44 protein-coding genes are annotated in these 46,727 nt (G+C 57.6%); 16 read left to right on the top strand and 28 right to left on the bottom strand.

What is annotated here, in order from left to right; all coding sequences use genetic code 11:
* Positions 1-146 precede the first annotated feature (146 nt).
* From ABWQ15_RS00220 to ABWQ15_RS00205, 4 genes are read right to left on the bottom strand one after another with little or no spacing between them, the layout of a single operon-like run.
* Complete coding sequence (locus ABWQ15_RS00220) at positions 147-1,061, bottom strand: GerMN domain-containing protein (protein WP_353906808.1); 915 nt, start codon at positions 1,059-1,061, stop codon at positions 147-149.
* Entirely contained in the window at positions 1,058-2,455 is a 1,398-nt protein-coding gene (locus tag ABWQ15_RS00215; RefSeq protein WP_353906807.1) for a sensor histidine kinase, read from the bottom strand. The genes ABWQ15_RS00220 and ABWQ15_RS00215 overlap by 4 nt, the downstream gene beginning before the upstream one ends.
* A 31-nt stretch (positions 2,456-2,486) precedes the next feature.
* A complete protein-coding gene (locus ABWQ15_RS00210) occupies positions 2,487-3,164 on the bottom strand; it encodes a response regulator transcription factor (RefSeq protein ID WP_353906806.1) in 678 nt (225 codons plus the stop codon).
* Between the two features lie 20 nt (positions 3,165-3,184).
* Positions 3,185-3,553: a ComEA family DNA-binding protein gene (locus tag ABWQ15_RS00205; RefSeq protein WP_353906805.1), complete on the bottom strand. Its 369-nt coding sequence runs from the start codon at positions 3,551-3,553 to the stop codon at positions 3,185-3,187.
* Positions 3,554-3,873: 320 nt separating this feature from the next.
* Here ABWQ15_RS00205 and ABWQ15_RS00200 point away from each other — a divergent pair, with 320 nt between their 5' ends.
* Positions 3,874-5,241 carry a D-alanyl-D-alanine carboxypeptidase family protein gene (locus ABWQ15_RS00200; protein ID WP_353906804.1) on the top strand — a complete coding sequence of 456 codons (1,368 nt, stop codon included), beginning with the start codon at positions 3,874-3,876 and terminating at the stop codon, positions 5,239-5,241.
* A 50-nt stretch (positions 5,242-5,291) separates the two neighbouring features.
* Here the strand turns inward: ABWQ15_RS00200 and ABWQ15_RS00195 are convergent, their stop codons facing one another.
* The 6 genes from ABWQ15_RS00195 to yedF all read right to left on the bottom strand — a co-directional run bounded on the left by ABWQ15_RS00195 (position 5,292) and on the right by yedF (position 8,962).
* Positions 5,292-5,807: a nitroreductase family protein gene (locus tag ABWQ15_RS00195; protein ID WP_353906803.1), complete on the bottom strand. Its 516-nt coding sequence runs from the start codon at positions 5,805-5,807 to the stop codon at positions 5,292-5,294.
* A gap of 103 nt (positions 5,808-5,910) precedes the next feature.
* The gene (locus tag ABWQ15_RS00190; protein ID WP_353906802.1) at positions 5,911-6,438 is read right to left on the bottom strand and encodes a hypothetical protein; all 528 of its coding nucleotides are present in this window, start codon (positions 6,436-6,438) and stop codon (positions 5,911-5,913) included.
* 323 nt (positions 6,439-6,761) lie between these two features.
* Complete coding sequence (locus tag ABWQ15_RS00185; protein WP_353906801.1) at positions 6,762-6,941, bottom strand: DUF6472 family protein; 180 nt, start codon at positions 6,939-6,941, stop codon at positions 6,762-6,764.
* A 31-nt stretch (positions 6,942-6,972) separates the two neighbouring features.
* Positions 6,973-7,209: a putative Se/S carrier protein gene (locus ABWQ15_RS00180; protein ID WP_353906800.1), complete on the bottom strand. Its 237-nt coding sequence runs from the start codon at positions 7,207-7,209 to the stop codon at positions 6,973-6,975.
* Complete coding sequence (locus tag ABWQ15_RS00175) at positions 7,209-8,348, bottom strand: aminotransferase class V-fold PLP-dependent enzyme (protein WP_353906799.1); 1,140 nt, start codon at positions 8,346-8,348, stop codon at positions 7,209-7,211. Before ABWQ15_RS00175 ends, ABWQ15_RS00180 begins: the two co-directional genes overlap by 1 nt.
* Positions 8,345-8,962, bottom strand: a complete 618-nt coding sequence (yedF, locus tag ABWQ15_RS00170; RefSeq protein WP_353906798.1) for a sulfurtransferase-like selenium metabolism protein YedF — start codon at positions 8,960-8,962, stop codon at positions 8,345-8,347. The genes ABWQ15_RS00175 and yedF overlap by 4 nt, the downstream gene beginning before the upstream one ends.
* Positions 8,963-9,205: 243 nt before the next feature.
* On the opposite strand from yedF, the gene ABWQ15_RS00165 reads away from it, so the two are divergent.
* Positions 9,206-10,462, top strand: a complete 1,257-nt coding sequence (locus ABWQ15_RS00165) for a diaminopimelate decarboxylase (protein WP_353906797.1) — start codon at positions 9,206-9,208, stop codon at positions 10,460-10,462.
* 85 nt (positions 10,463-10,547) lie between these two features.
* On the opposite strand, the gene ABWQ15_RS00160 is transcribed toward ABWQ15_RS00165, so the two are convergent.
* From ABWQ15_RS00160 to ABWQ15_RS00150, 3 genes are all read right to left on the bottom strand, one after another.
* The gene (locus ABWQ15_RS00160) at positions 10,548-10,847 is read right to left on the bottom strand and encodes a hypothetical protein (RefSeq protein WP_353906796.1); all 300 of its coding nucleotides are present in this window, start codon (positions 10,845-10,847) and stop codon (positions 10,548-10,550) included.
* A 180-nt stretch (positions 10,848-11,027) separates the two neighbouring features.
* Positions 11,028-12,401, bottom strand: a complete 1,374-nt coding sequence (locus ABWQ15_RS00155) for a penicillin-binding transpeptidase domain-containing protein (protein WP_353906795.1) — start codon at positions 12,399-12,401, stop codon at positions 11,028-11,030.
* Entirely contained in the window at positions 12,388-14,199 is a 1,812-nt protein-coding gene (locus ABWQ15_RS00150; RefSeq protein ID WP_353906794.1) for an FtsW/RodA/SpoVE family cell cycle protein, read from the bottom strand. The genes ABWQ15_RS00155 and ABWQ15_RS00150 overlap by 14 nt, the downstream gene beginning before the upstream one ends.
* A gap of 230 nt (positions 14,200-14,429) precedes the next feature.
* Here ABWQ15_RS00150 and ABWQ15_RS00145 point away from each other — a divergent pair, with 230 nt between their 5' ends.
* Positions 14,430-15,320, top strand: coding sequence for a 4Fe-4S cluster-binding domain-containing protein (locus ABWQ15_RS00145; protein WP_353906793.1), 891 nt, complete (start codon positions 14,430-14,432; stop codon positions 15,318-15,320).
* A 64-nt stretch (positions 15,321-15,384) separates the two neighbouring features.
* Positions 15,385-16,302, top strand: coding sequence for a ketopantoate reductase family protein (locus tag ABWQ15_RS00140; protein WP_353906792.1), 918 nt, complete (start codon positions 15,385-15,387; stop codon positions 16,300-16,302).
* A 57-nt stretch (positions 16,303-16,359) separates the two neighbouring features.
* On the opposite strand, the gene yqeB is transcribed toward ABWQ15_RS00140, so the two are convergent.
* Together yqeB and yqeC are read right to left on the bottom strand one after the other, a co-directional pair.
* A complete protein-coding gene (yqeB, locus tag ABWQ15_RS00135; protein ID WP_353906791.1) occupies positions 16,360-17,154 on the bottom strand; it encodes a selenium-dependent molybdenum cofactor biosynthesis protein YqeB in 795 nt (264 codons plus the stop codon).
* A 31-nt stretch (positions 17,155-17,185) separates the two neighbouring features.
* Positions 17,186-17,845, bottom strand: coding sequence for a selenium cofactor biosynthesis protein YqeC (gene yqeC / locus ABWQ15_RS00130; RefSeq protein WP_353906790.1), 660 nt, complete (start codon positions 17,843-17,845; stop codon positions 17,186-17,188).
* Positions 17,846-17,993: 148 nt separating this feature from the next.
* Here yqeC and ABWQ15_RS00125 point away from each other — a divergent pair, with 148 nt between their 5' ends.
* The 8 genes from ABWQ15_RS00125 (at position 17,994) to rpsR (ending at position 23,546) form a co-directional block, all read left to right on the top strand.
* On the top strand, positions 17,994-18,326 hold the full coding sequence (locus ABWQ15_RS00125; RefSeq protein WP_353906789.1) for a hypothetical protein: 333 nt from the start codon (positions 17,994-17,996) through the stop codon (positions 18,324-18,326).
* A gap of 44 nt (positions 18,327-18,370) precedes the next feature.
* On the top strand, positions 18,371-19,393 hold the full coding sequence (locus tag ABWQ15_RS00120; RefSeq protein WP_353906788.1) for a molybdopterin-binding protein: 1,023 nt from the start codon (positions 18,371-18,373) through the stop codon (positions 19,391-19,393).
* Between the two features lie 165 nt (positions 19,394-19,558).
* Positions 19,559-20,437 (top strand): molybdate ABC transporter substrate-binding protein, encoded by an 879-nt coding sequence (modA, locus tag ABWQ15_RS00115; RefSeq protein WP_353906787.1) that lies wholly within the window; start codon positions 19,559-19,561, stop codon positions 20,435-20,437.
* 125 nt (positions 20,438-20,562) lie between these two features.
* Entirely contained in the window at positions 20,563-21,231 is a 669-nt protein-coding gene (gene modB, locus ABWQ15_RS00110; protein WP_353906786.1) for a molybdate ABC transporter permease subunit, read from the top strand.
* Complete coding sequence (locus tag ABWQ15_RS00105; protein ID WP_353906785.1) at positions 21,231-22,277, top strand: sulfate/molybdate ABC transporter ATP-binding protein; 1,047 nt, start codon at positions 21,231-21,233, stop codon at positions 22,275-22,277. The genes modB and ABWQ15_RS00105 overlap by 1 nt, the downstream gene beginning before the upstream one ends.
* Positions 22,278-22,488: 211 nt before the next feature.
* Entirely contained in the window at positions 22,489-22,785 is a 297-nt protein-coding gene (gene rpsF, locus ABWQ15_RS00100) for a 30S ribosomal protein S6 (protein ID WP_353906784.1), read from the top strand.
* 13 nt (positions 22,786-22,798) lie between these two features.
* Positions 22,799-23,251, top strand: coding sequence for a single-stranded DNA-binding protein (locus tag ABWQ15_RS00095; protein ID WP_353906783.1), 453 nt, complete (start codon positions 22,799-22,801; stop codon positions 23,249-23,251).
* Positions 23,252-23,291: 40 nt separating this feature from the next.
* Entirely contained in the window at positions 23,292-23,546 is a 255-nt protein-coding gene (gene rpsR, locus ABWQ15_RS00090) for a 30S ribosomal protein S18 (RefSeq protein ID WP_353906782.1), read from the top strand.
* A gap of 134 nt (positions 23,547-23,680) precedes the next feature.
* Here rpsR and ABWQ15_RS00085 read toward each other — a convergent pair whose 3' ends face one another.
* From ABWQ15_RS00085 to ABWQ15_RS00035, 11 genes are all read right to left on the bottom strand, one after another.
* Positions 23,681-24,865, bottom strand: a complete 1,185-nt coding sequence (locus ABWQ15_RS00085; protein ID WP_353906781.1) for a hypothetical protein — start codon at positions 24,863-24,865, stop codon at positions 23,681-23,683.
* A complete protein-coding gene (locus ABWQ15_RS00080) occupies positions 24,858-25,382 on the bottom strand; it encodes an RNA polymerase sigma factor (RefSeq protein WP_353906809.1) in 525 nt (174 codons plus the stop codon). The genes ABWQ15_RS00085 and ABWQ15_RS00080 overlap by 8 nt, the downstream gene beginning before the upstream one ends.
* 223 nt (positions 25,383-25,605) lie before the next feature.
* Positions 25,606-27,972: a phosphoketolase family protein gene (locus ABWQ15_RS00075; RefSeq protein WP_353906780.1), complete on the bottom strand. Its 2,367-nt coding sequence runs from the start codon at positions 27,970-27,972 to the stop codon at positions 25,606-25,608.
* 308 nt (positions 27,973-28,280) lie between these two features.
* On the bottom strand, positions 28,281-28,688 hold the full coding sequence (locus ABWQ15_RS00070) for an RbsD/FucU domain-containing protein (protein ID WP_353906779.1): 408 nt from the start codon (positions 28,686-28,688) through the stop codon (positions 28,281-28,283).
* A gap of 12 nt (positions 28,689-28,700) precedes the next feature.
* Positions 28,701-29,312, bottom strand: a complete 612-nt coding sequence (locus ABWQ15_RS00065; protein ID WP_353906778.1) for a KpsF/GutQ family sugar-phosphate isomerase — start codon at positions 29,310-29,312, stop codon at positions 28,701-28,703.
* Between the two features lie 83 nt (positions 29,313-29,395).
* The gene (locus ABWQ15_RS00060; protein WP_353906777.1) at positions 29,396-30,394 is read right to left on the bottom strand and encodes a ribokinase; all 999 of its coding nucleotides are present in this window, start codon (positions 30,392-30,394) and stop codon (positions 29,396-29,398) included.
* Positions 30,395-30,540: 146 nt separating this feature from the next.
* Positions 30,541-31,464, bottom strand: coding sequence for a dihydrodipicolinate synthase family protein (locus ABWQ15_RS00055; protein WP_353906776.1), 924 nt, complete (start codon positions 31,462-31,464; stop codon positions 30,541-30,543).
* 53 nt (positions 31,465-31,517) lie between these two features.
* The gene (locus tag ABWQ15_RS00050; RefSeq protein WP_353906775.1) at positions 31,518-32,855 is read right to left on the bottom strand and encodes a TRAP transporter large permease; all 1,338 of its coding nucleotides are present in this window, start codon (positions 32,853-32,855) and stop codon (positions 31,518-31,520) included.
* 1 nt (position 32,856) lies between these two features.
* Positions 32,857-33,477, bottom strand: a complete 621-nt coding sequence (locus tag ABWQ15_RS00045; protein WP_353906774.1) for a TRAP transporter small permease — start codon at positions 33,475-33,477, stop codon at positions 32,857-32,859.
* Positions 33,478-33,624: 147 nt separating this feature from the next.
* Positions 33,625-34,695 carry a sialic acid TRAP transporter substrate-binding protein SiaP gene (locus ABWQ15_RS00040; RefSeq protein ID WP_353906773.1) on the bottom strand — a complete coding sequence of 357 codons (1,071 nt, stop codon included), beginning with the start codon at positions 34,693-34,695 and terminating at the stop codon, positions 33,625-33,627.
* Between the two features lie 64 nt (positions 34,696-34,759).
* Entirely contained in the window at positions 34,760-35,530 is a 771-nt protein-coding gene (locus tag ABWQ15_RS00035) for an IclR family transcriptional regulator (protein WP_353906772.1), read from the bottom strand.
* A gap of 325 nt (positions 35,531-35,855) precedes the next feature.
* Here ABWQ15_RS00035 and ABWQ15_RS00030 point away from each other — a divergent pair, with 325 nt between their 5' ends.
* Positions 35,856-36,302 carry a NanQ anomerase/TabA/YiaL family protein gene (locus ABWQ15_RS00030; RefSeq protein WP_353906771.1) on the top strand — a complete coding sequence of 149 codons (447 nt, stop codon included), beginning with the start codon at positions 35,856-35,858 and terminating at the stop codon, positions 36,300-36,302.
* A gap of 330 nt (positions 36,303-36,632) precedes the next feature.
* Here ABWQ15_RS00030 and ABWQ15_RS00025 read toward each other — a convergent pair whose 3' ends face one another.
* Both ABWQ15_RS00025 and ABWQ15_RS00020 read right to left on the bottom strand, forming a co-directional pair.
* Positions 36,633-39,938 (bottom strand): S-layer homology domain-containing protein, encoded by a 3,306-nt coding sequence (locus tag ABWQ15_RS00025; protein ID WP_353906770.1) that lies wholly within the window; start codon positions 39,936-39,938, stop codon positions 36,633-36,635.
* Positions 39,939-40,124: 186 nt separating this feature from the next.
* Positions 40,125-40,328: a hypothetical protein gene (locus tag ABWQ15_RS00020; protein ID WP_353906769.1), complete on the bottom strand. Its 204-nt coding sequence runs from the start codon at positions 40,326-40,328 to the stop codon at positions 40,125-40,127.
* Between the two features lie 347 nt (positions 40,329-40,675).
* Here ABWQ15_RS00020 and ABWQ15_RS00015 point away from each other — a divergent pair, with 347 nt between their 5' ends.
* The 3 genes from ABWQ15_RS00015 to ABWQ15_RS00005 all read left to right on the top strand — a co-directional run.
* Positions 40,676-43,153, top strand: coding sequence for a LuxR C-terminal-related transcriptional regulator (locus ABWQ15_RS00015; protein WP_353906768.1), 2,478 nt, complete (start codon positions 40,676-40,678; stop codon positions 43,151-43,153).
* 105 nt (positions 43,154-43,258) lie between these two features.
* Complete coding sequence (locus ABWQ15_RS00010) at positions 43,259-43,489, top strand: DUF2442 domain-containing protein (protein ID WP_353906767.1); 231 nt, start codon at positions 43,259-43,261, stop codon at positions 43,487-43,489.
* A 29-nt stretch (positions 43,490-43,518) separates the two neighbouring features.
* Positions 43,519-46,727: S-layer homology domain-containing protein (locus tag ABWQ15_RS00005; protein WP_353906766.1), on the top strand; the 3,209-nt coding region annotated here is incomplete at its 3' end.

The raw sequence follows: 46,727 nt of genomic DNA, 5'->3' as shown, positions 1-46,727 counted from the left end.
CCCTTTTTACCTTCTTTTTTACTTTTTTTGATATTTACTATCTTTTTCCCTTATAGTGGCAATCTAGGCTGGATGGTTTCTGCCCTCGCATAGGTCATATGAGAAGAGCATTCCCGATGCAAGATTGCACCGGGAATGCTCTTTCTTCAGTTTTCCCGTGGGTAAGTCTCTGCAATGGAAGCGGAGCCATAGTTGTCCGCCGGTTCGCCGTCCACCAGATACCGCACCTGCTGCACCGCGTCCAGGGACGTCAGGGACATCGCCAGCGCATCAAGCGCAGGCTGCAAATCTGTGTTTTCCGGCAGCGCAGGAAGAATCGCAGCGGATAGATTTACATAGCATACTCCATCGCTAAGCTGCGTGGTCAAAACCGTAAAGCCCTCCGGCAGAGCGGATGTCATCCCCCGCTCCTTCGGTCCTGCCTTAAGCGCATCCACCAAAGCGGAGAGTTGTGTATCTCCCTCATAGAGGTCCAGGCGTTCCTCCACGCCGGTCAGCACGCCCGCTTCGTTTAAAAACCACAGTTTCACGGGTACGGTGCTGACTACGTCCTCCATGCTGCTGAGCAACACATCCGTGTCAGTAAAATATTGCTTATCCCGATAGGCCAGTTCCTGTCCCCTGACTGTGACGGAGACGGAAGAGACCTCCGAAAGCTGCATCAGCGTCAACGTGATGCAGTAATCCGCAATCGTCAGCGAAATGCCGGACAGCGTACTGTACGGATACGAGAGATCCACCGTGACATGTCCGTCGATCAGCGCCGCGGAGATTAGCTGCGTGCCTGAGGGGAAGGGACTTTTCAGCGTCTCGCTCTGAGGTCCGGCCAACAGGGTCCCCATCAGTTTTTCCGCGGCAGCCTGGGTATTCAGCTTCTGAAGATCTTCCATCAGTACAGTTTCCGAAGCCACGGCGTCTCCTCCTGCGGAGTTCTCCAGATTTGAAGTCATGTAATATAGGTTATAGCTATCCGCATCCGCCGTCTGGGCCTGATGCGTCGCATAAACGCATCCCGACAGCAGCGCCACGGCACAAAGCGCCAAAAGCGCCCGGAGTCTCATTCCGCGTCGCCTCCTTCCGTCACCAGCGGCCAGTAAACAGTAAACTCCGCGCCGCCTTGCGGACGGTTGGCCGCCTCCACGATGCCGCCTCGGTTCCTCACTGTATCCTGCACGATGGAAAGTCCCAGACCCGTGCCGCCCGCGGCCCGGGAACGGGCCTTATCCACCCGGTAAAAACGCTGGAAAATGCGGGGCAGGTCCTCTTCTGGAATACCTACGCCGTCATCGGCTACCTTCAGAACAGCCTGTCCCTTCTCCCGCCGTAACGACACCCATACCTGCCCGCCGTCGTGTGAGTACTTGACTGCGTTATCCACCAAGTTGTAAACGACCTGATGGAGCTCATCCTTCGTCGCAAGAACCCGGCAGGACTCCGCCGCGTCGCAGTGCAGCGCAACCCGCCGCTCCTCCGCCACCAGATCCATCATCCGCAGCACCTGCTCCAGCACCGGCCCCATGTCCACCTCCGACGGCGGCGCGGACACACCGCTATCCAGCCGGGTCAGGCGAAGCAGGTCCTCGCTGATGCGGCTGAGGCGGTCCGCCTCCTGTCCAATGTCCGCCACGAACTCCCGTGCAGTGGCAGGATCAATGTCCTCCGTCTGCAGTATGGAGTCTGTCAGCAGGCGGATAGCCGCCAGCGGCGTTTTCAGCTCGTGAGACGCGTCGGAGACAAAGCGCCGCCGGACATCCTCCGTGGTCTGAAGACGGTCCGTGAGGCGGTTGAACTCATAGCCGATCTGCGCGATCTCGTCATGACCCCGGACCACGGCCCGATGGCTGTATGCGCCCTCCCGTACCTGCCGAATGGCGGAGAGCAGTTCGCTGATCTTCCCCGTCAGAGCCCGGGACAGCACAAAGGACACCATCAGCACCATGGCGCTGACAATGATGGACAAGTTTCGGATATTGCTTTGGAAGCCCCGCAGCAGCGCCGCCTGCCCCACATCGTACTCATAGGCGTATACCGCGCCGATAATGCGGTTTTGATACAGCACCGGTGAGGCCGCCCGGCTCCGGAACGCGCCGCTTCGGTAGCTGCATGTAAACGCATCGTTGCCTAAAAGTGCCTGCACCACCTCGGTATACAGTGCGTAGTCCCCCACGGCGCCGTCAGTCTCCCGGGTATCATAGAGCACCTTCCCCGCCGCATCGGTGACTAGGATACGGCTCATATCGGTAGACTCCACCAGCGTCATGGCGGCGGAGACGTTTTCCTCCGTCAGGCTCTCCAAATTTGCCAGAGACGACACCAGCACCGACACGCTGTTCTCCATGGTGGCAGCCTTGGAACGAAAGACCAGGTCCTCCGACACGATCAATGGGTAGGTGTTCAGCAGCACCAGCACCGCCGCAATCAGCAGAATGTAGCTCAGCCCGAATTTCAGCTGCAAGCTGTTTCGGACCAGAGGTTCCTCTTTTGCTTCAGCCTTTGAAATAGTAGCCCACTCCCCACTTTGTCAGGATATACTCCGGTTCCGCCGGATTCTTTTCTAATTTTTCCCGCAGGCGGCGGATGTGGACATCCACCGTCCGATAATCTCCGCCGTAGGAATACCCCCAGACCACGTTCATCAGATTCTCCCGGCTGTAGACCCGCCGGGGATTGCGCATCAAAAGCTCGACCAGATCATATTCCTTCGCCGTCAGATCCACCGTTTCCCCGTCCCGGACGGCCACCCGCTGCTCCGTATCCAGCGTCAGGTCTCCTGCTGTGAGCATAGCGCCCCGGGCCCGCTGAGTCCCGCCGGCCCGGCGCAGCAGCGCCCGGACACGGGCCTTCAGCTCCAGAATGTTGAACGGCTTCGTCAGATAGTCGTCCGCCCCGGACTCAAAGCCCATCAGCTTGTCCGAGTCCTCACTCTTCGCCGTCAGCATGATGACGGGAACGTTGGAAAACTCCCGGATGCGCATACACGCCTCGATCCCATCCAGCTCGGGCATCATCACATCTAAAATAATGAGATTGAAGCGGTTGCTCCGGGCCAGCTCCACGGCGGTGGCTCCGTCATAGGCGCACTCCACCTCATAGCCCTCGTTCTCCAGATTAAACTTCATGCCCTTGACCAAGAGCTTCTCGTCGTCCACTACTAAAATCTTCAAAACGCGTTCTCCTTTTTCCTTTATCCAACGCTCACATAATCCCGCAGCGCATCCAGCTTTCCCTCGCCGATCCCGCCGACGTTCACCAGATCATTCACAGAGGCAAAGTCTCCGTTGTCCTCCCGGTACTTTACAATGCGCTCCGCGAGCTTCTCACCGATACCCGGCAGGGTAGCCAGCTCCTCCACCCCGGCGGTATTGATGTCCATCGGCGTCACATCCGGCGTCAATTCCGAAGATGCAGCGGCCCGCTCCGTCTCTACCGCGTAATTTCCCGCAGCCCCGCCGGCCCGGACATGAAACAGCAGGACCAGCATCAGACAGAGAAAAGCCGCTGTCAGAATTAGCAGAATTTTCTCCGTTTTTGTCGGTCGGATTTGTCTTTCCACGGTTGAACTCCCCCGAAAAATTTGTTATACTGAAATAGCATGCAGAATAACGGGCCTCCTGTCAAATGGCAGCCGCACCCTCACCGTTTCTTCCGGATATAGCCGCCTCCAGGTCGGCAAAGTGGCCATAATAGCTCAAAGCCGCCCTGCGGCCGTACGCAGGTGCGAAACACCGCTGCGGGGTATGTAAAATTCAAATTTGTATAAGAGCCGTTCTGTGGCTATTATACCACAGGCGCGGAGCGCTGTTGTGGTATATATGTCTAAATTGGGTAATGACTGTCCTGCGGTCATTATACCACAGGTTATTGGAGATTGTCATGAAAATCAAACGCTTTTTCTCTGCATTTTTGCTCCTGCTCACAGTGGTGAGCTTTTCCGCTGTCCCTGCGGCGGCGGTCGGAGAGGTCACGCCGGTACCGGACCCCAACATTCAGGCCAAGGCCGCGCTGCTGGTGGACAAGGACACCGGCACCATCCTTTATGGAAAGAATGAGCATGATGAGTTGTATCCCGCCAGTCTGACGAAGATCATGACCGCGCTGCTGACGTTGGAGGCCGTGGATCAGGGAAAGCTGACGCTGGATCAGCAGCTCACCGCCTCTTCCTCTGCGCTGAACGGCCTTGCCTCCGACGGCAGCTCCGCCGGCATTCAGGTAGGCGAGACCATGTCTGTGGAAAGTTTTCTCAAGTGCATGCTGGTGGTTTCCGCCAACGAGGCCTGCGACGTGCTGGCCGAGGCGGTCAGCGGCAGTGTGAGTTCTTTTGTGGACGCCATGAACGCCAAGGCCAAGGAGCTTGGCTGCGAGGACACCCACTTTGCCAATCCCAACGGTCTGCATGACTCTCAGCACTATACCTCCGCATGGGACTTGTACCTCATTACAACGGCAGCACTGAAATATCCTGAATTCATGACCATCTGCGACATGGGCGTGGCAGAGATTCCCGCCACCAACCTCTCCGATACCCGCCGTCTCCACACGACCAACTACCTGCTCTCCAACTGGCGGGCCAACGGCTATCTCTATTCCAATGCCCACGGCGTCAAAACCGGCTCCACCAGCGAGGCGGGACACTGCCTTGTCTCCACGGCCACACAGGGCAGCCGAACCTTGATCAGCGTGGTGCTGGGCGCGGAGCGCGTCGTGGGAGCCGACGGAGTGGCGGATGTACAGAGCTTTTCCGAGACAAAGCGCCTGTTCCAGTGGGGCTTTGCAAACTTCTCCACACAAAAGGTTCTCTCGGATTTGGATATGCTGGCGGATGTACCGGTGTCGCTCAGCAAGATCGACAGTGTGGCGGTCCACCCCGCCTCTGAGGTGGATCTGGTCCTGCCCAACGACGTGAAGCCGGAGGACCTTGACCGAAAGCTGGTTCTGCCGGAGAGCGTGAACGCCCCTGTCACCGCCGGACAGGAGCTGGGCTCCGTGGAACTGTCCCACAACGGTACGGTATACACCTCCGTGCCGCTGGTGGCATTGAACGATGTGGCGGCCTCCAAGCTCCTGACATTCTGGTACAACGTCCAGCAGTTTTTCAGCCGCACGATCGTAAAGGTGGCACTGGTCGTCATAGGCGTTCTGATTGTTGCGGGAGTCGGCTGGAAGCTGACTTTGGGTCGCCGTCACTACCGGTACGGGAAACCCACCCACCACTCCCGGGGATACCACGGGCGGCGCAGATAAAAGCATTTAAAAAGGCATCCCCGCGGAACGCTCCGCGGGGATGCTTCACTTTATAGAACCGAGACGAACTCCTCCATAGGCTTGCGGTCCTCGTGAATGCGAGCGGGGTGGGCTCCCTCCGCGGGATAGCCGATGGGCAGCATGGCGATTGGGGTGCAGCCCTCCATCTCCGGGAACTGAGCCAGCAGCGCCTGCGGATCGAAATTCCCCACATAGGTGGTACCAAGGCCCAGATCCGCCGCCTGGAGCATCATCTGGGTCACCGCAATGGCAGCATCGATCTCACCATAATTTTTGTTGTCGAATCCATCCCGGACCCAGGCTTCTTCCGCCTTATAAGCCACTACCAGCATCAACGGCGGATGGAAGTGGTAGGCTGAGCAGGTATCCGCCTTTTCCATCGCCTCCGCACTTTTCAGAACAAAAATGCGCTGGGGCTGGTTGTTGTGGGCGGTGGGAGCGCAGCGGGCAGCCTCCAGCACCAGGTCCAGCTTCTCCTGCTCCACAGGGCGGTCACTGAACTTTCGCAGGGAATAGCGGGCTTTTTCCAGTTGAGTAAAATCCATGTTAGGTTCCTCTCTTTCGTATAGATACCTTTTGCATTTTATGATGATTTTAACACGCCGTCTCTTTCCGCACAACCGCACAACCGCAAAATTCCATACAATTTTACCAGGGACGGGTCCCATCCCTGTGACAGGTCCCCGCGCAGGCGGGTACCATGCCCTTTTGATCGTGGAGCTCGACGAATTTCAGGGAATACAGATCACAAGTGATATACCGGTCCAAATCCGGCTGAGAGATAATCAGGTAGTCGGTGCCCACGGAATGCAAAAATCCCTCCCAGGACACCAGGCCCTGCGTACCAATAAAAAACCATGCCACGATGTAATGCCCGACATTTCGGTTCAGCAGCGCCTTTATGGAACCCTCATACGCCCCCTGACCGTTCAAAGGGGCCTCCGGAATCAGCTGAAGCGTAATAGTCCGGGGAAGATCGGCGCTTCGCTGTGCCGGTAGGGTCACCTGCGGCGTAGCGGCGGGCCATGTGGGCGTTTCGCAAATAAGCATAGATGTCGGACGGCTCTGAACTGCCGGAGTGGCCAGCCCGCTATGCATTTCGTCTGGAGCGGCAGCACTCCCATTGGATGCGTGGGACTGAGCGGCAGCAAATGCGCCGACATAGGCTTGATTCATAATGTCCTCCTTATTCCGCAGCGGGCAGTCCGATATAAATGCACCGGTCTTCTTTTCCGCCGCGACAGTTGATTTTTTCCGGCCTCGCGCTCAATATGGCGAACCGGCCTGGCTATCTAAATGTGCTTACTTCTGTCGCAGGGGACTGCTGGCCGCGATTCCCCGGAACCGAAGATGTGCGGGTTTTCCTGGTCCTACCCGTCCTTGAACCAGTATATGCCCTTTCAAATCCAAACGTCCGCCCGGACCCGCGTCTGAAACGCAGTGAGTCGGAGAGGTCTCACGGACCTCTCCGACTCACTGATGATTTATGACCTTTTGGCTTACTGCCGTCGGGCGGTTTCATAGTCGCCACCCCGGCGATAAAACGGACAGGCGCGGGCATCGGCACGCAAAAAGCGCTCCATCTCGTCCTCGTCCAGGTCCATGTTGCAGAAGTTGGCGTCCGTCTCCTCGTCATAGTCAAAATGGACGCACTCGCCGCAATTCCCTGCGATATCCATATTCGCTCCTTATTACTGCGCAGCAAGCTTCTCACCGCGGCATGGCCATGTCGTATATACCGTCAATCTGAATTTTCCGCCGGACCACCAGTTCTTCCAGAACCTCCCGGCTGTCCTTCGGGGCCATCCAGCACATACCGCACCCTGCGGTGACACTGCGGGGCACCGGGATCAGCCGTCCCGGTCGGGCCTCGGCGCGGCAGGCCTTTTCCATGGCCATGGCCCCCGCAGTGGTGGGAAACGTCACAATGCAGACCGTTTCCTCCATCACAGTTCCTCCGCCAGCGTTTTCACGGCGGCGGCAGCCTCGTCCGTCTCCGCCTCCGTGTTGAAGTACCCAAAGGAAAACCGCACCGCGCCCTGTTCTTCCGTCCCAAGCGCACTATGAAGTCTTGGCGCGCAATGGGCGCCCGGGCGGGTGGCAATGTGAAACCGGTGCTCCAGCTCGTCGGAGACCATGGCGCTGTCTCTCTGCCCCAGATTCAGGGTCACAATGGGCGCACGGATCTCCGCCGAAAAATCGCCGTATACCGTTACACCGGGAAGCTGTTTTACATTTCCGTAAAACCGGCGGGCCAGAGAGCAGTCGTGGGCACGGACACGGTCCATTCCCGCCTCGTTCAGCCAGTCCAGCGCAGCATTCAGTCCCGCGATGCCATGGCCGTTTAGAGTCCCGGCCTCCATGCGGGTGGGATACTCCATGGGCTGGGTCTCCGAAAAGCTCTGCACGCCGGTGCCGCCCACCTTAAAGGGCCGGAGCTCCACGTCCGCGCCCACGCACAGTCCGCCGGTCCCCTGCGGGCCGTATAGACTCTTGTGCCCGGTGAAGCACACCACGCCAATATCCTGTGCCGCCATGTCAATGGGCAGCACCCCTGCCGTCTGGGATGCGTCCAGAACGAATACCAGAGCGTGGGCGCGGCAGAAATCTCCCACCCGGACAAGATCCGTAACGTCGCCGGTGAGGTTGGAGGCATGGGTACAGACCACGCCTTTGGTGTTAGGCCTCAGCAGTTTTTCAAAATTCGCATAATCAATCTGCCCCTGCCGGTCAGCGGGGACAAAATCCACTTCCCCGCCCTGCGCCCGCAGTCGGTACAGCGGCCGGAGGACAGAGTTGTGCTCCCGGTCCGTGGAGATCACGTGGTCGCCAGGGCCGAACAGACCCGTGATGGCCGCGTTCAGCGCCTCCGTGGAGTTTTGGGCAAAGCACACCCGTTCCGGCCTGTCGCAGCCGAACAGCACCGCCAGCTTTTCCCGGGCGTCGTAAACCGTCCGTGCAGCGGTCAGAGCCTCGTCGTGGGCTCCCCGACCGCTGTTGCCAAAACCCTCCAGCGCGGCCAGAATAGCCTGTCCCACCACAGGAGGCTTGGGCCGGGTGGTGGCGGCGTTATCCAGATAGATCACGGCTTGACCACTTTTCCGGCCTTGGCCAGCGTCTCCACGATCTCATACATATTGGTAACGCTGCCCACCGCCAATTGGTCCGTCAGCCCATAAAAATTCAGGCAGGTGCCGCAGGTGCGGATTTCCACACCCTTGTCCGCCAAGTTCTTCAGATCCTCCAGTGAGGTGGACCCACTGCAGGTCAAGTGCGCGCCGCCGTTATAAAACAGAATGGTTTTGGGAAGACTGGGGAGCTGACTCACCGCAAACAAAAAGCCCTTCAGCAGTGTTTTCCCAAGCTCGTCGCTGCCCCGGCCCATGGCGTCGGTGTCCACCGCCACCACAAAATCACCGGAGGCGGGCAGGTCACAGGCATAGTCCGCCGCGTTCAGCTCGACGGGGCTCACTGGGCCGGTTACGTCAATCACCACGGCGCGGACGCCGTTTCCCCGCTCCTCCGCCTTCGCGGCGAAGTGGTGTCCCGCCGCCATACGGCTCAGGTTCTGAACCGCAGGGTCGTTGTCCACCAAAACTTCCAGTGTCCCGGCCTCTTTCATGGCCTGCATGGCCTTTGTAGCTTTGACCACAGGGATGGGGCAGGCCTCTCCCACTGCGTTGACCGTTATCTTTTCCATATGACCGCTCCTTTCGCCCATTTGGGGCCGCTCTTTTTATCCTTCATTGTAGGCGAACGGAGGGGGAATTTCAACCGTTGATTTCGATATATGGATTAACTTTCATAGAATAAAACGATGTGCGTATGAAATTTATCACATTCGTCATATTTCGCGTTTTTCCTTGACATTCCAGCTATATCCGCATTAAAATAGAAACGTTCTTAGAAGGAACGGACTTGAATTAAATTGTGAGGTTTCCCAATGAAAAAGCCCTTTGTGACAAAAGACCAGCTGGACGCCATCGCGGCCCAGTACCCCACACCTTTCCACATCTATGATGAAAAGGGTATCCGGGAAAACGCCCGGCGGCTGAAAGCCGCTTTCGCATGGAACCGCGGCTTCCGGGAGTATTTCGCCGTGAAGGCCACTCCCACCCCCGCGATTCTGAAGCTCCTCCATGAGGAGGGCTGCGGCTGCGACTGTTCCTCTTTTACGGAGCTGCTGATGTCCGACAAATGTGGCATCCGGGGCGAAGAAATTATGTTTTCCTCCAACAACACCCCCGCCGAGGAATACAGATTGGCGGATAAACTGGGAGCCATTATCAATCTGGATGATATCACCCATGTGGAATTTCTGGAGCAGTCCATCGGCCATATTCCCGAAAAGGTCTGCTGCCGGTACAATCCCGGCGGCATGTTTACTCTGGGCGAGACCCGGGAGGGGTTTCAGGTGATGGATAACCCCGGCGACGCGAAGTACGGCATGACCCGCGCCCAGATCGCCGAGGCCTATAAGCTGCTGCGCGCCAAGGGCGCCAGAGAGTTCGGGCTCCACGCGTTCCTGGCCTCCAACACACTTTCCAACGAATACTTTCCGGCTCTCGCCAAGGTTCTGTTTCAACTGGCGGTAGAGCTAAAAGAGGAGACGGGCTGCCACATCACGTTTATTGATCTCTCCGGCGGCGTGGGCATTCCCTATCTTCCGGACGCGCCGGAAAACGACATTGCCGCCATCGGTGAGGGCGTGCGAAAGGTCTATGAAGAGGTGTTGGTCCCCGCCGGGATGGGCGACGTGGCTCTTTGTTCCGAGCTGGGCCGGTTCATGCTGGCCCCATACGGCCATTTGATTACCCGGGCCGTCCACGAAAAGCATATTTATAAGGAATATGTCGGTGTGGACGCCTGCGCCTGCAACCTGATGCGCCCCGCCATGTATGGGTCCTATCACCATATCAGCATCTCCGGCAAGGAGGACGCCCCCTGCGACCACAAGTACGACGTTGTGGGCGGCCTGTGCGAAAACAACGACAAGTTCGCCATTGACCGGATGCTGCCCAAGATCGACCGGGGCGACCTGCTGGTTATCCACGATACCGGCGCCCACGGCTTCTCCATGGGATACAACTACAACGGAAAGCTCCGCTCTGCCGAGCTTCTTCTGCGGGAGGACGGCTCCACAGAGCTGATCCGCCGTGCGGAAACCGTTGAAGACTATTTCTCCACCTTGGTGTGGTAAGGACACAAAAAGCCGCGGGGCAGATTAAAATCTGCCCCGCGGCTTTTGTACGGCACGGATCGCCGCCATGCGGCGATTCTTTCTATTACTGGAGCAAGCCGATTTCCTTCAGAATAACTACCAAGGCCATCGCCAATAACACCGTCAGCGATCCCTGCCCCACCAGACGATTGCCGGAGACAACAGCCTTTCCCCCATCCTGACGGCAGGCGATCATCAAAAACAGCGTCCCCAAAGACAGCAGCGTTGCCGCCGCGGTCACGATCCCGGTGACGAGCCTCGGAAGACTCAGTCCCTGTCCCAGAAAATAGAACGCCAGTCCGGCGGCGGAGGCAATGCTTCCTGTATCCATGAGCCGTTTTTTACTTGTAAAGTCTTCCTTCATTTCTGTCTCCCCGGTCTTTAAAATTTCCGGAGCAGCGCAGCGCTTCCCCATCCTGATTTTTTATTCAAAACCCCTGGTTGGAAATCACCCGTCCGCGCCATTCCTGCCCTGCGCTTGGTTTAAGACCCGTCCATGTATTTCCGATTAAAAATCATCCTCAACGCTTTTAAAACGGAGATACTATGAATATCCGTTGACGATTACGCTCAACACCTTGCCCGCCACCGTTCCGGCAACGGACGCGCCGCCGCCGCCATTTTCCACCATCGCCACAAAGGCATAGGGGGTGTCGTCCCCCCGCAGGAAACCGGCAAACCAGGCGTTGGGCTTCTTGCCTCCGCCGACCTCCGCCGTTCCGGATTTGGCGCAAATATCCATATTGGGAAAGCGATCCGTTCCGTAGGTCACGGTCACGTTGTTGGCCATCAGCTCTGAAAGAATTTCAGCGGTCTTTGCGCTGATGAGACGTCCGGTGTGGTGGGTCAGATTCAGCGAGGTGGGAAGGCCCAGGTTGTCCCGGGTCTTCAAAATCAGCTTCGGCACGGCCGCACTGCCGCCGTTTCCGATGGCTCCCATATAGACCATGAGGGCACAGGGATTTACCGCGTCGTGGAACTGCCCCACGCCGGCCCAGCCCAGCTGGTCGTCGGTAATTCCGTCAAAATCGAAAGTCCCCTTGGCGGTGGGAAGGCCACTGACGGAATAGCTGTCCGTCAGTCCCGCCTTGTCCGTATAGGATGCCAGCGTGTCCGCCCCCAGCTCCACCGCCATCTCCGCAAACGCCACATTGCAGGAGTTGGCCAGAGCCTGCTCAAATGTCTCCTCACCGTGGGTTCCGGAGCAGACAATGGTGTCGTCCCCAATCTTTACCGAGCCCTCGCAATTCCAGGTGCGGGTGTCGTAGTCCTTCAGTTTTTCAATGGCCGCCGCCGCCGTCACAGTCTTGAACACGGAGCCCGGCGTAAACGTGGAGGACAGGAACCGGTTCAAATACGCGCCCTTGTACCGGTCGCTGTCCAGAATATCCGATGGGACGTTCAGTGGGTCATAGCTGGGCGCGGAGACCATGCATAGAATCTCCCCCGTCTTGTAATTGTATACCGCCACCGTCCCTGCATGGCCGTTCAAGGCCTGATACGCCTCGAAATTATACCGGGCGTCTATGGTCAGATACATTGTGTTTCCCTGATGCGCCGAAAATGCGCCGTTGACAAGATCGTACCCCGTCAGCTTGTCGGCAAACGCATTCAGCACACCGGTGCCGATGTTGCCCTGTAAATCGCCCACGGCGTGCAGCGTGGCCTTGCGGACCGTCGCGTTTTGGTAATAGGTGCGGTTTCCGTTTTCGTCCACGGCGCTGAGGGTGTCCCCGTCGCGGTCCAGCACCGTGCCGCTGGTCAAAACGCCCTCGTTGTTGTAGAGATGGCGGTTAAACGCCGAGGATGCCCAGCTTCCGCCCTTGACAAGAAACTCCCCTACAAAGAACGTCATGCCCAACAGCAGCAGTCCCGCCAGAACCAGGCAAACGAACGCCCGCTTCTCAATTTTCCTCATGACTGCCCTCCTCTTTGCGGAACTCGTCCTCCCGCACCGGTTCCGTCCGGCGGCGGGCATCCTCCGTCAGCCTTCGGCCCGGGCCTCGCCGGATGGCAAAGCTGGCGTTCTCCCGGGTATCCGTGGCTTTCAAAAAGGCCAGCAGTCCCCACGCCGACATCATGGCGGACCCACCGTTGGAGACGAAGGGCAGCGTCACGCCTGTAAGTGGCAGAATATCCACGGATCCGAAGACGTTCAGGCAGGTCTGGAACACCAGCAGCGACCCGGCGGCGCAGGCGGCGATGATATAAAAGCTGGACCGTCCCACCCGGCAGGCCCGAACAGCAAATACCGCCAGCGTCACGATGGACGCCACGGCCAACACCGCGATCACAAGGCCCCACTCCTCGCACAGCATGCCGAAAACCAGATCGGTGTCCCCCGCGGGAACCCGGTGGAGCCAGCCGTTCCCGGCTCCCATGCCCACGAGGCCGCCGCTGGCCGCGGCGGACATGGTCCGGGTCTGCTGATAGGCCGCGCCCACGGAGGCGTTTTGCCACGCGTGGCCCCAGGTTGCGAACCGGCCCAGAATATACGGCTTGAACTTCACGATAATGCCCGCGCCAAAAACCGCCGCGCCGCAAATCAGGCCCAGCGTGGCAAAATCTCCGGAGCGGAGATAGGCGATGACCAGAAACGTGACAAAAAAGATGGCGGCGGTGCCGAAGTCGCTCATCAGGCCCAGACATCCGATGCAAACGCCGGTGAGAATGATAAACAGCGTCAGGTTCCGTCTGCGGAACAGGCGCTCCAGCGTGGCGGACCCGGCAAAGATGTAGCAGATCTTCGCAATTTCAGAGGGCTGAAAGGACAGCGGCCCCAAAATAATCCAGTTTTTCGCCCCAAACACACGGCTGCCCAGCACCAGCGTGATTCCCAAAAGTCCCATGGCCGCTGCGGCGGAGAGCCAGCGGAGCTTCTGCACCCGGCTCAGGTCCCGCAGAGCCAGGCCCAGGAGCAAAAACAGGCCCAGGCCCAGCACCACCGCGATAAACTGCTTGGGCAGAGACAGCGGTGCGGAGGACGCCGTGATGGAGAGGGACAGCGTGGACAGGAAAAACGCGATCGTCTCCATCTCGAACCCCACGCATTTTGTTGCCCGCAGCGCCGCATAATAAATCCACATCACCGCCGTCAGTCCCAGAAAGGTCAGCGGCAGTGTGATAGACGCCTTCGTTCCCTCCGCTACAATCAACTGGAGGCAGGCTAAGGCCTGAAACAGCGTCAGCCACAAAAATGACGGCCAGACAGTGGCGGGCCGCTCGGCCTGCCGTCGGCGCTCCAGATCCTCCCGTTCTCCCAGGGTCTGGGGCAGGAAAATCAGCGGCACACCGCCCAGGGTAATGGTATCCCCCATCTTCACCGGGGTGGAAGCTGTCACCGCCTCGCCGTTTAGCTCCGTTCCGCCCTTTGAGTCCAGATCATACAGCATCCAGCTCCCGGACTCGCCCCGGCAAAGGGCCGCGTGCTGCCGGGAAATGCTGGGATAGGTCAAAAGCACATCTGCCGTCTTGTTCCGACCAATGATATTCTCCCAATGCGTCAGCGGGATGGGCGTACCGTTTGGAAGACTCAGCTGGCCCCAGGTTTCCGGCGTATGGGGGATCTTCAAAAGGCCTCGAATCGCCCGCGTGAGAATCAGCACCGCCAGCACCGGGAACAAAAAGCGCACAACGGCGGAAAACCACGTACCCGCCAGCGGATAAGCCGTAAGCACCGCCGTCAGAACATCCAGCGCAGACTGCAGCACAGTCATCACGCCCACCTCCTTTCCAAATCCGCATGCTCATTCATTTTCCGATTATTATAGCATTTGCCGCGAACTATGTACAGCATTTTCCCTGTTCCCCGATTTTTTCATCTCTATTTTTCGTGGTTTCTCTTGACCTCATTAAAATAATGAAGTAAAATGATAAATCGTATATGAAAAGCCGGAGAATATGCCATCTCCATTTTCCATGATTCTTAACGGAAAGGCCGATCAACATGATTCATCCCTATAAGACGCGGGAAGGCGGCGCCACCGTCACCATCTTCGTCCCCTACGACTGCCATAACCACTGTCCCTTCTGCATCAACAAAGGGGAGTATGCCGACCTGACGGGGTTCTCCGCAGAGAGTATCTGCCGGAGCATTGACCAAATGGATGCCATCACGCCCGAGTGCGACTTTGTCTTTACCGGCGGCGAGCCGCTGGCCGACCTCGACGTGCTGCAAAGCATGCTGGATCATATCCCCGCCACCCACAAAGTCTATATTAATACAACGTTGCCGATATCCGAGCATCAGTCCGAAAACGACATTGTGGAGTTCACCCGCCGTAACCGGGACAAAATCACATGCATCAACGTCTCCCGCCATATGCAGAAGTACGTGGTGGAGTCCAACGACGCTCTGCTGAGCCGCTTGGCGGTTCCCTTCCGCATCAACTGCGTGCTCTATAAAGATTATCCGAAAGCGGACCTGATTCCCTATCTGGAGCGATTCCGCAAAATCCCCGGCGCCAACATCCAGTTCCGCTTCGACTATACCGCCACCACGCCGGAAAACCTCTATGACGAGGCTGGCGACATCATCCTCAGTGATCTGAAGAAGATCTCCCGGTACACCGGTCTGGAAGGCTGCCGTATGCGCTGCGGATTCCACTTTGACTATAAGGGTATGGAGCTGACCTATCATAAGACCCTGCCTTACTCCACGATTGTGGAGCAGGACAGTCGAAGCGGTGTAACCTTTGATATTCTGTACGATATCCTGATCAAGCAGAACGGCGACATTCACTCCGACTGGGACGGCACGAAGCTGGACGTGAACGCTTATGAAAAAGCGGTGTTTGAGCCCTATGACCTGCGCTGGCTGGAAAAGATTGCGTGCTGAGCCTCCAAAGCGGGAGCCTGTCGGCTCCCGCTTTCTGTCTATTTTTTAAAAGGGAGCGTTTATGATGAAAGAGATCCAAACGGTCGGTATCGTTGGGCTGGGCGCGCTGGGCGTCATTTTTGCGCATCAGCTCACGCAGGGCGCAGGTTATGAAAACGTGAAGGTCTTGGCGGACGCGGGACGCACCGCCCGCTATAAGAAAGAGGGCGTATTCCTCAATGGGGAGCGCTGCGCGTTTCATTATGTCGACGCGGCGGCAGAGAATGAACCGCTGGATCTTTTGCTGTTTGCGGTGAAATTCGGCGCGTTGGAGACCAGCATCGCCGAATGCCGCCACTTGGTGGGACCGGATACCACCATTATCTCCGCTCTCAACGGCATTGCCAGCGAGCAGATCCTGTCCGACACCTTTGGAACAGAGAAGATCGTTTGGTGCGTCGCGCAGAAGATGTCCGCCGTGAAGGAGGGAAACCGGGCCTCCTGCCCTATCTTTGGTGAGCTGGCGCTGGGCGTTCCTGCGGGACAGGACGACCGCCGTCTGCGGTTGCTGACTGCCTTTTTTGACCGGGTGAGATTTCCCTACTCCCTGCCGGAGGACATTCGGGTCCACATGTGGAGCAAGCTACTTTGCAATACAGGCTGTAATCAGGCGGCCATGGTATTCCAATGCGGATACGGCGGACTGCAGGTTCCGGGTCCGGCCCGAGACGCCATGCTGGGCGCCATGCGGGAGGTCGTCCAGGTGGCCAACGCCGAAGGCGTGCCGCTGTCTGAGCAGGACGTGGCAGAGTGGGACTCCATCATTCAGACTTTCCCCGGCAGCGGGGAGCCGTCCATGCGGCAGGATGGGAAAGCACATCGGAAAAGCGAGGTGGAATTGTTCTCCGGAACCATCCGCCGTCTTGCCGCAAGGCACGGCATTGCCGTTCCGGTAAACGACCAGCTTTACCGGCAGGTGCAGGAGATGGAGAGCGCTTACTGATCGTTTTAAATAAAAGGAAAAACGCGGGCCGGTATCTTTTGATACCGGCCCGCGTTCTTACATTGCAGCGCCCCGTGTCAGGTGAAAAACCGCCTCCAGTACGCCGCCGCCCACCGCCAGCGCTTTGTCCGATGCGGTGAAGCAATTGGCCTCCTGCCCCCGGGGGTCCACATCCCCGGCCTTCATACCTTTGAAAACCGGCGTGCCATCCGCCAGAATGCCCCGCAGGACGCCGGTGAGGGTACAGTACATCAGAACGCCCTCCACTTCACCGGCCACATCGCCCTCCGTCACCTGCGCGCCGATATCCAGCTTCTGACGGAACACGCCGTCCGCCGGAGCCCGGAGGACCCGCTCACCGGAAAAACCGCCAATAAGTCCGGGTATGCCCGTGTTGGGAAGAGCGGAACCTTTATAGTACGTCCGGCCCAGCGTGTGGCCACGCATCGTCTCCACCACCGCGTGGCAGTCAACCCCTGCCGTGAAGCCAGGACCCACGCCCACCACGGCGGGCGCGTCGGTCATTTTTGTCCCCAGATTTTTTTTTGCGAGGATGGCGTCCACCACCGCGTCGGGCCGCAGTCGGGAAATACACGTTCCCTCCGGGTCCGACAAAACAGGGATGACACACTCCTTTAATAAAGCGAGCGCCTCCTCAGCTGATTCCGCCCGAACCGCCGTCACGTCCTCCACTGTGACCCGTCCCAGTACGATGGCCTGGGAAAAGCAGACTGTACGCCGAATAGCAGTGGGGCTTGGCAGGTCGGTCATCACCACCTGCACACCGCTGCGCCACAGGCGCAGGGCCGCTCCCGTCGCAATATCTCCCGCACCGCGAATCACTGTCAGCATGATCGTGCTCTCTTTCTCCGCCCCAAAGCGGTCAAAAAATCTTTCCAAGCTTTAAGGACCCCGCCACAGCCGGACAGCCCAAAAGTCCAACCAGCTCTTTTGCCTCGGGGACCGCCAGCTCCGCCTGATTCACCAGCACCCGGCTGTGAAGCTTCTCCGCTGTCAAAACGGCGGCAGCCAGACCCGGCGTAACAAGGTCTGTCTCCGCCGCGCCCGCCAGCCTGGCATAGAGCTCTGGACGGTGAGCCGCCTCTCGGATGGGCTTTGCAAAACCGGAGGCCCCCACCACGCAGATCGTCTGCGCCGTCTCCGCCGGGATCACCGGCTCGTGTGGCGCGTGGGCTTTCAGCGGAAGGTGCGCCGAGCCGTCGGCCTCCACAAGCACATAATCAAACAGCGCTTCAAGCTGCGTCATCGGCGCCGCCGGAGCAGTCAGCTTGCCGTTGTCCAAAAGCATCCCGGCGCAGATCAGGCCTCCCTGCGCCCGTGCCACCAGCAGCGCGTCTGTCCCCGTCTCCGTCACACAGGGCAGTCCGTCGAACGGAAAAATCTTCGTGGTGGTGCATAGCAGAACTTTATAGCCCGCCTTCACCAATTCTTCCCCCAACGTCCGCAAAAGAGAGGTCTTCCCCCCACCGCCGATTATCGCAGTGACGCCGGGGCGAATTTGAAGCGTACGCACCCAATCCATCGGTTTTCCCCCCCCCGTTCTTCTATTAAAAGAATAACACCTGCCGAAAAGCCCGTCAAGGAGCCAAAATTTTCTCTTTTCTTGACTTCTATTGGCAGAGATGCTAAACTGCTTTCGTTAACCTTATTTGAGTATCACGGAGCCACCTATGACCGACGGCAGTGGCCGGACTATCCGATATCTGCGGCCTTCGGTGACAAACCTGTGCAACTGCCGCTGCCGTTACGAGGAGCTATATATGACCGCCAATGGCAGCCGCCTGCCCCATTCCTCTGACCGACGGTATCTTCGCGGAGAACATCAATCCCGTGAGCATCGCTTTGAAGCACCTGCCGCAGAGGATCACCTGCGCATCGGGAATTCCGAGGTTGCGGTCACCCAGATCGGCAAGGAGTGTCACAGCGACTGCGCTGTCAAAAAAGCCGTCGGCAAGTGCGTCATGCCCACGGAAGGCATTTTCGCCGTGGTGATGCGGGAGTGAACGGTCCGCGCCGGAGACAACATTGAAATTCTGGAGGCAAAAGCATGAAGCTCATCAAAACGCAGGAGGCCATCGGCCACGTGCTGTGTCACGATCTGACCCAGATTATTCCCGGCGAGTTCAAGGGCGCCCGGTTCCGCAAGGGCCATGTAGTGACGGAGGAGGATGTCCCGGTACTTCTCTCCATGGGGAAAGAGCATCTGTACGTCTGGGAGCTGCACCCCGGGATGCTCCATGAGGACGACGCGGCTATGCGGCTGTGCAAGCTCGCTATGGGCCGGAATATCCGCCCGACGGAGGACATCAAAGAGGGCAAGATCGAGCTGTTCGCAGAGTGCGACGGGTATTTTACCGTGGACGCGGAGAGGCTCAACGCCGTGAATACCGTTCCGGACGTGATGCTGGCCACCCGAAAGGGCGGAACGGCGGTGAAAGCCGGCGACAAGCTGGCCGGAATGCGGGTCATCCCGTTGGTGGTACCGGAAACCACGCTGGAGACGGCGGCAGAGGCGGCGGGGAGTACGCCCCTTTTGAATGTTCTTCCCTACAAGCTGAAAACCGCCGGCATCGTCACCACCGGCAGCGAGGTAAAAAATGGCCTGATTGAAGACAAATTTACCCCGGCAGTGAAAAGAAAGCTGGAAAACATGGGGATTGAAACCGTCGCCCAGATCTTTTCCGGCGACGGTGTGGAAAATGTGGCCATCGCCATCAATCAGGTCCGGGCCAAGGGCGTGGATCTGGTGCTCTGCACCGGCGGCATGAGCGTGGACCCCGACGACAACACCCCCGGCGGCATCCGGGCGGCGGGCGCGGAAATTGTCACCTACGGCGCTCCCGTCCTGCCCGGAGCCATGTTCCTGCTGGGTTATTTTTCTGACGGTACGCCCGTCATGGGTCTTCCCGGCTGTGTCATGTTTGCCGGAGCCACGGTGTTCGATCTGGTTCTTCCGACGGTGGCGGCGGGTATTCCCGTCTCCCGGAGCGAGATCGTGGCATTGGGCAACGGCGGGCTGTGCCTGGGCTGCAAGCCCTGCCACTGGCCGGACTGCCCCTTCGGAAAATAAGTCCCACCGCGCCCGCTGCGGGCGCGGTGCTTTTCCTTGATCGTTTGCCTTGTTCGAGCATCACGGTCTGCAATCTCCTCCGGGAGTTCAGAATACGGCGCCCCGTCTCGGGCGCCCACCTCCGGCGGCCCGAAGTCGCCAACCAACGAAAGGAAGGTTATATACATGAAAAAAGCTCTTGCAATTGCATTGACCCTAGCGATGTCTCTGTCTCTGGCCGCCTGCGGCGCCGCCGCGCCTGCGGCATCCTCCGGTTCCGCGTCCGGTTCCGGAGCCGCCTCCTCCGCCCCTACCGTCGAGCCGGTGGAGATCTCTGTTTTCGCCGCCGCATCCATGACGGAGACCATCGACCAGATCATTGAGGCTTACAAGACCGTGGCTCCCAACGTCACCGTCACCCCCACCTATGAATCCTCCGGTACACTGCTGACGCAGATCAAAGAGGGTGCGGACTGCGATCTGTTCATCTCCGCTGCGCAAAAGCAGATGAACGCACTGGACGGTTCCCTGAAAGGCGACGCGGACAAGAATCCCGACGGTCTGGACATGATCGACGCCTCCACGCGCATGAACCTGCTGGAGAACAAGGTAACTCTGGTGGTTCCCAAGGACAACCCCAAGGGCATCACGAGCTTTGACCAGCTGGCGGAGCATCTGAAGGCCGGCGATATTCTGATGGCGATGGGCAACAGCGACGTGCCCGTGGGCCAGTATACCCAGAAGATTTTCTCCTTCTATGGGCTGGATGAGAACGCGCTGAACGCCGCCGGCGTCTTGACCTATGGCTCCAACGTGAAGGAGGTCACCACCCAGGTCTCCGAGGGCAGTGTGGACTGCGGCGTGATCTACGCCACCGACGCATATTCCGCCAGCCTCACCGTGGTGGACAGCGCCACAAGCGAGATGTGCGGTCAGGTGATCTATCCCGCCGCCGTGCTGTCGGGTTCTAAGCATCCCGCCGAGGCAAAGGCATTTTTGGACTATCTCTCCACCTCCGACGCGATGTCTATTTTTGAATCCGTAGGCTTCACCGCAGTGAATTAACAGCAACGCAAAAACCGCGCGGGTGAAGATTTCCGTCTCCGCCCGCGCGGCAGCCATAGTAAAGTCCGCCGTTGTGTACGCGGCATGAACCCCCTTGTGGGAGCTTCCCACAGAAAGGAGCCTCCATGGACTGGTACCCACTTTATAACTCCCTGCGGATCTCCGCCATCTCCACTGTGGCGGTGTTCTTTCTGGGCCTTATGGCTGCGTATTACATCGCCCGACTTCCGCGCCTTGCAAAGGGCATTCTGGACGTGGTGCTGACACTGCCGCTGGTCCTTCCGCCCACGGTGGTGGGCTATCTGCTGCTGCGCCTGCTGGGACCCAACCGGGTCGTGGGTGGTTGGGTTCTGGCCCACTTTGGCATAAAGCTGGTCATGACCTGGTGGAGTGCGATTTTCGCCACCGTTGTGGTGGCGTTCCCGCTGATGTACCGCACCGCCCGGGGGGCCTTTGAGTCCTTTGACGAGACACTGGCGGACGCGGGGCGGACGCTGGGCCTTTCCAACTCCTATATTTTCTGGCGCGTGCGGATGCCCTATTGCAAGCAGGGAATTTTAGCGGGGACCGTGCTGGCCTTCGCCCGGGCTCTGGGCGAATACGGCGCCACCTCCATGATCGCCGGATACACGCCGGGCCGCACCGCCACCATCTCCACCACCGTCTATCAGCTCTGGCGCACCGGGGACGATGCCGGAGCCACCCGCTGGGTGCTGGTGAATCTAGCGATCTCCGCCGTGGTTCTGTTGGCGGTGAACCTGCTGGAAACCCGGCAGCGAGGAGGGCGGCGCTGATGCTACGTGTGGATATTCACAAGCGCCTGGGAACGTTTAGATTGGAATCGCAGTTCTGGGCGGGAAACGAAACTTTGGCGCTTCTGGGCGCCTCCGGCTGCGGCAAGTCCGTGACGCTCAAATGTATCGCGGGCATACTCCGCCCTGACGAAGGGCGCATCGAGCTGGATGGACAGGTGCTGTTTGACAGCGCCGCAAAGATTGACCTGCCTCCCCAGCGTCGAAACGTGGGTTACCTGTTTCAGCAGTACGCCCTGTTTCCCAATATGACCGTGGCGCAAAACATTGCCGTGGCCGCAAAGGACAAGGCGGGACGAGACGCCATTGTCGCGGAAAAGCTGCGGCAGTTTCATCTCGAGGACGTCGCCATGAAGCGCCCCGCCGCCCTCTCCGGAGGACAGCAGCAGCGAACGGCGCTGGCGCGCATCCTAACCTCCCAGCCCCGGGCAATTTTGCTGGACGAACCCTTTTCCGCGCTGGACAGCTATCTCAAATACCAGCTGGAACTGGAACTTTCGAAAACACTCTCCGCTTTCTCCGGCACAGTGCTCTGGGTCACCCATGACCGGGGCGAGGCTTGGCGCAACTGCCGTCGGGTCTGCGTGATGGACGACGGGAAATCCCAGCCGGTGCAGACTCTGGAGGCACTGTTCCAAGCCCCCGGTACAGAGTCCGCCGCCCGGCTCTCCGGCTGTAAAAATTTTGCGGCCGCAAAGCCCTCGGGCGAGTCCGTTCTCCTTCCCGAATGGGGGTTGACGCTGGCCTGCAACCGCGCCGTCCCGTCGGAGACCGCCGTGGCAGGCATTCGGTCCCACCGCATTCGCTTTGCCGCCCAGGGCGAGGAAAACGCCTTTTCCTGCGTGGTAGTAAAGGTAATTGACGATGTGTTTGGCTCCATCGTCCTGCTCCGGCCCGTGAACGCGGCGCAGGATGCGCCGCTGCTGCGGATTGAGCTTGACAAGGCCGCATGGGCGGCTCATGAGGAAGAAAAGACGGTCACCGTCGCCGTCAGGCCCGAAGACATTTTGCTGCTGCAAAAGTCGTAAAAAGTACTCCCTTGATCGGCGCTCCGGCGGACTGCGTTAAACGGAAGGATTGATTTCGTAGGCCCCGTCGGGAAACCGACAGGACCTACAAAATTCAGATATTTCTTGACATTTGACCGTTTTCCTGTATAATGATAGGGCTTGCAGTATGCAGGCATATCCTTGTCCCCATCTTTGAATGGGGGCCATATGTCCAAAAGGAGGTGCAAAAATGGCAAAAGTTACCGCCAATTATGAGGTCGTCTACATTATCGACCCCGCACAGAGTGAGGAGAACACCGCCGCCCTGGTGGCAAAGTTCAAAACTCTCGCTGAGCAGAACGGCTCCAACGTGGAAGTCGAAGAGTGGGGCAGCCGCAAGCTGGCCTATCCCATCAACTTCAAGACCGAGGGCTATTACGTGCTGATGACGTTCACCAGCCCCGCAGCGTTCCCCCGGGAGCTGGACCGTATTCTCGGCATTACCGACGGCGTCATGCGTTCCCTGATCGTCTGCAAGGGCGAATAAGGAGGACAAAGCGATGCTCAACAAGATCATTCTCATGGGTCGTCTCACCCGGGACCCCGAGTTGCGCCGCACCGGAAGCGGCACCGCCGTGACATCCTTCTCTCTTGCTGTGGACCGGGACTTCAAGTCTCAGGGCGGCGAGAAGGAGACAGATTTCATTGACGTCGTTGCCTGGCGCGCCACCGCAGAATTTGTCAGCAAGTACTTCACTAAGGGCCGCATGGCCGTTGTGGAGGGCCGGCTGCAGCTCCGCGACTGGACCGACAAGGAGGGCAACAAACGCCGCTCCGCCGAGGTCGTGGCCGACAACGTGTACTTTGGGGATTCCAAGCGCGACGGAGAATCCGGCGGCTATCATGCCCCAGCTTACGACGCACCCGCTGGCGGCAATCGCGCCCCGGCTCCCGTGGACGCCCACTCCGATTTTGCTGAAATCGGGGAAGAAGACGGCGAACTGCCGTTCTGATCGTTTTTCAGCGTCATTTTTGTAAAAGGAGGAAACTACTATGCCTTATGATCGTGATTCCAGACCCTCTCGTCCCATGAACCGGAACAAGCGCCGCAAGGTCTGCCAGTTCTGCGCGGACAGGGCCGAGTTTATCGACTATAAAGACGCCGCGAAGCTTCGCCGCTTGCTTTCTGAGCGTTCCAAGATCCTGCCCCGCCGCACCACCGGCACCTGTGCCATGCATCAGCGCGAGCTGACCGAGGCCATCAAGCGCGCCCGTCAGATCGCCCTGCTGCCCTATGTGACGGACTGATCTGCCAGAAGGTTTTTAAACCCGCCCCACCGTTTTTCGGTGGGGCGGGTTTTTTTGCTCTGAGTTCGTTCGGCTCCGTGCAAAAAAACGTACGCAAACAGCAGGCAGCGCACGGATGCCGCCCGCCATGTGGTTCATTTCCGTCCGTCCAGGTCCACGGAATTTCCGCTGAACTGCACGGATTCGATCTCGTTTACGTTCAATGGCGCATTGAATTCCAGCGTTACATTTGCCGTGGTTCCGCTGGCGTCGCTGCCGCTGCTGATACCGCAGCAAAACCATGGGCGGTCCAATACCTTGCCGTCCTTCAGTGTGACGGAATAGTCGGTGAAGTCCTTCCCAAACTGATTGGTCTGGCAATCTGAGGAAAAGTACAGATTCATGGACAGGGGCGAATACTGAACGCGTTCCAAAAGGTAATCCGTGTTCCCGATCGGATAGGTTTCCCCGCAGGATACTGTGCGCGCATACTTTTCGCCATCCTCCAGCGGGATCTCCAGCGTCCAGTCTCCCGCACAAAGAACCGTATCTCCCTTTTCTCCGCTTTTCATCAGATCATGCAGCTCCAGCGTATAGGTTCCCGCTTGGACGGTCTCGGTGCTGTTGGTGTTGAAGATCAGATAAAACTGATTGGGCTTCAGCTCCATCTCGTCATCGTCGTAGCGATAGCTGTATCCATATCCGGCGTCCGAGATCGACGCATCATCCGTCAATGTGCCGCCGATATCTCTGAATGAGGCCTGCCACAGGCAGTTCCCGTCCTCATCATTCTCCAGAACCCTGTCCGTCTGCTTGCAGGTAACCCGGATAGCGGCCATCGACATGTAGCCGCCGGATACCGCGTCCAACAGATCAAACCGCAGCTCGTCCGTCTCCAGGATTGTCCCCAGCTTCGCACAGCCCATGTCCTCCAGCTGAGACATATCCGCCACGCCGGCGTCCAATCCCAGCTCTCGGCCGAAAAGGTTGAACAGGCGGGTGAAAAATTCCCCGTTGGTCAGTGAATAAGCCAGCGCGGAACCGGCCAGCAGTGCCGCCGCCACCGCCGCTATGACCAGACGCAGGATGTGCTTTTTTCTGATCCGCACCTCTCCGGGGCAGGCAAGGGACCGGGCGCTTTCCTCCTTGGTCTCCCTCCCGCTGCGGAAGTACCGGCGGTAATAGCCCATGGGGTCCGCCAGCATTTTTCCGAGTCTGCGGTGTTGCCGCAAAGACTCCCTGTACGCGTCCTCTCCCCCGCTCAAAATCTGTTCCCAGTCCTCCCGCAGGGCCTCCATTAAAGCGAATCGCAGGTTTTCGTCCAAACTCAGTTCACTCACAGGCGTATCCCTCCTTCCGCATCGCTTCTATCAGCAGCTGGCGTCCCCGGGCCACTCGGGTCTTTACGGCGCCCTCCGTGATATGCAGCTCTCTGGCAATCTCCGCGTGGCTCCACTCCGTCAAAAACCGCAGTTCCAGTACCCGGCGATAGGTTTCCGGCATCCGGCGGATGATCTCCACCAGAGCCCGGAAGCCTCCGTCCTCCGCGGGCACAGCTGGCAACTGCTTTTCCATTTCCTCGTCCATGGGTAAATCCCGCCGCTCCTTTCGCAGAAGGTCCAATGCGGCATTCTTTGTCACCGCCACAACCCAGTAAATCCGCCGCTCCTCGGGAATCTCTTTCAGATCGTCAAAGTGCTGAATGATCTTTAAAAACGCATCATGAACCGCATCCTCAGCCTGCGTCTGGGATGGCAGGATCTGCTGCGCCACCCGATTCATTTTGTTGTAAAACTGCTGGTAGACCAAAGCAAACAGTTCCCGGTCGCTATCCTCGTCCAGCATCGCAAAATACACTGGCAGCAAGTTGCTCCCCCTTTTCTCTCTCTTATCTCTTGCCTGATAGACGTTCCAAGCCCCCGGAATGTAACAGTACAGCCGCGAAATTTTTACTGCTCAGGTATGACAGGCCGCCAGTTCTGCTGGGAGCAGAGCTGGCGGCCTGGTTTTTTTGCCTGTAAACAGTGGGCTTTTTAACTGCTGAGATCTCCGCTCCGTGCATCCGAACAGAGTTTCAGTCTCATCCGCGCCATTTCCAGTCACGGATTTCCGGCAGGTCCACGCCGTACTTGCGGACATACTGGGTGTGTTCCACCAGCTTGTCGTTCATCTCCTGTACCAGATGGGCGCTGCGCCCGCCCAGCTCCGGCAGATATCGCAGGACGTTTTTCACCAGATGGAACCGGTCCACCTCGTTTTGCACCCGCATGTCGAAAGGCGTGGTGATGGTACCCTCCTCCTTGTAGCCGTACACATGGATGTTGCGGTTGTGGCGGCGATAGGTCAGCTCGTGAATGAGGGTATGGTAGCCGTGGAATGAGAAAATAATGGGCTTATTGGTGGTAAACAGCGCATCGTACTCCGCGTCGCTGAGGCCGTGGGGGTGCTCCGTGCTGGGCTGCAGCTTCATCAAATCCACTACGTTTACGACCCGGATTTTGATCTCCGGCATCTTCTCCCGCAGGATGGTCACCGCCGCCAGTGTCTCCATGGTCGGCGTATCGCCGCAGCAGGCCATCACGACGTCCGGCTCACAGCCCTGGTCGCTGCTGGCCCAATCCCAGATGCCCACGCCCTGCGTGCAGTGCTTGACGGCCTGCTCCATGGTCAGCCACTGGGGACGGGGATGCTTGCTGGTGACCAGCACGTTTACATAGTCCCGGCTCTTGATGCAGTGGTCAAAGCAGCTCAGCAGGCAGTTGGCGTCCGGGGGCAGATAGAGCCGCACCACGTCTGCCTTCTTGTTTGCAATGTGGTCCAGGAAGCCGGGGTCCTGATGGGTGAAGCCGTTGTGGTCCTGCTGCCAGACGTTGGAGGACAAAATCAGATTCAGCGAAGAGATGGACTCTCTCCACGGCAGCTCGTTGCAGGTCTTCAGCCATTTGGCATGCTGGGCGCACATGGAGTCCACAATGCGGATGAACGCCTCATAGCTGGCAAAAAAGCCGTGCCGTCCGGTGAGCAGATATCCCTCCAGCATTCCCTCACACATATGCTCGGAGAGCATGGAGTCCATGACCCGGCCGTCGACTGAGAGGAATTCGTCGCCCTCCACCGCCGCGCTGTTCCAGTCGCGGCCGGTGACCTCAAAAACCTTGCCCAGACGGTTGCTCATAGTCTCGTCCGGCCCGAAGATGCGGAAATTCTTCGCGTCGGCGTTGAGCTTGAACGTATCCCGCACGTAGCCGCCCAGCTCGATCATGTCCTGCGCCTCCACCGCGCCGGGGGCGGGAACGTCCACCGCGTAGTCCCGGAAGTCCGGCAGACGCAGGTCCCGGCGGAGCTTTCCGCCGTTGGCATGGGGGTTGGCGCCGATGCGCCGTTCCCCGGTGGGAGCCAGCGCCTGCAGCTCGGGGATCAGGCGGCCGTTCTCGTCGAACAGCTCCCGGGGCCGGTAGCTCTCCAGCCAGCTTTTCAGCTGTTCCAGATGCTCCGGCCTCTCCATGGAGATGGGCACCTGGTGGGCGCGGAAGGTGCCCTCGACCTGCTTGCCGTCCACCACCTTAGGGCCGGTCCAGCCCTTGGGCGTCCGCAGCACGATCATGGGCCAGTCCTTCCAGCTGTGGTCGCCCGCTCTGGCGGCGGCCTGAATGGCTTTGATCTCGCCCATGACCTCGTCCATCGTGTCCGCCATCAGGTGGTGCATGGTCATGGGGTCATCCCCCTCCACAAAGTGGGCCTTCCAGCCGCAGCCCTTGAAGTAGCATTCCAGCTGCTCGTGGGTCATGCGGGCGAAGATGGTGGGGTTGCTGATCTTATACCCGTTCAGGTGAAGAATGGGCAGCACCGCACCGTCGGCGGCGGGATTGAGAAACTTATTGCCCTGCCAGGACGTTGCCAGCGGACCGGTCTCCGCCTCGCCGTCGCCCACCGTGACGGCGGCGATCAGATCCGGGTTATCGAACACCGCGCCGTAGGCATGGGCCAGGCAGTAGCCCAGCTCGCCGCCCTCGTTAATAGAACCCGGCGTCTCCGGGGCCACATGGCTGGCAATACCGCCGGGGAAGGAAAACTGTTTGCACAGCTTCTGAAGCCCCTCCATGTCCCGGCTGATGTTGGGGTAAACCTCGCTGTAGGTCCCCTCCAGATACGTATTGGCCACGAAGAAATTTCCGCCGTGGCCGGGTCCGGACAGAAGGATCATGTCCTGGTCATACTTTCTGATGATGCGGTTGAGATGGACATATACGAAGTTCTGTCCGGGAACTGTACCCCAGTGGCCCACGATCTTCTTTTTGATGTCGTCCATGGTCAGGGGCTCCCGGAGTAAAGGGTTCTTTATAAGATAGAGCTGCGCCGCGGCCAGATAGTTGGCGGCGCGCCAGTAGGCGTCCATCTTTTTTAGATAGTCCTCTGTCAGCGGCAGTTTTTCCACACATTCGCTCATACTGAAACCTCCATTTTCTTATTTTTCTTCGCCACTTTGTAGTTTCTGCCTGATGCCGGTGAAAAATGTGAACGGTTCCTCGGATTTTCCTCTATGGAGGGCGCGGAGGTTAATCCTTACATTTCCAATATACAACCCCCGAGCGTCCCTCTGCAAGACAAAAGTTTCGGCCTCTCTGGGAAAAGGTAGATTTCAGTGCCCGCCTCCGGAACCACCAAGCCCAGGCAGCCGTGTCCTGCCCGCTCGAATCGCACCCATTGGCAGATACCGCCGCCCGCGGCGCGGACGGCGGTATCAAGTCTCTGTTTTTACGCGCAGCCGACGGTTAAAAGCACATTGGAGAAGGTTCTTCTCTCTCCGGTGGAGACAGCCAGACGCAGGCACTTCTCGCCGCAGGCATCGTAAAATTCCCAGCGGCCCAGCACTTCCATGGGGACCTCTGGCAAAAGCTTTTCAAACTCACTGAAAATCTCCGGTCTGGAGCCGTCCTCCGGCTGCATCACTTCCATCTTTTCAAAGCAGCAAGCAGACAGCAAGGCTTCCAACACTTCGGTTGCGGTGGGAAGGCCTGGCGTCAGTCCCAAAAATACCTTTTCGGCCTCGCCTGATTTGGATGCCACGGGATAGTTCCCGTCGGCGATGAGTACCTTGTCCCCGTGGCCGCAGCGGGACAGCACCCGCATGATCTCCGGATGAATCAGTTTTCCTGTCAGCATAACAATCTCCCCTTACCTTTCATCTTCCCGAAGCATGCCCAGCTTTCCGCCGGGATGACAGCGGACGTACTGCTGCGGCGTCCAGTCCCGTTCTACCTGAAGCGCCACGCTCAGAGCCTGAAGCGTCAGAGTTTCCGCCAGTATGGAATTCCGGGGCGCGCGGTTCAGCGGACCACCCTCCGCCCCCACACCGGCATAGAGAAACGCATCGGACTCGTGCGCCAGCCAGCTGTCCGGATTTCCGGATACGCCGATAATTTTGCCGCCGTTGTTCTTGACCGCCAAAACGGTGGATTCTAGCTCCCCGGTCTCGCCGGAGTTGGAGATGGCGATCACCACATCCCCCGCCTCCAACTGTCCGCAGGAGCCATGGACAGCCTCGGTGCCGTGGAGAAAATAGCAGGGGTTACCGGTGGAGGATAGCAGGGACGCCACATATCCGGACACATGGCCGGGTTTGCCGATGCCGGTGACATGGAGCCGCCCACCCTTGGCCTGAGACTCCCGGATCAGGTTCACAGCCTGTTCATAACACGCGCTGTCAAGCTTTTCCGCAAAGGCGGAAAACTCGTTTCGGGCAGAGGTCAGAAATTCCTCCACTGCCTGTTTGCTCTCATTTTTCATGCTTGTTCCCTTTCTGACAAAGCAGACGCAGCCGCCCGCAGCCGGACGGCTGCGCCGTTGTGAAAAATCTGCAATTTTAGATTTTATCTAAGCGCATCCAGCTCCGCCGGTTCGAACCCGGTATACTCCCGCTGCCGCAGCAGAGACTGCACCTCTTCCATCGTGGGCAGGGACGGCATCGCCCCCATCCGGGACACGGTGATAGCGGCCGTGTGGCTGGCAAAAGCCAGCGCCTGCGCCTCGGGCAGTCCCGCGGTGACGGCGGTGCAGAACGCCGCCACGAAAGAGTCTCCGGCAGCGGTGGGGTCCTTTACATCCGGCATCTTCACGCAGGGGGTATAGGAAACTCCGTTAGCCCCGGCCACGGCGGAGCCGTTTCCTCCCAATGTGATAATCACATTCTCCACGCCCTTTTCCCGCAGGGCGGCGGAGACAGCTTCCATGTCCGCCTCGTTGACGCCGCTCTCGTCCGCCCGCAGGGGCAATCCCGCAATGGCGGCGGCCTCATGCTCATTGGGAGAAAGATAGGTGACGCAGCTCAGCAGCTCCGCCGGCAGCTCCGCCGCCGGGGCAGGGTTCAGCATCACGGGAACGCCTGCAGCCTTTGCATACTGCGCCACGGCAATGTTGATCTCCATGGGAATCTCCAGCTGGAGCATCACCAGATCAAAGCGCCCGATCTCGTCCTTCAGCCAGGCGATCTGCTCCACAGTGGTGGAGTAGTTGGCCCCGGGAACCACGGTGATCCGGTTCTGCGCCCCATGCTCGGTAACTTCCAAAACAATGTGGCCCACGCCGGAGGACTTGTTCGGGTCCACCAGCACATGGCTCACATCCACACCGGCGCGTTTGGCGGTTTCCGTCATCTCCCTGCCGAAGGCGTCCGCGCCCACTTGACCCGCCATGGTGACTTCCGCCCCCAGACGTGCGCACTGGACGGCCTGATTCGCACCCTTTCCGCCGGGAGCAGTGCGGAAATCGGTGCCAATAATGGTCTCGCCGGAGGCGGGGGCTTTGGGCGTGGACGCGATCAGGTCCATCATAAAGCTGCCCACCACCAGAATTTTCGGTTTTCTCAACATAACAAGGCTCCTCTCTCTGCGCCCGCGTATAGTAATCGTTTAACATCAACTGCCTACATATTACGATACTCCGCGGCAAAATGCAAGGGTGCACCGCACAATTTTCCGGTACGCGATTACCGAAAACTGTGCGGTGCTTTCCGTGATCAAATCCCCAGCTGTCTGCGGACGTAATTCTCCATGGCGATCAGGGACTCCACCTCGCCCCGGGCATTCTTGTCCAGTTTTGCGTAGTCGGCGCTGCGGCAATATGCGCTCATAGGAACGTCCACCAGCTTCTGATGATACTTGCAGTTGCAGGGATAGATGCGCATTTCGATCATGCCGGCCATGGTCAGGAAGTGCGCCACCATTTGCGCGCGCTCCGGGTCGGAGTCCCGGTGGTCAAAGGCCCACTTGTAAAGTTCGGGGTGGAAGTTGGCCATAACGCCGCAGTAGCCCGCCGCGCCGTGGAGCACGCTGTCGTACCAAGACTGGGCATTTGCGTTGAAAATCTTCAACGCCGTACCCTCCACGGCTTTCAGCCGCTCCCGGATCAGCTCGTAATCGCAGCAGGTGTCCTTCAGAAATACCATCCGCCCGCCCTTGCCCGCCTTGCGAAGGAACTCGGTGGAGACCAGCCGCTTCCAAGGGGCAGGGCACTCGTAGATACCGAAATCGATCTCGGGGTACCGCTGGAAAATCTCCTGGGCATTGGCCTCGAAGGCGGCCTCGCCCTCATGGTCCTGATCCAGACGGTTGCTCACCAGAACATAGGCGCCGATGCCGGGAATCTTCATCATGTTCTCGATCTCCCGGAACTGGGTGGGCTTGTCGTCGGCAGTATGGCCGGAGGCCACGATCTGGATGCGACCACCCACCGCGTCGGCGGTGGCCTTGGCGATATCCAACTTCTCCTGCTCGGAGAGGTAGAGCATCTCGCTGGACTGGCACACGGCAAAAATGCCGGTGCAGCCCTTTTCAACATACCAGTTGCTCAAAAGTTCGATGGCCTTAAAATCAATGGTCTTATCATCGTGATAAGGGGTAATCATTACCGGCCAGATACCGGGAGCAATGGAAAAAGCCATAATAATTTTCTCTCCTTAAAGATATAAAAGATATGCGCTCTTCAGACTTTTGATTACATCATGTGGAACATCCGGGGCAGGAACAGCACCACGTCCGGGATATAGGTGATAATCGTCAGCACGATCAGCATGACCACAATGGGCCATTTAATTTCCTTGATAACATCCTTCAGCGGTGTACCGGAGATTCCAGAGGTGATAAACAGGCACATGCCAAACGGCGGCGTGGAAAGACCCACCATCATATTGAAGACAATAACGAGGCCAAAGTGGATGATATTTATGCCCAGGACCTGCGCCACAGGCCACAGAATGGGGATCATAACCAGCTGGATCACAGAGGTATCCACGAACATGCCCAGAATCAAAATGATGAGGTTCACCATCAGCAGGAAGATATACTTGTTGTCCGTGATGCCCAGCAGCCAATTGCCGATCATAGTGCCGATCTGCTCCTTGGCAAAGATGAAGGAGATGGTGGAGGCGGCACCCACCATGATGGAGACGGAACCGGTGGACTTCACCGTATCGATTAGAACCTGCTTGAATCCTTCCCAACTCAGTACGCGATAGCCGAGCAGGGCTACGATCAGGGCATACAGACCCGCGATAGCGCCGGCCTCGGTGGGCGTCATGACGCCGGTGTAAATGCCGATCAGCAGGATCACAGGGGTCAGCATGGCCCAGATGGCTTTCAGGCAGTATCTGAGATAGGCACGCAGCTTCGGCGGCGCACTGCGGGGATATTGGCGCGCCCGGGCGATGAAGAAGACATACACGCACAGCGCTATAGCCAGCAAAACGCCAGGGACCATGCCCGCCATGAAGAGCGCCCCCACGGACGCATTGGTCAGCATGGCATAGATGACCATGGGGATCGACGGAGGGAAAATAGGGCCGATGGTGGCGCTGGCGGCGGTAATAGCGCAGCTGAAGCCGTCGTCATACCCCTCCTGCCGCATGGCGTCGATCTCCATTTTTCCAAGGCCGGAGGCGTCCGCCACAGCGGAGCCGGTCATGCCGGAAAACACCAGAGAGGCCAGTACGTTCACATGGGCCAGGCCGCCGTGGAACCGGCCCACAAGGCCCTTGCACACGCCGAATACGTACTCCGTGATCTTGCCGGCGTTCATAACGTTGGCAGCGAAGATAAACAAAGGCACGGCGATGAGGGTGCCGTTGGTAAAAATCTGTTCAATGGTCTTCTGGGCCACCAGATGGAGACTTCCCGATTCGCCCATCAGTACCGCGCCCAGCGGCTGGCCGGAGGTGACGGCGCCCAGAATGAAGTAGGTCATGCAGGCGGCAATCATACCGGTAGGAATCGGCATGCGCAGCACGAAGATTAGGACAAACACCACAAGAAAACCGATCAAAGGCAGATATTCCATATTATTTGTCCCCCTTTCCCATACCGTCATCGATGTCGGCGTTTAAGTGAATGCTCTCCTGCCGGGCGGCCTCCTCTATGGCCTGTTCGGCCTCGGATTTGCTCTCGCCCAGCATTTTATCTATATATTTTTGATCGCCCCGCAGGACCATAATTTCCTCATAAATATCAAGAAGCGCGTATACGAGGATCACTGCCAGGAAAATTACATAGGGGAAGAATACCAGTGTCTTCGGGATTTTCAGAATGCTGGTGACCTGCGCCCGTTCCATCTGTCCCCAGATATACTGAAGCGAAGGAATAAATGCCGCCGCGAAGGTTACGGAAATGATGATGTTGCCCAGCATGGCGGTAATCGCCTTGCCCCTGACACTCAGCGCGTCATACAGCAATGTAAAAGACACGTGGGCCTTTTCACGCTGAGCAAAGCAGGCTCCCAGCAGCACCAGCCAGAGAAAGCACATCTGCTCCACCTCCAGCGTCCAGGATTGGGGATTATTGGCGACATAGCGCATGAAGACCTGGAAGCAGAAGATCAGAAACAGCGCCACGAAGGCGATAATGGGAATATATAATTCCACACAGTTGCGGATAAACCGCCCAATTTTTTTAAGGCCGTCCAAAAACAGCCCTCCTTTCAAAGGGAAATTCGATCACGGATAAGTCGTACATTAGGTCAAGATTTGGAACGTCGTTCTCTATGTGAGTTTTGAAAAGAGCCGGGGGGCCGGAATACCAGCCCCCCGGTCGGGATTTCAACGATCTGAGATTTAGGCCATGCCCTGGATCTGGGTCAGCAGATCCTTGTCCCAGCTGTCGGAGATGGGGTCGTTCAGATAGACGTTCAACACGTGATCGGCAAAGGCTTTCACGTCTGCCTGATAGATTTTTATGCCCTGCGCCTTCAGGAAGTCCTGAACCTCGGACTCGGTCTTCAGGTTCTGGTCATCGCAGGACTGACGGGCGGCCGCCACAGCCTCCATCACCCAACCCTGCTGGGTGGCGGTCAGAGAATTCCACTTCTTCAAGTTGATGGTGGGCCACACGGAATCAACCAGATGATTGGTCAGGGAGATGGACTTCTGAACCTCATAGAACTTGGCGGACTTCACGGTGGGCAGGGGGTTGTCCTGACCATCCACGGTGCCGGTCTGCAGCGCCAGATACAGGTCGTTGAACGCAATGGCGGTGGGATTTGCGCCCATAGCCTTGCCCAGGAAGACCCACGCATCGGAGTTGGGCATCCGCAGGTTCACGCCCTTCAGGTCATCGGGAGTGGTGATGGCGCGATCCTCAGAAAGGCTGATCTGGCGAGTCCCCAGATAGTAAGCGCCCAGCGGCAGAATGCCCTGCTCGTCAGCGATCTTCTGGAAGACCTCCTTGCCGATATCGCCGTTAAGTACCTTGGTCATATGGTCATAGCTCTGGAAAATGTAGCCCGCGGTGAACATGGAGACCCAGGGAGAGCCGTCGGTCAGCCAGGAAGCAGAGGAGTAGATCATGTCCACATCGCCGTTCTTCAGAGCGTCGGTCTCGGTGTCCTGGCCGTACAGCGTGCCGGAATCATAGCACTCAACCGTCATATTGCCGCCGGAAATCTCCTCCAGCTTTTCCTTAAAGACCTTCTGGGCGGCGCCGTGTGCGTCGGTGGGTACGGCGGTGATGGAGAAGACCAGGTTTACAGGCTCACCCACGTCGCTGCCCGCAGCGGAGCCGGACGCGGAACCGGACGTCGAGCCGGACGCGGCGGGGGTAGTGCTGGAGCTACCGCAGCCGGCCAGCATACCGGCCACCATCACGGAAGCAGACAGCATTGCAAGAGCTCTTTTCCAATTTTTCATCAAAACATCCTCCTAAATCAAATTTAAGCTTATTTACACGCCTTCCGGCGTTGGGATACAAAATTCAGTGGTAGATGCGCTCCCGCATACGCTGGGCGGTGTCGATCACCAGCTTGGAGCAGCGCAGCAGCTTTTCGTCGGTCATAACGCTGGCGGGACCGGAGGTACTGATGCCGGCCACCAGCCGTCCCGTTCCGCTGAACACCGGCGCACCCACACAGCGGACGTTATACTCCCGCTCGCAGTTGTCAATGGAATACCCCCGCCGCCGGGTCCGCCACAACTCCTCAATGATCTGATCATGATCCGTGACCGTGGCATCGGTAAAGGGCGTGCGGTCTGGGGTGATGTGCGTCTCCCACTCGTCCTCCGGCATAGCGGAGAGGATGGCCCTGCCGATCCCCGTGCAGTACAGCGGCGCGTGTTCGCCCAAAATGTCGCGGTAAGGCAGCTCCTGCATCCGGGCAACGGGATGGGCCACATAGAGATAGAGGACATCCGTTCCGTGAGGCAGGCCGAAGTAAACAATCTCGCCGGTCTTGTTGGCCAGATCCATAAGCAGATCGTATACCGCCCGGGGATAACCCAGGTGCTGGTTAATGATATAGGAAAATTCCAGCAGCTGCAAACCAAGCGTGTACTTTCCGTTAGGCTGCTTTTCAATGTATCCGCTCTGCTGAAATGTGTTCAGGATGTTATGGGCATTACTCTTGGTAATACCGTTCATCTCCGCCAGCTCTGTCACGCCAAGCTCGGGTGACTGCACTGAGAAGCACTCCAGAATCCGTAGCGCTTTCGCTAAGGATTTTACTTTTGGGTCCTGTGCCTGATCCATCTCAGTTCCTCCCGCCGTTCATCATTAGAGAACGCTCTTCTCTATTTCAATACAATTATACAAAGCAGCAAGGATTTGTGCAAGTGCTTTTGAAAGAACTGTGATTTTTTTGAATTTATTCGATTACATTGGTTTTAATTTAAGCTTACGTTTCTTAATAATGAACATTGTTTTTTAATTTTTGTATGAAACGCCTTTTCGGCGCGGGACTATTTTCCGGCTTACGGTTTACACGGGGTTACATTTGGGCTTATACTTTCAGAAATAAAGGAGCGGCCTCATACCGCTCCTCATAGCCGCATGGCGGCTGAAGGAGGAACAATTCATGCTTTATGACACACTGGAGAATCTCTGCGCGTATTCCGCCCTGTCCCCCCGTCTGGCGCGGGCCTTTCGCTTTCTGGCGGAAAACGATTTTTCAAGTCTCCCCGACGGCTGCTTGGAGCTGGACGGACAGGACGTATATGCCAGCCTCAGCACCTATGAGACTCGACTCATCAATGATAAGCCGGAGGCCCACCGGAAGTATATCGACGTACAGTTTCTGCTAAGTGGCTCGGAAAAGGTCGGTGTAGCCCCTCTCTCCGTCATGAAGGAGGAAGTCTCCGGAGACGAGCAGGGGGACATATGGTTCTATCGCGGGCCCACGGAACCGCTGACTCTTGGCGGCGGCCGGGTTCTGGTTCTATGGCCTCAGGACGCTCATGCCCCCTGCGTGGCCGCCGGCGTGCCGGAAACAGTGCGAAAGTGCGTGGTGAAGGTCCGTGTATAATTCTTTTTTCGCTTGAAGCAGGGATTCTCACCAAAGATGTCGGCGTCAGGCCTATTTTGCGCCTTGTCCGGGGCACTTAACTATAAGATTAAATGAAACTGTCCGCGGACTGTCGAATTCCGGCAGCCTGTGGACAGCTTTCGGCCCCAGACGGTATGGCATCCGTCCAGGGCCTCTTATAAAAAATTTTGGGCCACACTCCGAAATCAACGCAGCAAACTCGGGGGCAGTCTTTGCTTCCGTCATTTGAAAACACCGCGTATATTTTCACCGGCGCCGCGTTAAACGCGGCGCCGGTGATTTTTCGTCGGTCCGGGAACTGCACCCCACTTACTCGGCCCGTTCCATCCGCCAGACGATGGCGGATATCTGACCGCGGGTCATGGTGCTGGATGGTTTAAAGGTGCTGGTTCCGCTGGAGAAGTACCCCTCCACAATGCCGGCGGCGCTCAGCGCCTGCACGTATACGTCACTGGTGTCCGTAAAGGGCTTCACGCTGGAAAGATTGGACAGGCCAAGCCGCATGGCCTTGGCGGTGATCTGCGCCACCGCGAGACGGCTGATGGGCCGGTCCAGATCGCTGTCCTTCACACCGGTAAGCAGCCCGTCAGCCTTGGCCCGGCTCAGATATCCGCTGAAAGGGTGTTTTCCCGTGGGGGCCTGTGTTCTATAATTGGAGGCCAGCATGATGAGCTTCAGAGCCTGCCCATAGGTCACGGTTTTGTCCGGCCGGAAATATCCGTCGGGATAGCCGTCGATCACCTTTCCGTCGCTGAGCTCCGCCACATACTTATAGCACCAGACGGATGTAGTCACATCGCGGTAGCTCTTCAGACTGCCCACGATGCCAAGGCACAGCCTGCCGCTGGCAATGGCCCGGTCGGAGCTGTTATACGCCACATACGGAATCTCCACGGAGCCGGTAAAGCCGGTGGCGGGGACGAAGCGAAGGTCACTGATCCGCCCGCTGCCGGAGCTGGCGGAATAGGTATAGCGGGTGTTGGTATTGGCCTTGGTGGAGCCTGTGCCCACATAGATGGTCCCCTTAGAGGAAGCGGGAAGCTCCAAAAGCTGAATGCTGTACAGCGAGGCGTTGGAGGATACGGCTGCGGCCACGGCACTGTAGATAGCGGAGCTAGGGAAGGTCACGGAAGTATTCATTGGCGTGGCCCCGTAGACATCCTGCACCGTCACGCTGTTGACGCTGATGAGAATATTGCCCTGCGCAGAGCGGTTGTTGGTACTGTACGCGGTGAAGGGAATGGTCACGCAGTAGTTGGTGCCGCTGGGAACATAGGTCAGCTCACTCAGCGCGTACTGGCTGGTGCCGGTGGGGCTGAAGTACAGCAAATGATCATCGCAGTTTGACGAGGTCAGCCGCAGGTTGGACGCACCGTAACTGCTGACGCCGTAATAGTTGTAGTACAGTGTCCCGGTCTGCGGCACGCCCCCCAGCTTCACGGACTGGAGCACGGAGCCAGAATAGGCTTTGTTCAGGAACCGGGTAATGTCGTTGGGATTGATCTGAACATTGGTGCTACCGGTGGTGTAGTACCGAACATCCCCGCGGTTGACGGCCTCTTTCGCCTGAATCACCAGCGAACCGTCCACATAGCGGTTGCTGTCGTAATAGGCGCGGAACGTCAGAGTCGTACTGCCGGTAAAGCTGCTGGAGGCTACAAAGCTCAGGTCGTCCAGCGCATAGTCCCCGTAGCTGGAACTGTTGTAATAATAGGCATAGCTGGTGAGATTGGACTTGGTGAATGCGCGCTCATTTCTCCCGCCGCAGTCATAATAGAAGGTACCGCAGGACGTATCGTAGGAACTGCTGGACAAGAAACTCACATACCGAAGGTCATAGCCGGAATAGGAGTCCTGGAACACGCGGTTGAAATCGCTCCGGTCGAAATTCACTTCCTCCCCCTGGCTTACCTGATAGGTAATGGCGGATGCCGTGCCACTGATCTGGATCTCCATCGTGCCGTCCACATAGCGGCTGTTTGAGTAATAGGCCCGAAAGTTGACGCTGATTGTCTTCTTTGCGGCGCTGCCGGCGGCCACAAAGCTCAGGTCGTCAATGGGATAGGTACCGTAGCCAGAGCTGCTGTAATAGTAAGTATAGTCGTCCACGGAGGTCCGGGAAAATTCCTGTTGATTGGATTTCCCGTAATTGTAGTAAAACGCGCCGTCGGAGGTGGAGAAGGAACCCACAGAGGTGAATTCCACCCAGCGGACCGTGTCGGAATAAGCGGTCTGATAAACTCCGTTGAAGTCGCTGCTGGCCAGAGATACCTTCTGTCCCGGCCGCACCGTATAGGTGATCTTGGTGCTGGCGGTGTCTGTAGTGTTGATAGAGAGCGTACCCTGAATGGTGCTGTATCCGTCTGAGGCGGAATAGGTCACGGAGTAGGTCCCCCTCGTGCCGGAGGGGACAAAATACAGGTCCGTGATGGGATAGCTACCGCCGCTGTAGGAATAGGTCCGTCCGGTGAGGGAGGCCTTTCCGCTATTCGCATACAATATGCCGTAATACGAGTTGGAAACGGTGGTAAAGGTCACGGTGGTAAAGCTCCGTCCGGCCACACTGGCAACCAGGCTGTTCAGCTTGTCACGCACCACAGTGCCAACCGTGACTTCCGCAGTTTCGGCAACGTCCACCGACGCATTCTGGTTGGAAGCCGTCATGGAGTAGACCGCGTAGTAAACGACGTTGGTGGACACGCCTATCACGGCGATCTGGGCGGAGGAGTAGATGGTCTGCCCGGTGTAGACGGCGGTGGTGCCTGGGTCGGAGGTGGTCCAGCCTCTGAAGCTATATGAGCAGTTGCTGGCATTTTTCGCGGGTGTTCCGGGATTCGTCGGGCAGGCGCCCTTATTGATGTTGCTCTGAGACGCAAAGGTGCTGCCGGAGTTTATAAACGTTACGGTACACTTCGCGGAGATCGGCAGACCGCCGCGTCCGCAGATATCACAAACACCGTCATTATTTTTGTCAACATGGGCTTCCTTTGCGGAGGTTCCTTTGCAGACTGTGCAGATTCTCCAGTGATATGATGCATCGGTGGTATAGCTGCTGTCATACGTATGAGCCGCTCTGGTTCCGCTGATTTCCTGCTTGCAGACCGAGCAGATATGCCAGTGAGATGTCGTATCGTAAGTCCATGCGTCGGACGGGGTATGGGGAAGAGCGGGGATAATCTCCTCCTTCTGATAACCGCAGTGATCCATGCATTCGTAAATGTTCTTGCCGGTGCTAGCGCAGGTAGCCGGTATCGTAGAGGTCGGCGCGGATGGCATATGATGCTCTTCACATTCCATTTCCTGTCCGCAGACATCGCAGACCTTCTGATGATGTATCCCGTCTTTTTTGTCCTTCCATCCTGCTGTACACACATGGGACGCTACATCGTTTTTTTCAGTGCAGCCTTCGTCTGTACAAGCGTGCCAATGATTTGTCGCATCGCTTGACCAGTTGGGGCTGAAATGATGCACGGTCGCAGGCGGGTCCGTTGTCGAACTGCTGCTGCCGGAACCGTCCCCGGAAGCCGGATCAGCTATTGCGGGAATCACCGTTCCCGCCAGCATCAGGGCCGTCAGCAAAAGGGCCGGCAGCCTTTTTTCCCAAAACTCTCTCATGTTCTCCCTCCATTGCGCGCATTGCATGCGGTTACATAATGTCTGCCTTTAACATAGCGGAAAACCCATATCCAGTCATGAACAAATTATGAACATATTTCCATTTTTGCCTTTCAAAGAGGGGAAAACTCATCGGACGTTTCCGGCGTCACAAAGCCCAGTCACCACGACCATAGAAACGATGATTCAATAACCCGGGTGCTTTGGCAACTCTCTCAAGTAAAAAATAGATTCTTCAAAATCTCCGCTTATCATACCAAAAAATGCAAGAATCCGCAATAGAATTTTCAATTCGACCACGTGACGGTGTTCTGCTTTTCGTGCCGCAGATAGAATCATCTCGTTAATTTCGCCCAGGATCTCCGGCGTCAGGCGCTTGCGGAAGTACACCCCCTCCGGCAGCAAGGACGTTGCGGAAATCGGCAAGCAGGCAGCGGAGATGTGACGATTACAGCTACTGCGGCGGACACTCCCGCGCTCTCGGCAGACGCCAAGACCGCCATCGGCTCAAGACCGGTCTATGGTCTCAAGCCAAGATGGAACCAAGAAGCGATTTCCAAACTTCTTTCAAAGGAAACATCATCCTATTTTCACTGCAGACGATAAAAACAATTTGCAAAGATCTTTTTAATGCAAGTCAACTACGATACTTCTTATTCTTGAAAACTCCCCCTCTCGGAAGTATACTTATGACAAAAAGGGAACCCGAAAAAAAGGCTTCACAGGAGGTCGCATCGATGCCAAAACAAAAGATATTTAACTCCAGAGCCATCTATTTTACCGACAAGCTCCGGCACCAGATGGAACAGATTCCCGAATTTCCCTGCACGCTGATCGAGGCCCCCATGGGCTACGGCAAGACGACGGCCGTGCGGGAGTATTTAAAAGACACGGACGCCCATGTTTTGTGGCAGCGCATCTACGACGACTCCGCCACCGGCTTCTGGACAGCCTTCTGCCGTCTTCTGCGCGAGGTGGACGCGGAGCGTGCCGAAAGCCTTGAAAAGCTTGGTTTTCCCAACGACAGCGTCACAATACAGGAGGCGCTCAGGCTGATTGGAGAAATGACGCTCTCCGAGGAAACTATCCTTGTGCTGGACGATTATCATCTTGTCAGCGCCACCGACGTGAGCAGCTTTGTCCATTGTCTGATCGTCAGCGAAATCGAGCATTTCCATATCATCCTGACGGCGCGCTTTGTCGAGCGGTTTCGGATTGAAGAGCTGTCACTCAAGGGGTACCTGTATCACATTGAGAAGGAATTTTTCGAGTTCGCACCCGGTGAAATCGCCGAATACTATAAGCTCTGCGGCGTAAGCCTGCGCCTGGACGAGGCAAGCAAGCTGTCCAGACTTACCGAGGGCTGGATCAGCGCCCTGTACCTGCTGCTGCTCAGCTTTCGGGAAACAGGCAGCCTGACGAACACGAACAACATTCAAAAGCTGGTGGAAAGTGCGATCTATGAACCCTTTTCACCGGAAATCAAGGAGTTTCTTTTGAGCCTGTGCCTGTTTGATAATTTTACTCTTGGACAGGCCGTTTACATGTGGAGCGGCGCAGAGGCGGGCGCACTTCTGGCGGAGGTTCGGCGGAAGAACGCATTTATCACCTTCGACGCGGAAACGAAAACCTATCAGATGCACAACATTTTTACCGGCTTCCTGCGAGAAAAGCTGGAAACACGAGATGCGGCTTATCAGCGGAAGCTCTATCAAAAAGCCGGGCATTGGTGTCTGGACGTCGGCGACTACCTGACCGCAATGCAGTATTTCCATGCGGCGAAGGAGTATGACAGCGTGCTTCACGCGGCAGAGCTTGACAAAGCCAGCAGCTTCGGCGCCGAAAAAAAGGCGCTGATCATTGCGTATTTTGAAGCCTGTCCGTCTGCGTGCAGAATGCGCCATCCCATCGCCCTGCTGGTCTACGCCATGGCGCTTGTGACGTTTAACGAAACAGCTCTGTTTGAGAAGACCCGTATGGAGTTGGCGCAGCTGATACAGACCGACGGTTTAGACGATGAACGCCGTGACAAGCTGGCAGGCGATCTGGAGCTGTTGACAAGCTTTGGAAAATATAACGACATTAAGGGCATGTCAGAGCACCACAAAAAAGCCTGCGCGCTTCTTAAAAAGCCCTCCGGCTTTATGGACACCACAGGCAGCTGGACGTTCGGCTCCCCCTCCGTGCTGTACATGTTCTACCGGGAGAGCGGTATGCTTGACCAGGAAATCCGTGACATGAAGGAGGCCATGCCGTACTATTACAGGCTCACAGACGGGCACGGCACGGGCGCGGAGCACCTGATGGAGGCAGAACGGCACTTTAACAGAGGCGACACGGAAAACACGGAAATCGCCGTACATCGGGCGCTGTATTCAGCCGGAGAGGCCAATCAGGCAAACATGCTCCTGTGCGCGTATTTTTTGCAGGCCCGAATAGCTCTCTCCCGCGGCGATTATACCGGCGTTGAAAGTTTACTGCGACGCATACAGGAAACGATGGAAAACAAGCGGCAGTATGTGCTCCTCCACACCGTCGACCTGTGCCGAGGCTTCATCGACATTTGCCTTGGGCGCACGGATAGCATCCCTGGTTGGCTGGCAGAGGGGGATTTTGATTCCAGCCGTCTCTATTTCCCGGCCAGAGCCTTTTACAATATCATCTACGGTCGGGCACTGCTGCTGCGCGGGGAATACGCCAAGCTGCTGGGCCTCTCCGGACAGTTGTTTGGGATCGCCTCCATTTTTCCAAATGTGCTGGCGCAGATCTATACACACGTCTATGTCGGCGTCGCAAATCAGCGGCTCCACCGCTTGGATGCCGCAGCCGATGCTATCCGGCAGGCGCTGGCGCTGGCGAGACCGGACGAGGTCTGGATGCCCTTCGTAGAAAACGGTGAGGAAATAAGCCCCATTCTTGATGCGCTTTTGCGCGAGGGTACATATCGGAAGGACATCGCGCGGATACGGGCGCTGCAGTTCCCCTACCAAAACGCCTTGAAGGATATTCGGGATAACCATTTCAACGAAAACAAACCAAAACTGACCGAGAGGGAGTCGGAAATCGCCCGCATGGCCGCCGAGGGCTGCTCAAACCGGGAAATTGGTGAGCGCCTGTTCATCTCTCAAAACACGGTGAAAACGCAGCTGAAAAGCGTTTTCGAGAAGCTCGGCGTCAACTCCCGCGTACTTTTAAAGCAACACGTCGACCGATAGCGCACAAAATTTGTTGCCTAAAATCACCCACTGGGTGATACAGAACCAAAGAAATCCACTGTACAATACATGTACGGTGGATTTTCTGTTTTGGAGGTGACGAAAATGAGTAAAATCACCGGCCTTACGCCGCAGGAGGATTATCGGTTGGAGGTCAAGTTCGATAATGGCAGCAGTGTGATATTGAGTTTAAAGAGCCGACTGGAGACGATACGATTCGGTATGCTTTCGGATAAGGAATTATTCGGGCGGGCCACTACCGACGGCAACTTTATCCGCTGGGACAATAAGGTTGAAATTTCAGTCAACGAGCTGTTTCAACTGGCACAAAAATAACCGATCAATTTTTAAGGAGGAAACAATGAATGAACCCGATTAAAAAGCTTTTGAGCGTTCTTCTCACTGTGTGCATGACTTTGTTCCTGCTGCCCATGGCGGCGCTGGCGGTGGAGGAGCCGAATAACTATTTGGTGACAGACGAGAACAATGTCGATAGGGGTACATATTCGACTCTGGCGAACGCGGTTGCCCACGCGAATTCCGGGTGGACAATTCTTGTGATCAACAGCTCTGGCTCCAGCTCCATTGACGAAACAACCCCCGTCACCATCAAGAACGGGAAAACCCTCACACTCAATCTGTGCGAGCAAACGCTGTCCCTTTCGTCTGACAGCGGGACGCCCCTGACCGTCTCCAGCGGCGGTCGCCTGACGGTCACAAACAATGGCACGTTCAACGTGACGACGACGGACAGTGAGCCCGCCCTTGTTGTCAATGGCGGCACCCTGACACTGGACACAAGCTTTGCGGCCAACCCGGAGATTCATGTTACGGGAACGAAAATTGGCCTGTCCGTCACGGACGGCGGCAGCGCCACGGTAACAAGCGCCACGGCAACCGGAGCTTCCTGCACGGGTGTGGCTGCGGATATGGCGACGGTTGTCATTATGGGCGATGTAACCGTATCTGGTGCAGACAGCACCGGCGTTGATCTGCGCGAAGGCGCGCTGACGGTCAATGGCAATGTCACGGCCACCGGCACAAGCAGTGTCGGCGCCGTTCTGCCCGCAGGCGGAGCAAATAACACGATCACAATTAAAGGCAGCCTGACAGCAAGCACATACATTATGGCAAACGGCTCTCCGATGACCATTTCCGATGGCATTAACGGCATAGGCGTGGACATCGGATACAGGATATACAGCGGAAGCGGAGGCACTCAGATCGTGAAGGTGAAGATGCCTGTGCAGAATACAGATACAGCGGAGTATTACCCGTTTCTGTCGAACGCGTTGGAAGAGGCCGCGAACGGCAACACCATAACCCTTCTCGCCAATATTACCGAATCAGTCAACTATACGGTTTCGACGGGTAAAACCATTACAATCGACGGCGGCGGATTCAAGCTGACCGGGCAAGATTCTGCCACCGAATCCGTCGCGCTCACCCTGACCGGCACAGGCACGGTTATCTTGAAAGGCCTGACGCTGCAGGGCGGCACTTCGACCGGTGCGAACGGCGTCAGCATTGGCCTTAGAACAGGCGGCATACTGGATATCCGGAGTTATGGCATAGTCTCCGTCAAGGGCGGCACGGCCGACAATAGCTATGGTCTGGATAATTCCAGTTCCGGTACGCTGGATGTGACGAACGCCTCCGCGTCGGGTAACTTTATGGGAGTAGGCGCTGCAAACAACGGTCCGGGAACGGTCAATGTTGGCGACGCCCAAGGCAATGCTCTGCAAGGCATAGGAGCTGCCAACTCAGGCGCAGGCACGATTAACGTGACGAAAGCCGAAGGTAGTCTGTGCGGTGTAAATAATCAAAGCACCGGTACCGTAAACGTGACGACGGCCACCGGAGTGTTTTTCGGCGTATATAATGTGAGCACCGGTATTGTAAACGTGGTAACAATCATCTCCTCCGACGTCGCCGTCAAGAACGACAGCAATGGCAAGGTCAACGTCAAGACAATCACCAGCGGTACGTTCACAACCACAACCAACATGGACGTCGCAGCTGTCACTCTGAATAAGGGGACAGGCGCAAGCTGCGTGCTGGATTCCATCACCGTCGCGAAGACGGGTAACACCACGATCGGCACGCTGCCCAGCGTCTACAAAGACGGCGCGTACAACAATACATGGTACACAGACAGTGCAAAGACAACAGCCTTCAGCGGCACGACCGTGACTGGTGCGACGACGCTTTACAGCAGCTACTATATAGCGGACGTAAAAGTCAGCACTGCCGCCATTTTCGGTGTGACGGCTCCCGTCAGGGGCGCTGCGCCTGTGACCAGCCTTGCGGAAACGCCCGAATATACGTCCGCCATCGCATGGTCGCCGGCGGTGAGCGGGACCTTTACCGCGAGCACCGTTTACACGGCGACGATCACCCTTACGCCCAAAACAGGTTATACCACAACGGGCGTCGCCGCGAACTTCTTCACCGTGGCGGGTGCGACGGCGACTAACAGCGCCGGTTCAGGTATTATTACCGCCATCTTCCCCACCACAGCGGCGGCCGACTCGGGCAATCCCAGTACAGGCGGCGGCTTTTACGGCGGCTCAACCACCACACCTAAAACCTCCGTCTCCGGCTCGACGGCCACAACGACGGTGACGCCCACCGTCTCCGGCGGTGTAGCATCCGGCTCCGTTACCGCCGACCAGATGAACGACGCACTTGCCAAGGCGAAAACGGCAGCTGGAACGAGCGGTACGCCTGATGTGAAAATTCAGATTGATGGGGCCTCCGGCGCGAGCCGTGTCGGCACGACAATTCCGCACGCCTCCATGCAGGCTCTCGTAAGTGGTAACGCAGCGGCGCTCACGATCTCAGGCCCGACAGGCTCCGTCAGCTTCGGCGCAGCGGCTCTGAAAACCATTTCCGGCGCGGCAGGCGGCGATGTGACCGTTACCACTTCTAAAGTGGACACATCCACGCTCCCCGATGCGGCAAAGCAGGCCGTGGGCAGCCACCCCGTCTATGAATTCAGTGTGACGAGCAGCGGCAAGACGATTTCCCAGTTCGGCGGCGATGTGACCGTGTCCGTTCCCTACACCCCGGCCTCCGGCGAGGACACGAACGCCATCGTCATTTACTACATCACCGCAGACGGCACGCCCACCCTGGTACCGGATGCGCGCTATGACGCAGCGACGGGTACGGTGATCTTCACCACCACGCACTTTTCAACCTATGCTGTGGGCTATCACAAAGTGGCGTTCAGCGACGTGGCGGAGGACGCCTGGTGTTACGATGCGGTCACGTTCCTCGCGGCCCGCGGTATCACCGGCGGAACGACCGAAACAGCGTTCAACCCCAATGCAACCTTGACCCGCGGTCAGTTCATCACGCTGGTCATGCGTGCCTACGGTATTGAGCCGGATGAAAGCGCGGCGGATAACTTCTCCGACGCGGGCGACACCTATTACACCGGCTATCTGGCGGCGGCAAAGCGGCTGGGGATCTCCAACGGTGTGGGTGGCAACAAATTTGCCCCGAAGCAGGCCGTCTCCCGTCAGCAGATGTTCACCCTGCTGTACAACGCGCTGAAGGCAATTGACCA

It is taken from the genome of Oscillibacter sp., assembly GCF_040505565.1.
Classification (GTDB): domain Bacteria; phylum Bacillota; class Clostridia; order Oscillospirales; family Oscillospiraceae; genus Oscillibacter.
The sequence above is the reverse complement of the archived record's forward strand: the minus strand, read 5'-3'. Positions and strand labels throughout refer to the sequence as shown.

Coding starts and splice junctions, on each gene's coding strand:
- ABWQ15_RS00145 (WP_353906793.1), top strand. CDS start 14,430: ATGATTCATCCCTATAAGACGCGGGAAGGCGGCGCCACCGTCACCATC.
- yedF (WP_353906798.1), bottom strand. CDS start 8,962: ATGGAAAAGATAACGGTCAACGCAGTGGGAGAGGCCTGCCCCATCCCT.
- ABWQ15_RS00220 (WP_353906808.1), bottom strand. CDS start 1,061: ATGAGACTCCGGGCGCTTTTGGCGCTTTGTGCCGTGGCGCTGCTGTCG.
- ABWQ15_RS00140 (WP_353906792.1), top strand. CDS start 15,385: ATGAAAGAGATCCAAACGGTCGGTATCGTTGGGCTGGGCGCGCTGGGC.
- ABWQ15_RS00040 (WP_353906773.1), bottom strand. CDS start 34,695: ATGAAAAATTGGAAAAGAGCTCTTGCAATGCTGTCTGCTTCCGTGATG.
- yqeB (WP_353906791.1), bottom strand. CDS start 17,154: ATGCTGACAGTGATTCGCGGTGCGGGAGATATTGCGACGGGAGCGGCC.
- ABWQ15_RS00150 (WP_353906794.1), bottom strand. CDS start 14,199: ATGACTGTGCTGCAGTCTGCGCTGGATGTTCTGACGGCGGTGCTTACG.
- ABWQ15_RS00180 (WP_353906800.1), bottom strand. CDS start 7,209: ATGGAGGAAACGGTCTGCATTGTGACGTTTCCCACCACTGCGGGGGCC.
- ABWQ15_RS00190 (WP_353906802.1), bottom strand. CDS start 6,438: ATGAATCAAGCCTATGTCGGCGCATTTGCTGCCGCTCAGTCCCACGCA.
- ABWQ15_RS00050 (WP_353906775.1), bottom strand. CDS start 32,855: ATGGAATATCTGCCTTTGATCGGTTTTCTTGTGGTGTTTGTCCTAATC.
- ABWQ15_RS00160 (WP_353906796.1), bottom strand. CDS start 10,847: ATGAAGGAAGACTTTACAAGTAAAAAACGGCTCATGGATACAGGAAGC.
- ABWQ15_RS00120 (WP_353906788.1), top strand. CDS start 18,371: ATGAAGCTCATCAAAACGCAGGAGGCCATCGGCCACGTGCTGTGTCAC.
- ABWQ15_RS00010 (WP_353906767.1), top strand. CDS start 43,259: ATGAGTAAAATCACCGGCCTTACGCCGCAGGAGGATTATCGGTTGGAG.
- rpsR (WP_353906782.1), top strand. CDS start 23,292: ATGCCTTATGATCGTGATTCCAGACCCTCTCGTCCCATGAACCGGAAC.
- ABWQ15_RS00155 (WP_353906795.1), bottom strand. CDS start 12,401: ATGAGGAAAATTGAGAAGCGGGCGTTCGTTTGCCTGGTTCTGGCGGGA.
- ABWQ15_RS00195 (WP_353906803.1), bottom strand. CDS start 5,807: ATGGATTTTACTCAACTGGAAAAAGCCCGCTATTCCCTGCGAAAGTTC.
- ABWQ15_RS00035 (WP_353906772.1), bottom strand. CDS start 35,530: ATGGATCAGGCACAGGACCCAAAAGTAAAATCCTTAGCGAAAGCGCTA.
- ABWQ15_RS00125 (WP_353906789.1), top strand. CDS start 17,994: ATGACCGACGGCAGTGGCCGGACTATCCGATATCTGCGGCCTTCGGTG.
- yqeC (WP_353906790.1), bottom strand. CDS start 17,845: ATGGATTGGGTGCGTACGCTTCAAATTCGCCCCGGCGTCACTGCGATA.
- ABWQ15_RS00030 (WP_353906771.1), top strand. CDS start 35,856: ATGCTTTATGACACACTGGAGAATCTCTGCGCGTATTCCGCCCTGTCC.
- ABWQ15_RS00105 (WP_353906785.1), top strand. CDS start 21,231: ATGCTACGTGTGGATATTCACAAGCGCCTGGGAACGTTTAGATTGGAA.
- ABWQ15_RS00055 (WP_353906776.1), bottom strand. CDS start 31,464: ATGGCTTTTTCCATTGCTCCCGGTATCTGGCCGGTAATGATTACCCCT.
- ABWQ15_RS00060 (WP_353906777.1), bottom strand. CDS start 30,394: ATGTTGAGAAAACCGAAAATTCTGGTGGTGGGCAGCTTTATGATGGAC.
- modA (WP_353906787.1), top strand. CDS start 19,559: ATGAAAAAAGCTCTTGCAATTGCATTGACCCTAGCGATGTCTCTGTCT.
- ABWQ15_RS00075 (WP_353906780.1), bottom strand. CDS start 27,972: ATGAGCGAATGTGTGGAAAAACTGCCGCTGACAGAGGACTATCTAAAA.
- ABWQ15_RS00015 (WP_353906768.1), top strand. CDS start 40,676: ATGCCAAAACAAAAGATATTTAACTCCAGAGCCATCTATTTTACCGAC.
- rpsF (WP_353906784.1), top strand. CDS start 22,489: ATGGCAAAAGTTACCGCCAATTATGAGGTCGTCTACATTATCGACCCC.
- ABWQ15_RS00185 (WP_353906801.1), bottom strand. CDS start 6,941: ATGGATATCGCAGGGAATTGCGGCGAGTGCGTCCATTTTGACTATGAC.
- modB (WP_353906786.1), top strand. CDS start 20,563: ATGGACTGGTACCCACTTTATAACTCCCTGCGGATCTCCGCCATCTCC.
- ABWQ15_RS00200 (WP_353906804.1), top strand. CDS start 3,874: ATGAAAATCAAACGCTTTTTCTCTGCATTTTTGCTCCTGCTCACAGTG.
- ABWQ15_RS00165 (WP_353906797.1), top strand. CDS start 9,206: ATGAAAAAGCCCTTTGTGACAAAAGACCAGCTGGACGCCATCGCGGCC.
- ABWQ15_RS00070 (WP_353906779.1), bottom strand. CDS start 28,688: ATGCTGACAGGAAAACTGATTCATCCGGAGATCATGCGGGTGCTGTCC.
- ABWQ15_RS00065 (WP_353906778.1), bottom strand. CDS start 29,312: ATGAAAAATGAGAGCAAACAGGCAGTGGAGGAATTTCTGACCTCTGCC.
- ABWQ15_RS00095 (WP_353906783.1), top strand. CDS start 22,799: ATGCTCAACAAGATCATTCTCATGGGTCGTCTCACCCGGGACCCCGAG.
- ABWQ15_RS00025 (WP_353906770.1), bottom strand. CDS start 39,938: ATGAGAGAGTTTTGGGAAAAAAGGCTGCCGGCCCTTTTGCTGACGGCC.